The sequence below is a fragment of the Candidatus Dependentiae bacterium genome, from assembly GCA_018266175.1.
In the GTDB taxonomy this organism is placed as follows: domain Bacteria; phylum Babelota; class Babeliae; order Babelales; family RVW-14; genus JAFEAY01.
The window spans coordinates 173015-230685 of sequence record JAFEAY010000025.1 but is presented as its reverse complement, the minus strand read 5'-3'; the positions used below and the strand labels follow the sequence as shown (position 1 = coordinate 230685).

Annotated in this window: 56 protein-coding genes and 2 tRNA genes (2 of these 58 running past the window's edge); 38 read left to right on the top strand and 20 right to left on the bottom strand. The window is 38.4% G+C overall.

Annotated features, from left to right (window positions below):
- From prfA to JST56_06740, 6 genes are all read right to left on the bottom strand, one after another.
- A protein-coding gene (gene prfA, locus JST56_06765; GenBank protein ID MBS1988659.1) for a peptide chain release factor 1 crosses the window boundary here: on the bottom strand, positions 1-518 show its start. It extends 565 nt beyond the left edge of the window; only the first 518 of its 1083 coding nucleotides appear in the window; the start codon lies at positions 516-518; its stop codon lies off the left edge, out of view.
- A gap of 102 nt (positions 519-620) precedes the next feature.
- Positions 621-821 carry a 50S ribosomal protein L31 gene (gene rpmE / locus JST56_06760; protein MBS1988658.1) on the bottom strand — a complete coding sequence of 67 codons (201 nt, stop codon included), beginning with the start codon at positions 819-821 and terminating at the stop codon, positions 621-623.
- Between the two features lie 12 nt (positions 822-833).
- On the bottom strand, positions 834-1841 hold the full coding sequence (locus JST56_06755) for an SIS domain-containing protein (GenBank protein MBS1988657.1): 1008 nt from the start codon (positions 1839-1841) through the stop codon (positions 834-836).
- A gap of 13 nt (positions 1842-1854) precedes the next feature.
- Positions 1855-2616, bottom strand: coding sequence for a CYTH domain-containing protein (locus tag JST56_06750; protein MBS1988656.1), 762 nt, complete (start codon positions 2614-2616; stop codon positions 1855-1857).
- Positions 2617-2749: 133 nt separating this feature from the next.
- Complete coding sequence (locus tag JST56_06745) at positions 2750-4987, bottom strand: tetratricopeptide repeat protein (GenBank protein MBS1988655.1); 2238 nt, start codon at positions 4985-4987, stop codon at positions 2750-2752.
- A gap of 63 nt (positions 4988-5050) precedes the next feature.
- Positions 5051-7447 (bottom strand): tetratricopeptide repeat protein, encoded by a 2397-nt coding sequence (locus JST56_06740; protein ID MBS1988654.1) that lies wholly within the window; start codon positions 7445-7447, stop codon positions 5051-5053.
- 229 nt (positions 7448-7676) lie between these two features.
- Here JST56_06740 and JST56_06735 point away from each other — a divergent pair, with 229 nt between their 5' ends.
- The 4 genes from JST56_06735 (at position 7677) to JST56_06720 (ending at position 11190) form a co-directional block, all read left to right on the top strand.
- Complete coding sequence (locus JST56_06735) at positions 7677-8399, top strand: site-2 protease family protein (protein MBS1988653.1); 723 nt, start codon at positions 7677-7679, stop codon at positions 8397-8399.
- 43 nt (positions 8400-8442) lie between these two features.
- Positions 8443-9075, top strand: a complete 633-nt coding sequence (locus JST56_06730; GenBank protein ID MBS1988652.1) for a site-2 protease family protein — start codon at positions 8443-8445, stop codon at positions 9073-9075.
- A gap of 36 nt (positions 9076-9111) precedes the next feature.
- Positions 9112-10311 carry a tyrosine--tRNA ligase gene (locus JST56_06725; protein MBS1988651.1) on the top strand — a complete coding sequence of 400 codons (1200 nt, stop codon included), beginning with the start codon at positions 9112-9114 and terminating at the stop codon, positions 10309-10311.
- A 120-nt stretch (positions 10312-10431) separates the two neighbouring features.
- On the top strand, positions 10432-11190 hold the full coding sequence (locus JST56_06720; GenBank protein MBS1988650.1) for an ankyrin repeat domain-containing protein: 759 nt from the start codon (positions 10432-10434) through the stop codon (positions 11188-11190).
- A gap of 65 nt (positions 11191-11255) precedes the next feature.
- Here the strand turns inward: JST56_06720 and JST56_06715 are convergent, their stop codons facing one another.
- On the bottom strand, positions 11256-11552 hold the full coding sequence (locus JST56_06715) for a nucleotidyltransferase domain-containing protein (GenBank protein MBS1988649.1): 297 nt from the start codon (positions 11550-11552) through the stop codon (positions 11256-11258).
- Positions 11536-11925, bottom strand: coding sequence for a nucleotidyltransferase substrate binding protein (locus JST56_06710; protein ID MBS1988648.1), 390 nt, complete (start codon positions 11923-11925; stop codon positions 11536-11538). The genes JST56_06715 and JST56_06710 overlap by 17 nt, the downstream gene beginning before the upstream one ends.
- Positions 11926-12194: 269 nt before the next feature.
- On the opposite strand from JST56_06710, the gene JST56_06705 reads away from it, so the two are divergent.
- Positions 12195-12917, top strand: coding sequence for an ankyrin repeat domain-containing protein (locus tag JST56_06705; GenBank protein ID MBS1988647.1), 723 nt, complete (start codon positions 12195-12197; stop codon positions 12915-12917).
- A 51-nt stretch (positions 12918-12968) separates the two neighbouring features.
- On the opposite strand, the gene JST56_06700 is transcribed toward JST56_06705, so the two are convergent.
- The gene (locus JST56_06700) at positions 12969-13478 is read right to left on the bottom strand and encodes a hypothetical protein (GenBank protein ID MBS1988646.1); all 510 of its coding nucleotides are present in this window, start codon (positions 13476-13478) and stop codon (positions 12969-12971) included.
- Positions 13479-13563: 85 nt separating this feature from the next.
- On the bottom strand, positions 13564-14286 hold the full coding sequence (locus tag JST56_06695; GenBank protein MBS1988645.1) for a hypothetical protein: 723 nt from the start codon (positions 14284-14286) through the stop codon (positions 13564-13566).
- 289 nt (positions 14287-14575) lie between these two features.
- On the opposite strand from JST56_06695, the gene JST56_06690 reads away from it, so the two are divergent.
- Complete coding sequence (locus JST56_06690) at positions 14576-16273, top strand: ABC transporter ATP-binding protein (GenBank protein MBS1988644.1); 1698 nt, start codon at positions 14576-14578, stop codon at positions 16271-16273.
- 86 nt (positions 16274-16359) lie between these two features.
- Here the strand turns inward: JST56_06690 and topA are convergent, their stop codons facing one another.
- Complete coding sequence (topA, locus tag JST56_06685) at positions 16360-18642, bottom strand: type I DNA topoisomerase (GenBank protein ID MBS1988643.1); 2283 nt, start codon at positions 18640-18642, stop codon at positions 16360-16362.
- A 294-nt stretch (positions 18643-18936) separates the two neighbouring features.
- Between topA and JST56_06680 the strand changes: the two genes are divergently transcribed.
- From JST56_06680 to JST56_06600, 17 genes are all read left to right on the top strand, one after another.
- On the top strand, positions 18937-19680 hold the full coding sequence (locus tag JST56_06680; GenBank protein ID MBS1988642.1) for a hypothetical protein: 744 nt from the start codon (positions 18937-18939) through the stop codon (positions 19678-19680).
- Between the two features lie 8 nt (positions 19681-19688).
- Positions 19689-20555: a hypothetical protein gene (locus JST56_06675; GenBank protein MBS1988641.1), complete on the top strand. Its 867-nt coding sequence runs from the start codon at positions 19689-19691 to the stop codon at positions 20553-20555.
- 58 nt (positions 20556-20613) lie between these two features.
- Positions 20614-21321 carry a 1-acyl-sn-glycerol-3-phosphate acyltransferase gene (locus JST56_06670; protein MBS1988640.1) on the top strand — a complete coding sequence of 236 codons (708 nt, stop codon included), beginning with the start codon at positions 20614-20616 and terminating at the stop codon, positions 21319-21321.
- Between the two features lie 233 nt (positions 21322-21554).
- Positions 21555-22553 (top strand): VWA domain-containing protein, encoded by a 999-nt coding sequence (locus JST56_06665; GenBank protein ID MBS1988639.1) that lies wholly within the window; start codon positions 21555-21557, stop codon positions 22551-22553.
- Positions 22554-23558 (top strand): VWA domain-containing protein, encoded by a 1005-nt coding sequence (locus tag JST56_06660; GenBank protein ID MBS1988638.1) that lies wholly within the window; start codon positions 22554-22556, stop codon positions 23556-23558. It abuts the gene before it with no gap.
- A gap of 12 nt (positions 23559-23570) precedes the next feature.
- The gene (locus JST56_06655) at positions 23571-24845 is read left to right on the top strand and encodes a hypothetical protein (protein MBS1988637.1); all 1275 of its coding nucleotides are present in this window, start codon (positions 23571-23573) and stop codon (positions 24843-24845) included.
- Between the two features lie 35 nt (positions 24846-24880).
- The gene (locus JST56_06650; GenBank protein MBS1988636.1) at positions 24881-26713 is read left to right on the top strand and encodes a protein BatD; all 1833 of its coding nucleotides are present in this window, start codon (positions 24881-24883) and stop codon (positions 26711-26713) included.
- 13 nt (positions 26714-26726) lie between these two features.
- A complete protein-coding gene (locus JST56_06645; GenBank protein MBS1988635.1) occupies positions 26727-27491 on the top strand; it encodes an SH3 domain-containing protein in 765 nt (254 codons plus the stop codon).
- Between the two features lie 101 nt (positions 27492-27592).
- Positions 27593-28099, top strand: coding sequence for a glycine zipper 2TM domain-containing protein (locus JST56_06640; GenBank protein ID MBS1988634.1), 507 nt, complete (start codon positions 27593-27595; stop codon positions 28097-28099).
- A gap of 207 nt (positions 28100-28306) precedes the next feature.
- The gene (locus JST56_06635; GenBank protein ID MBS1988633.1) at positions 28307-28552 is read left to right on the top strand and encodes a hypothetical protein; all 246 of its coding nucleotides are present in this window, start codon (positions 28307-28309) and stop codon (positions 28550-28552) included.
- A 225-nt stretch (positions 28553-28777) separates the two neighbouring features.
- Positions 28778-29533, top strand: a complete 756-nt coding sequence (sufC, locus tag JST56_06630) for a Fe-S cluster assembly ATPase SufC (protein ID MBS1988632.1) — start codon at positions 28778-28780, stop codon at positions 29531-29533.
- Between the two features lie 676 nt (positions 29534-30209).
- A tRNA-Lys gene (locus JST56_06625) sits at positions 30210-30285 on the top strand.
- A 23-nt stretch (positions 30286-30308) separates the two neighbouring features.
- A tRNA-Glu gene (locus JST56_06620) sits at positions 30309-30385 on the top strand.
- 448 nt (positions 30386-30833) lie between these two features.
- Positions 30834-31202 carry an ankyrin repeat domain-containing protein gene (locus tag JST56_06615; GenBank protein ID MBS1988631.1) on the top strand — a complete coding sequence of 123 codons (369 nt, stop codon included), beginning with the start codon at positions 30834-30836 and terminating at the stop codon, positions 31200-31202.
- 128 nt (positions 31203-31330) lie between these two features.
- Positions 31331-32221 (top strand): FkbM family methyltransferase, encoded by an 891-nt coding sequence (locus JST56_06610; GenBank protein MBS1988630.1) that lies wholly within the window; start codon positions 31331-31333, stop codon positions 32219-32221.
- 15 nt (positions 32222-32236) lie between these two features.
- Entirely contained in the window at positions 32237-32392 is a 156-nt protein-coding gene (locus tag JST56_06605) for a hypothetical protein (GenBank protein ID MBS1988629.1), read from the top strand.
- A 147-nt stretch (positions 32393-32539) separates the two neighbouring features.
- Positions 32540-32824: a hypothetical protein gene (locus JST56_06600; protein MBS1988628.1), complete on the top strand. Its 285-nt coding sequence runs from the start codon at positions 32540-32542 to the stop codon at positions 32822-32824.
- 137 nt (positions 32825-32961) lie between these two features.
- Here the strand turns inward: JST56_06600 and JST56_06595 are convergent, their stop codons facing one another.
- The 4 genes from JST56_06595 to JST56_06580 are packed head-to-tail and all read right to left on the bottom strand — an operon-like array spanning position 32962 to position 37943.
- On the bottom strand, positions 32962-34164 hold the full coding sequence (locus tag JST56_06595; protein MBS1988627.1) for a J domain-containing protein: 1203 nt from the start codon (positions 34162-34164) through the stop codon (positions 32962-32964).
- A 24-nt stretch (positions 34165-34188) separates the two neighbouring features.
- Positions 34189-35277: a hypothetical protein gene (locus JST56_06590; GenBank protein ID MBS1988626.1), complete on the bottom strand. Its 1089-nt coding sequence runs from the start codon at positions 35275-35277 to the stop codon at positions 34189-34191.
- A 3-nt stretch (positions 35278-35280) separates the two neighbouring features.
- The gene (locus JST56_06585; GenBank protein ID MBS1988625.1) at positions 35281-36846 is read right to left on the bottom strand and encodes a hypothetical protein; all 1566 of its coding nucleotides are present in this window, start codon (positions 36844-36846) and stop codon (positions 35281-35283) included.
- A gap of 5 nt (positions 36847-36851) precedes the next feature.
- Positions 36852-37943 carry a hypothetical protein gene (locus JST56_06580; protein MBS1988624.1) on the bottom strand — a complete coding sequence of 364 codons (1092 nt, stop codon included), beginning with the start codon at positions 37941-37943 and terminating at the stop codon, positions 36852-36854.
- 309 nt (positions 37944-38252) lie between these two features.
- On the opposite strand from JST56_06580, the gene JST56_06575 reads away from it, so the two are divergent.
- The 4 genes from JST56_06575 (at position 38253) to ybeY (ending at position 42337) form a co-directional block, all read left to right on the top strand.
- Positions 38253-40712, top strand: coding sequence for a valine--tRNA ligase (locus JST56_06575; protein MBS1988623.1), 2460 nt, complete (start codon positions 38253-38255; stop codon positions 40710-40712).
- A gap of 109 nt (positions 40713-40821) precedes the next feature.
- Positions 40822-41280, top strand: coding sequence for a helix-turn-helix domain-containing protein (locus tag JST56_06570; protein MBS1988622.1), 459 nt, complete (start codon positions 40822-40824; stop codon positions 41278-41280).
- A gap of 5 nt (positions 41281-41285) precedes the next feature.
- A complete protein-coding gene (locus JST56_06565) occupies positions 41286-41855 on the top strand; it encodes a PIN domain-containing protein (GenBank protein MBS1988621.1) in 570 nt (189 codons plus the stop codon).
- Positions 41856-41878: 23 nt separating this feature from the next.
- The gene (ybeY, locus tag JST56_06560; protein MBS1988620.1) at positions 41879-42337 is read left to right on the top strand and encodes an rRNA maturation RNase YbeY; all 459 of its coding nucleotides are present in this window, start codon (positions 41879-41881) and stop codon (positions 42335-42337) included.
- Here the strand turns inward: ybeY and JST56_06555 are convergent.
- The 3 genes from JST56_06555 to JST56_06545 form a co-directional block, all read right to left on the bottom strand.
- Complete coding sequence (locus JST56_06555; GenBank protein MBS1988619.1) at positions 42321-43961, bottom strand: hypothetical protein; 1641 nt, start codon at positions 43959-43961, stop codon at positions 42321-42323. The genes ybeY and JST56_06555 overlap by 17 nt on opposite strands.
- A gap of 34 nt (positions 43962-43995) precedes the next feature.
- Positions 43996-45093: a hypothetical protein gene (locus JST56_06550; protein ID MBS1988618.1), complete on the bottom strand. Its 1098-nt coding sequence runs from the start codon at positions 45091-45093 to the stop codon at positions 43996-43998.
- Between the two features lie 119 nt (positions 45094-45212).
- Positions 45213-45923 (bottom strand): deoxynucleoside kinase, encoded by a 711-nt coding sequence (locus JST56_06545; protein ID MBS1988617.1) that lies wholly within the window; start codon positions 45921-45923, stop codon positions 45213-45215.
- A gap of 182 nt (positions 45924-46105) precedes the next feature.
- Here JST56_06545 and JST56_06540 point away from each other — a divergent pair, with 182 nt between their 5' ends.
- The 3 genes from JST56_06540 to JST56_06530 are packed head-to-tail and all read left to right on the top strand — an operon-like array spanning position 46106 to position 47449.
- Positions 46106-46540, top strand: coding sequence for an EVE domain-containing protein (locus JST56_06540; GenBank protein ID MBS1988616.1), 435 nt, complete (start codon positions 46106-46108; stop codon positions 46538-46540).
- 12 nt (positions 46541-46552) lie between these two features.
- On the top strand, positions 46553-47005 hold the full coding sequence (locus JST56_06535) for a MarR family transcriptional regulator (protein ID MBS1988615.1): 453 nt from the start codon (positions 46553-46555) through the stop codon (positions 47003-47005).
- 12 nt (positions 47006-47017) lie between these two features.
- The gene (locus tag JST56_06530; protein MBS1988614.1) at positions 47018-47449 is read left to right on the top strand and encodes a hypothetical protein; all 432 of its coding nucleotides are present in this window, start codon (positions 47018-47020) and stop codon (positions 47447-47449) included.
- Positions 47450-47481: 32 nt separating this feature from the next.
- Here JST56_06530 and JST56_06525 read toward each other — a convergent pair whose 3' ends face one another.
- On the bottom strand, positions 47482-49152 hold the full coding sequence (locus JST56_06525; GenBank protein MBS1988613.1) for an ankyrin repeat domain-containing protein: 1671 nt from the start codon (positions 49150-49152) through the stop codon (positions 47482-47484).
- Between the two features lie 662 nt (positions 49153-49814).
- Between JST56_06525 and JST56_06520 the strand changes: the two genes are divergently transcribed.
- From JST56_06520 to ftsZ, 7 genes are all read left to right on the top strand, one after another.
- On the top strand, positions 49815-50522 hold the full coding sequence (locus tag JST56_06520; GenBank protein MBS1988612.1) for a hypothetical protein: 708 nt from the start codon (positions 49815-49817) through the stop codon (positions 50520-50522).
- 153 nt (positions 50523-50675) lie between these two features.
- Positions 50676-51419 carry an RNA methyltransferase gene (locus JST56_06515; protein ID MBS1988611.1) on the top strand — a complete coding sequence of 248 codons (744 nt, stop codon included), beginning with the start codon at positions 50676-50678 and terminating at the stop codon, positions 51417-51419.
- Positions 51420-51445: 26 nt separating this feature from the next.
- Complete coding sequence (locus tag JST56_06510; GenBank protein ID MBS1988610.1) at positions 51446-52081, top strand: hypothetical protein; 636 nt, start codon at positions 51446-51448, stop codon at positions 52079-52081.
- Positions 52082-52283: 202 nt separating this feature from the next.
- Entirely contained in the window at positions 52284-52493 is a 210-nt protein-coding gene (locus JST56_06505; GenBank protein MBS1988609.1) for a hypothetical protein, read from the top strand.
- A gap of 226 nt (positions 52494-52719) precedes the next feature.
- On the top strand, positions 52720-53541 hold the full coding sequence (locus tag JST56_06500) for a hypothetical protein (GenBank protein ID MBS1988608.1): 822 nt from the start codon (positions 52720-52722) through the stop codon (positions 53539-53541).
- Positions 53538-54794 (top strand): cell division protein FtsA, encoded by a 1257-nt coding sequence (gene ftsA, locus JST56_06495; GenBank protein ID MBS1988607.1) that lies wholly within the window; start codon positions 53538-53540, stop codon positions 54792-54794. The genes JST56_06500 and ftsA overlap by 4 nt, the downstream gene beginning before the upstream one ends.
- 45 nt (positions 54795-54839) lie before the next feature.
- Positions 54840-56141, top strand: coding sequence for a cell division protein FtsZ (gene ftsZ, locus JST56_06490; protein ID MBS1988606.1), 1302 nt, complete (start codon positions 54840-54842; stop codon positions 56139-56141).
- Positions 56142-56146: 5 nt separating this feature from the next.
- Here the strand turns inward: ftsZ and JST56_06485 are convergent, their stop codons facing one another.
- On the bottom strand, positions 56147-57046 hold the full coding sequence (locus JST56_06485) for a DMT family transporter (protein MBS1988605.1): 900 nt from the start codon (positions 57044-57046) through the stop codon (positions 56147-56149).
- A 149-nt stretch (positions 57047-57195) separates the two neighbouring features.
- Here JST56_06485 and JST56_06480 point away from each other — a divergent pair, with 149 nt between their 5' ends.
- Positions 57196-57671 carry the 5' portion of an A/G-specific adenine glycosylase gene (locus tag JST56_06480; GenBank protein ID MBS1988604.1) on the top strand. Its footprint extends 439 nt past the window's final position, so 476 of the gene's 915 nt are visible here — the first part of the coding sequence; its start codon is at positions 57196-57198; its stop codon lies off the right edge, out of view.

Sequence of the window (57671 nt, the reverse complement as noted above, 5' to 3'; positions counted from 1 at the left end):
TCAAATTTGAAATGCTTAAAGCCGCGCTTACCCTTGATATGCATGATGAGTTCTTTAAAACCACCAAGATCGGTTGTACTACAGTCAACAACTGAAACTTCCCAATTTTTGGAGAGTGCATAGTTTTGGTACATGCGATACAAATCGGCTGCAAACAAAGCCGCTTCTTGTCCACCAGCTCCAGCGCGAATTTCGATAAAAACTGAACGTTCATCTCGATCATCAGCTGGGTACAAAAGATCTTCGAGTTCTCGATTGAGCTTTTTGATTTTTAACTCAAGTTGTTGATTTTCTTCTTCATACAATTGTCGCATCTCACCAGATTCTTGTTCAATCTGCTTCTTGTTACTATCAAACTCATTTTGAGCAGCAACAATTTGCTTGTGAGCTTCAAGGACATGCCCATATTGTGACGCCTGTTTCTGAAAAGTAGCGCGTTGTCGTTGCTCCAATGCAGGGTCTACAAGCTTTGCAATGAGCTCATCATATTCTTTTTGAAGAAGTATCCAATCCAACATAAGTCTTATACTCGGTGATTTTAATGAGAAAAATAGCTAAGGCAACAGCGTTATTACGCTATTGCCCCATAACTTACAACACAAGATAAACAGTATTGCTGCTTATTTCTTGGTAAAGCGCTTTTGAAATTTCTCAATACGACCAGCAGTGTCGATAAACTTCTGCTGCCCTGTATAATAGGGATGGCATTGGGAACAGATATCAACTGAAATTTTTTCATCTGTTGATATTGAATCAAAGGCGCTGCCGCATACGCAACGAACACTGATTGCATGTATTTGTGGATGAATTTCGCTCTTCATGCCGCTAAACCTCTACTTGATACCTTTTTGCTTCTGCTTCTCTTTTAACTCATCAATAAAGAGATTCGGTCGAGCTTGAACCCCCCGTTCTTGGGCAAGATAGCACGAAGCAAAGTCAGACCATAAAATAATATTAAAAAGTTGCTCCTCAAAAGTATCACCCAAAATAGGCGATTTGTAAAGGACAACCCCCTTTTCATAGAGTAATTCACTTGCGGCATCTAGAGCAATATCAAGGTGAGCAGGCAGAAAACTGGTCTCACACAGCATCACCAGAGGCTTTTGAGCAAATTGAGTAAACCCCACAATCAGGTTATGACAAACTTCAGGAAAGGAGCCAAAAACGGCCGCCACTTTACTATTTTCATTAAACTGGGTTTGGGATCTGTAGGCAACCGCATCGGTATACCCCTCAATACCCCATATATGAAAGCTATCATACCCTTTGGCCTTATTAATAAAGTCTTCAAAAAATGATTCATTTGAGAATTTTGATAAATAGGTACTAGCGTGTTTATAGAAAGCATCAAAAATTTGCTTACCGGGAAGAAGATTCATTTCTTCAAAAAGGCAGCATAAAAAGCCTAAAATTATTCCAAGCGCCGAACGTGGAGTTGATGACTCAGGAATGAGGGTAAAGGGAATATTGCGCAACTGAGCAATTTCAGCCGCTCTTCCGCCATGCGCAAGAACAAATAAAGGAACATGCCGATCAGAAAGTAGCTTGAGAACATCGAGTGTTTCCCAGGTGTTCCCAGAGTAGGAAATAACAATGGCAAGCGTTTGCGAATCAACATAGCTTGGCATTGTTGGACCAGCAACAACATGCACAGGAATTTCTGAGCGCTGATCAAAAAAAGTTTTAAAAATTCTGCCTGCAATACCGGAGCCACCCATACCAACGAACACAATTTTCTTTGGGGCTCTGGGTAGAACGTTTACATACAATTTATGGAAATCAGCTGCAAGCTCATATCCATCATTTAATTTTTTTGTCCAAAGCATTAATTCATTAAACATACAAAAATACCTTTTATTTTTGAAGATTCATTTCTCGACCAAAATTATATCCGGGATTAATTTTCATGTGGAGGTAGCTACGATCATATTGAACAAATTGAGTAATACCAGTTTTTTTCAAAAATTGGTGTATTTGCTCTGTTCCAATCACAACATCTTGCTCATCAGATTTTAACTCAACTTCGATAAACGAGCCAATACCAGGCAACGTATCTAACGCTATTTCAAAATCTTCAAAACGGTATATTTTACGCTCTTTGGTAAATTCAAATTGCTCAATAAAACCAATTGACTCAAAGAAAAAGGTTAGATTTTTTTTCGTTAACTGCAATGCTTGGCCAAGATTATTTTCAAAATTACGATAACCTTTTTCTTGCAACCAAGTGGCTAAGATTTTACTGGAATCAGGTGAACTTAAATCAATTTCAAACTCGTCTCGAGATACTGTTCTGTTTTGATCGTCAACATGACAAACTTTGCTACAAAATAAATCCTTATGAGCTTGACCTATTATTTTTGAACGCAAACGCATCGTGATATGAGCATCATTGAAACCGTCTTTATGATTAAAGAAAAATGAATTTTTGGGATTATTTAAATATACTTCTTCGTGATGTTCAATACCATCAAAAGTCGCATGAGTCTCTAGCCACATTTCAAATGCAGTACGGCTTGCTTGCTCAAGCGTAAATTTTATTTCAATCTCTTTTTTCATTGCACTCACGCTTGTTATAAACATAAAACAGCTTAAAAATAACGTATACCAATTTTTCATAATCAAAATCCTTTCAAATTTTTTAAAATAAAAAAGTGGGAGTAACCAGCACACAGCCAACCACTCCCACTTTTTTAAACTCGTTTGTTAATTTATGCAAGTCTAATTTTTTGCATCAAATAATCCACATCGATTACGCACCTTTAATCTTACTAATCCCTATTTCTTGCATCAATGCCTTGGCATCGTTACGCACCTCTTCAGGAGCCGACTTGGCTAATTTATTAAGTACTTGGGCCGCTTCGTCTTTTTGGCCAACGTAGAACTGGCACTTTGCAATGTGCAACGGCAAGTATGGCAACTCTCCAGGCTGTGTTGCTTTTAAGCACTGCTCAAACAATGGCAACGCCTGTGCATACTCTTTGCAATTGAGAAGCGTTTGTGCATAGTTGTGCATATAAACAAGATTGTTTGGTTCTTTTGCATAAGATTTTTGAAAATAGCCGCGTGCTTGATCATAGTGAGCAAGTCCATAATGTGCACATCCAAGTTGAAACTCAGCATCCAGATAATCTTTATTTAACTTTTCAAATGATTGAAGTGCTTCTGTAAAATTTCCAGCTTCGATGTGCAAAGTACCTTTGAGATACTGCGCTTCATCATCGGGCTGATCACCTGCAAGAGCACTTTCGTAGCTCTTAAGTGCTTCTTCGCGCTTACCTTGAAGTTGGTAAATTTTGCCAAGATGTTTATGAGCCGAGCTGTAGTAAGGGCGAAAATCAAGTGCTTGTCTAAAACATTCAGCAGCAGTTTCATGATTTTGTTGCGAAATGTGCAAAATACCAAGATTATGGAACATCTCTGGATGAGCTTCACCAATATCCATTGCTCGAGCATAGTGCTTGAGTGCTGTTTCAAAGTCGTTTCTCATTTGATAAATTGAAGCCAAATTGACATGTGGTTCACCATAATTTCCATCGCATTCAATGGCTTTATCAAATTCTTTAAGAGCTCCCTCAAGATCACCCTTTTCGTACATCGCTGTTGCCAAATTATTATGGCCACGTGCTTTGGTTGGAGCATTATCTACTGCCGCTTGCCAAAAGTTCAAATCTGAACTCCAAACTTTATTTTGTTGATTTGATGCAAATCCAATGCATGACAACATCAAAAGGCCAACCGAAACCTGCGTTATGTGTTTGTTTATAACCACGTCTGATCCTTTCACCATATGAACAATAAATTCAATACCACGCGTAAAGACAACCGCAAGTGCAAACATTGCACCAAACGACGCAAGATATGTTTTATAATCACATATCAATTCAGTTGATGGAAAAATGCTGGTACGTGGCAACATTGCTACCAGAAACCATGCAAATGCAAATGCCCAAAGATCAGCCTTGTTTTCCATCCAACGCTTAAAAGTCCACCATGCTAAAGAAATCAAAATTGTTGCAGGAACAATAACATCCATGCTGAACAATGATTTTGCAAGCCGCATATCGTAATCAAAGCTAATGCGGAATGGCCAGACAAAAATAAGCATGTAGTGAAGCATTACTTTGAACTGAGAAATCAGATACGAAAATGTACTGATGTAGACTTCTGGATTTCCTGTAAGAACATTGCCGCGGTTATTGCGCAAAGGAGTACCAACCAAATGAGCAACATACCCTGGACGAATACCCATGTAAGCAAGCGTGCCAAAAAGAACCGCAAAATAACCTGCATGTATCCACAATCGCGTTTTAAACTTTTCCCAGTCACCTTGAGCCAGAAAAAACCAATCAACCAAAACAAGCAGCACTGGAAGTACAATAATAATTTCTTTGGTTCCTGCTGCAAATGATGTTCCAAGGTAAGAAATTACAAGCCACCCAGTGCGGCGATTGGCTTGTTCACTGTGCACACTGGCAACAAATGTTGCGACCACAAAGAACGCAAATAAAGCAACTAAGCCCTCTAAGCGCATTTGAGTGATATATGTTGCGGTTTGCGTTTGTACCGGATGCAGTAAAAAGAGTCCCGCTGTGAGCAATGAGATTACATAAGCATTATTCTGTATGAACTCATTACGTGTAAAACGACTGAGTAAACTGAGAAGCGTATAAAAAATCATCAAACCAATAGCAATATGTATTCCTAAATCGATAACACGATACATAAATGGATCGGTCTGCCAGTAGTGATAGGTGAACTGATTGAGTATACGAGAAATCCAACGAGTGTTGGCAAAAAACATTCCAATCGGGTCAAAAACGCGAATATGAAAATACTGGATAATGGTTGGAAAATCATCGAAAATAAATCCGTAAAACAATGATGAATAGTAGACCAGAATTGTCATGAAACTCATAAGTAGCGGAATCCCAAACTTTTGAGTATTTGAATACGCTTTCTCTTGAGCGTATGCTTCATGCTTACTCATTACATACTCCTTCTTGTAAAGTAATTTTTACAATATTCCAAAACGTTAACTACGTGAGCACTCTCACGCTATTTTTTTGTTTTGTTTTTGGGTAGTATTTGCAGTTTGTTTTGTTGCAGGCTGCTTATCTTCTGACTTTGGTGTATGTGCCGCAAAAGCTTGCTTTAAATCAGACAACCGAATACTTCCATTTCCCTCAGTTACTTTTTGCTGCAACGTCATACGCGTAATTTCGTTTTGCACCATTTTTTTGAAATCTTCTGGAGGATTACGCTTAAGGGTGTCTTCCAAAAATGACAGCGCATCATCATGGCGTTGGAGCTGCTCAAGACAATTTGCAACTCTAAAAAATGATTGTGGTAAAGGACGAGGAAGCGTTGCAACTTTTTCAAACAAAGCAAGTGCTCGCTCGAAATCTTTTTTAATGAAATAGGTTTCACCTAAATTATAAGCATAACGCCCATCAAGTGGATAATCGCGTACCAATTTTTCATAAAGCGTTTCAGCTTTATCATGCTGATTAACCATAAAGTAGGCATTAGCTAGGTTAAACCAGAGTGACTGATCATTAAAACCTTGTTGCGCAACAAACTCAAATGCCTGAATAGCTTCAGCATATTTTTGAACTTTAAGACTCATTTGACCAAATTTGTAGAAAACTTCAGGATTATCTAAATCACCTTCAACAGCACGCTTTAGAAACTGCCAAGCTTCTTCCGGCCTGCCTTGCTCTTCGTGCATACGAGCCAAGTTGTAATAGGCTTTTCCATAATATGGTCGAAGCTGAATTGCAGCATTCAAATAACGCTCAGCATCATCGTATTGTTTTTTTTGTAGAAGCAATGTTCCTAAATTGTTATACGCTTCGGGATAGTTAGGACAAATATGAATAGCAACTTCAAGAGACTCAATAGCTTTATCAAGGTCACCCTTCATCGAATAAGCAACCGCAATGTTACTCAATGGATCGGAATAGAGTGCGTCAAGATCAATAGCTTTTTTGTATGCAGCAAGCGCTTCATCAATTTTTCCAGCCTCTGAATAAGCAACACCCAAGTTATTATGAACACGGGCTTTACCTGGTGCCTTTACCGCATTGTCTTCCCAAAAAGCAACACAAGTTTCCCATACTTTATTACGTGAATATGCTGAAAGGGCAATAGGAACCATCAATAACGAAAAGACTGCCAGCTGGAGCTGTTTGTCTGCAAAACGAGGCTCAACATTTTGAAAGTAACTGATTGCTTTGCGTACAGCAAAAACAAAAATAACTGCCAAAATAAATAACACTCCCACTGAAGAAAGATACGTCTTGTAATCACAGGCAAGTTCTGGTGAAGGAATAATTGTTGCACGAGGAGCAATGCTTATTAAAAACCAAAAAAGACCAAAGGCAAAAAAGGTGTACTCTTTTTTAAAGATACAACGAAGAGCGGTACCCACTAAGCTTAACAATACCAAAAATGGAAAAATAACATCGGGACTAAAAAATCTGGTTGCCAACTTCCAGTCATATTCAACACTGATATTGAATGGCCAAACAAACATAAAAATGTAGTGAACAACTACCTTAAATTCTGAAATTAAATAATGGAAAGGAGTAATGACATCAAATGCACGTTGGGTCAAAATATTACCGCGATTATTCCCGGTTGAAAGCTTCATGCTCAGAGCATCAACGGCAAATTTTGCACCCATGTAGTGCGCCATGAGGCCTGCAAAGAAAAGATCAAAAGTAATATGAAGCCATAGGCGTTGTTTAAAATTGCTCCAGTTTTCTTCCGCCAAGAAGAACCAGTCGATTAAGAAAAGCAAAAACGGCAAAACAACAACAATTTCTTTTGTTCCACAAGATAAAAATCCAAAAAAGAAAAAGCTTGCGATCAGTATTCCGCGAGCCACAATGCTTGGTGTGGTCATTGCTCGAACAAATAGATAGAGCGTTGCCAAAATAAAAAGACTCGCGAGCCCTTCAAGTCGTGCTTGGATCACATAAGAAACTGTTTGCGTTTGTACTGGATGGAGCAAGAAAAAAGCCGCTGTACAGAAAGCTATATATAAACGATTTTCATAAAAAAACGGTTTTGATTTTAAATACTTGCACAGGTCTTGAATAAGAAAATAAAGCAGAACGCCTGCTGCAATATGAATAATCAAATTAAAAAGACGATATGAAAATGGGTCGAATCCTCCAATTTGATAGTTAACGGTATTAAGCCACTCCCCTACCCAGCGAGAACTTCCCCACCATCTGCTGAATGGATTATCAAAACGTATAGCAAACTTTTTAGAGATATTTGCTATATCGTCAAACTGAAAGGGATAGGTTAGTGATGGCAGATAAAGAAGTGTTGTAAAGAGGGCCAAAATTCCCGGCGGTAACAACGAATACCAAAATTGTTGGATTTTAGAAGATTCGCCAGTCCCATGACGGCGCACTTTAGCATTCTGAAGACTCATACGCTCTCCTTTTTTAAAGCTTATCGGTCATACATGCTTACTAGATCTAGGCGCAGTTTTCCAAACAACGCCTCACCTCGAACGGGTGTTGCATACAGCATTCTAGTCCAAAAATAGGAGTTGGTGAACAAAAAAATATTACAACTCCTAAAACTATTGTATTTGACCGTCTTTTCAATATTTTTTATTTTAGAGGGGATGACTCGATTTATAAATCAAAGGATACACGATGACAACTTCAAACAACCTAATGCAAGTACTCAATTTAATCGCCACGCTCTTTCCAGTTTTTCTTCTTGTTTTTACCTTTAAAGGATTCTTTCAAGCCCTTGCAGCCAAACTGATGGGAGACAGTACAGCTGAAGATGAAGGGTTTTTAACACTTAATCCACTTGCACATGTTGATATTGCAGGGCTATCAATTGTTTTGATTGTCTTTTTTTTACTTGGTGCACTTTTGGGCGAAAAGATTCCACGCGGAATTCTTTTTATTATGCTCATAACGCTTGGCGTTCGCTGGACCATTCCGGTTCCAATCAATGATAACAATTTTAAGAACTATCGATTAGGCGGAATTTTAACGGCACTTTCAGGATCTCTTGGAAATTTTGTTTTAGCTTTTTGCGCAACCCTTGCAATCAAAGCAGTTTTTGCATGTGGATTTCCACGTTACGCACTCGTTTCTCTTCTTGAAATTTTGAAATCACTCATGAGCGTTGCAATCTTTTTTGGATTACTCGACCTTATCCCTCTACCTCCTTTTGATGGCGGACGCATTTTGCACTACGTGCTCCCTTATTCTCAACAACACATTGTTGCATGGCTTGAGCAGTACGCGCTTTATATTCTACTTATTTTATTTTTTGCCCCTGGAGTGAGTACACTATTTTTAAACGGAATTGCTACTTTGGGCTCACTCATCGAACACCTGTTTTTTCTGATTGTTTTTTAATAATTTTAAACACAAGCACCAGCTTGTATAAACGGGGTACGCTATGATGTCAGGATTTATCGACCTTTTTGCAAGCATGGCAATCATGCTTCCAGCATTTTTAATTGCACTCACCTTTCATGAATTTTGCCACGCACTTGCTGCAACCGCTTTAGGGGACTCAACCGCAAAACGCGCAGGGCGTCTGACACTTAACCCAATGGCGCATATCGACCCGCTTGGCATGCTTTTCCTCCTTCTCTTTCGCATTGGATGGGCAAAGCCTGTTCCTTTTAACCAGCACAATTTTAAATATCCCAAATTTTACTCAATTTTAACGGCGCTTGCGGGCCCATGCTCAAATCTATTACTCGCTTTTGTATCCTTTACTTGCATAAAACATTTCCCAACTCATCTGGTATCAGATGCAGTTGCTTTGAGTTTTTTGCAAATACTTGAGGCACTTGCGTACATCAATGTCATGCTTGGAATTTTTAATGTGCTCCCTATTCCACCCCTTGACGGAAGCCATCTGATTATTGCCTTTTTAAGCGAAAAATACCCCGCGGTTGTTTTGTGGATTCACCGCTACGCCTTGTTTATTTTGTTATTTGTGTTTATCTTCCCTCCAACCAGAATGCTGCTGACCAGTACCATTTTGACCTGTGCACAATGGCTTAAAGGGCTGGTCTTTTAACCCTGATTTTTCAATAAAGAAAAGAAAGTTTTTACTATGGACGACAGAATAAAAAAAGAGCTGGCAATTATAAAAAATGGTGCTGTAACCGTACTACCCGAAGATGCTTTGCTCAAAAAGCTTGCACGTAATAAACCGCTCAAAATTAAACTCGGTATGGACCCAACTGCTCCAGACCTTCATCTAGGTCACGCAGTGGTGCTGTGCAAAATGAGAGATTTTCAAGATCTTGGCCACGAAGTTATTTTCTTGATTGGTGACTACACCACAAAAATTGGAGACCCAACCGGACGATCAAAAACTCGCCCACCACTCACCGATGAAGAAATTGCAAAAAATGCGCAAACCTACTATCAGCAAGTAGCCAAAATTCTTGACCCAGCAAAAACTACCTTGCGCTACAACAGCGAGTGGCTGGCCAAACTTTCGTTTGCTGACGTCATTAAATTGTGTGGTAAGGTAACCGTTGCGCAAATTATTGAACGAGACGACTTTAAAAAGCGACTCAACGAAAATGTATCAATCAGCATGCATGAGCTTTTGTACCCACTTTGCCAAGGCTACGACTCCGTAGCGCTGGAAGCAGATGTTGAACTGGGCGGAACTGACCAAACATTTAACTTGCTCATGGGACGACACCTGCAAGAAGAATTTGGGCAAGAGGCTCAAGTTATTTTAACCATGCCTATTCTAGAAGGGCTTGATGGCGTTCAAAAAATGTCCAAAAGCTTTGGTAACTATGTTGGGCTCTGGGAACCGGCAAACGAAGCATTTGGCAAACTCATGTCAATTTCTGATGACCTTATGTGGCGTTATTTCCATCTGCTCCTGAGCAAGACACTGGATGATCTCACCCAGATGCAACAAGCAGTTACCGCCGGCGCCTTGCACCCTATGGTTTTGAAAAAAGATATGGCGCAACAGATTGTTGCTCGCTTCTGGTCTGCTGACCAAGCACAGGCTGCCCGAACAACCTTTGAAGAAATGTTTCAAAAACAAGATTTCTCAAACGCTCAAGAAGTTATACTTCCAACCACTCTTGCAAACCCTGTGTGGATTGTTGAACTGCTCAAAGCACTGGGAGCTGTTTCTGGATCTTCTGATGCTAAGCGCTTAATTGAATCAGGTGCTGTTTCGCTTAATGGAGAGGTTATTAAAGAATTCAAGGCCGAAGTAAGTTGTCACTCCAGCATGATTGTTCGAGTTGGAAAGCATAGAATTTATAAGATTAAGTAAGCTATTATCAGCATATTTTTGGTTGTTACATTAATTTTACTTGCGACTAATCCAAGCTTTGCGCCATGCTTAAAACAATTGAAGGTATTGTTTAACGCTTAAAAAACATGGTAAAAAAGCATGAAGCAATGTTTAATTTTTTGTGCAATAGTTGCATTTTTAACTGCTCCATGTTTTTTACAAAGCATGGAGCAACCTCACTATAGCCCTTTGGTTCAAGCACTCTTAGCAAGATGGGATGACGAAGCCTGTCGATTAATCCAAATGAAAAAAACAAACGTCAATGAAATTGACTATGAAAATGGAGCTTCACTGCTCATGCTTGCTTGTTACGCTGGGTTGAATGATGTCACTCAAGCAATGCTTAATCGCTCTGATATTTTAGTAAATTGCCAAGATTATATCGGAACTACGGCTCTGATGTATGCAATACGAGGCGGCCATGTTGGAATTGTTACACAACTTCTTAGACACCCAGAAATAGATAGAAATCAAGCTCCAGACATCGCTCAATTAATTCAAACAGATGATACAATAAATATAAATATGGTCGATAGTACTCAATATTCTCTTTTGATGGCTTTTAGCTTTGCTGGATGGGATGAAGTTGTTCAAAAACTCATCGAACAGCCTTCGATTTTAGTAAACGCGCAAGACAAGTTAGGCTCAACCGCGTTGATGTATGCCGTACGAGGTATGCAGTTGGAAGCTATAAAGTTACTCCTTGCATGCGCAAAAATTGATATTTCTCTCACCGATATCTCTGGCCATACCGCCTTGTATTGGGCAAACCAAAGTTGTAATTCAGAAATAATTGCATTACTCAAAGAGGCTGAAGCGAAAGCTTCTTCGTGGTTAGGATATTGCGCGATCTCATAAGTTTAAGTACAAAAAATGAGTGCGCTTGTATAAAAAATCATTGCTACAATAAAGAAATCAACCGATCAAATCTTATGTTCTTGTAATAAAACTAAATCTTTTTCTATTATTTTTTTGAAATCATCATTCATCGTATTCCAATTAACCAGATCAACTTTGTATGGTAAATCTGATTCCTCAAAATCACTTTCTATCGCAATTTGAGTTTTTAAAGGAATTTCCTGAACGAAGCATAAATCTAAATCTGAAAATTGCTTTGGGTTACCTCGAGCTCGAGAGCCAAAAGCATAAAATGTGTATGGGTATTTACTGAGAATTTTTTGTATAATTTTTAGATGACGATCTTCAAGAACTAACATCATGAACACCTATACTTGCAAGAAACGAAAAAATCTCTTGTGAAAAAAGAGGCAAAATTTCAATAACTTTATCAGCTTCATCTTCTTCGTAGGTATGCACCGTCAAATTACGCATTTTTAAAAAATTAAACCAAACTTCAGGATCCCCAATAAAACCTTCTAACGCTGCCATACGAAATGCTTCTTTGGGAGAATTTGCAATTTTTCCTCGCTCTTGAAGCAGCTTCTTCATGATCTTCCAAGTTAATTCAAAGCAGTACTCAAATGCTTGAATAGCACCCGCTTTTTCTTGCTCAGTAATAGTATTTTTTCTAAAAGTTTCGAACTTTTTGAATGCTTTAAGCAAGGGGGTTATGTAAACATTTTCAATAATCAAAGCTCTTCTCCCCTGATTGATTCAAAATTTCTTAATATCTCTTTGTCACTTTATTGCTATTTTGTATTTGGATTCAAGTCTATCTATTCAAGAGTGCTTGATCAAGTATTGTATAATTTTGCCTATGATGTAATACACTGCGCCCCCCGCATTCATTTTACTTGCAGCAACTAGAGGCTTTTCGTCATGCTTAAGAAATGAAAAAATTCTAACCCCCAAAAAGCGTAGTGTACATATAAAGTTTATTTAATTTTTTATTAGGGAGACATATGAACCTCAACTATTGCCTCTTTATAAGTGGACTCATACTCTCTAGTTTTTCACATATTTCTCAACTTCACGCCATGTTTTACGAAGAGATTCCTGGCAGACATTCTGACCAAAGCCCTGATGAATTTATTCATGAACTTCTTAATTGCTCTGCAAGTGACAATGAAGAAACAAAAGAGTCTATTCATAACGTAAGCCCATGCTCACGCGATGAAGAAGAATTGATAAATCTTCAACAGATTAGACCTGCCGTTGAAATCCCACTTAATACGCAAAATTTTTATAACACGCTTAGATACGCACAAAAAGAGGATGCTCAAACAATATTGGACTATTATAAAAGCACACTAGAACGTGATGGCAAACAAGCTGCTCAAGAGATTATCAATCGAGAAGCACTGCTTAATATTGATGCAAGTTTTTGGCAGTGGCCCCTCTTTTGGAATCAGCAAATCAATATTTTTAAAAGTCTGTGTGAGCTTGAAATTATCACACCTAATATTATAGGGGCTTTCAATCGTAACGCTCTTCACTGGGCTGCTTTTTGGAATAATATTGAAGCGGTTCATTATATTCTGGAAATACTCAAAAACAGCCCTGAAGAACTTAGAGCTATGCTTGATCTTAGGCAAAGCAATGGGCAAACGACGCCACTTGAAGTGGCAAGAGCTACGCATAATGAAGAGATTGCGGAGTTATTAATCCAAGCTGTTCGTGAGTAGAAAAGGCGCGATTTCTCGCGCCTTAATCTTTTTTAACGACTGTAATGTTTGTTAATTCAAAATTGATTCATCAAGAGTTGGATAATATTTCTTGAGTTCTTGAAAAACAAACGCTGAAATTTTTTTGTAGTACTCCTTCATTGCTTCCCCTGCCACCTTGATGTCTGTAATCTGCTCGAAAGCCACAGCGAAATCATCATTCACTCTATCTACTGCATTCATAACGACATCTTCTATTTCCATGGGAACTTGATCAATTCGTTCATTAAACACCTGACATATTTCAGGATCGGCCGGGCGCCATGCGAAAGCAACAACGGCTTGACTCACATTCCAACGGACTTGCCAAGAAGCTTCTTCATAACTCATCTTTGGATCGACTGCTGCAACTTCCTGATCAATAATTGGACAAATATGCACAGCCATATCCTGGAAGGTCCTTACAATTTCTTGCACACCTTCAAGTTCACGAACTATTGAGCTCAAAATTTCTTGTTGATCTGCAACTACTGAACCTGCAATAACACCACACAAAAACAAAATAAATAAACGCTTGGACATTCTATCCCCCCACAAAAAAATACCACTTTGGTCAGTGCTCCCTAAAGCACTGCACCATTTCATTCCTACGCTTCACTTACTTTTTTTATTTATTATCAATCATCGATACGTCAAGTGTTCGATAATGTTGTTTTAATACTTTAAGCATAAGCTTTGGAACTGTTTTATAGAATCGAGCAAAGTCATCTTTTGCTTGAACTTCATTACGCGCATTTTGCATGACAAAAGATCTAAAATATTCAGTAAATCTCTTATTCAATGCAAGGATAAGGTCTTGCTGAGCCTTAGGATTAAGAAGCCTAAAACTTGGATGGTAAAAAACTTGCTTTGCTAAATCCTCACTCCAAATCTTTGTCGTTGCATTTCCAAGGTCACGCCATAAATAGCCATAACTTCTCTTTTTAACTAACGGTAATGCTTCTTCAAAAAGGCGTTGTGCTAATAGTTCTAGTTCAGCAACATGCTTGATAATTGCCTCAGCATGTCGAGTATCAAGTTTTGGATCTTGAACTGCACATTCTTCAGATTTTTTTTCAACAACTTGGGGCTGTAAAGCAACCTCAAGCTCATCAAGAGCACCAATAAGGCCATCAAGCTCTTGAATTTCAAATTGATTTTTAAGGGGCTCTGAGTGAATCGATGGTGCGGCTTTTTTAATACATGTTCCATTCAGAGGAATCATGCGATCAAGTGCTTCTTTATTGAACAAGTCATCGTCTGAATAGCGGTTATTGACCACATCTTGCGCATACAATCCAGCACAAATAAAAAGACTGCCTGTTACAAGCAATACACCGTTTCTTTTCATTACAAATCTCCTTGAAACCAACTCTATCGCTTTAACCTTTTACTCTCACCATTCATTATTGATTGTATAGAAATTAAGGAGTGAATCAAGCGCCTCATACAGGTACGGTAAAATGAAATTAATACATCAATGTAAAAAATTGAATAATCTATTTGAAAATAAACTATTTAAGTTTTTATAGGTTTGAGGACTTATGTGCCAGGAAAATCTATTGTTCATACTCTTAAAATGCTTTAAGCTAAACGTGTTGTACTAAAATGATATTTTTTCATGAGCAAGAATTCCCTCTATGAACACACTTAATCGCATACTTTCTTATACCAAACGCTATTGGCAGCAGCTGGGCATCTCATTGCTTACCGCTTCGCTTTTTGGCATAGCTTCAGCAGTTCCGGTTTGGCTGCTCAAGCAAACGATTGATGAAATTTTTATTAAACAATTTAGCCACCTCATTATTCCTTTTATCGGGGGATTTATTATAATCTTTGCGCTTAAAGCACTTTTTATGTACCTCACCGGGTACTATATGAACTGGGTTGGAACCAGAGTTATTAATGATGTCCGTTATGATTTATTTTCCAAAATTGTTCACTTTCCCTTAGTCTTTTTTCAACATAACAGCACCGGCCAACTCATGGCCCACTTTCTTAATGATATTCAGATGATTCAAAATGGTGCCTCGCTTGCTATTAAAGACGGCATTCGAAGCTTTTTTGAAGCATCATTTTTACTCTGTCTTGCATTTACACAAAACTGGCAACTTGCCTTGCTCATGCTCATTGTTGGTCCGATTATTGGATTTGTTATTAAAAAAATGGGCTCAGCACGCAAACGAGCCGCTACAACTATTCAGCGACAAATGGGAAGCATCAGCTCAATGCTCCAAGAAGCAATTATTGGAATTCGGGAAATTAAGGCTTTTAATGCTGAGCAAATAGAAACAAACCGATTCAAAACACATCTAGAACGATGCTTTCAGTCAATTATGAACGATGTACACATTGATGCAATGGCCCCAGCTCTTATCGAAATTATTGCCGTAACGGGTGGAAGCTTTGTTTTTTTTGTTGCTGTACAACAGGTGCTTTCCGGAGTTCTAACCGCAGGACAACTCACTGCTATTGTTGCTGCTGTTCTTCTGTCCTACCAACCACTCAAAAAAATTGTATCGGTCTACTCTGAAGTCCAGTATAGCATTGCGGCTGCTGAACGCATTTTTTCGATTATGGACACAGCATATCCATCAACCTACAATCGAGAAGAAGAGCTTCCTGCATTTTCTCATACAATCAAACTCGATGCTCTCTCTTTTGGTTATGATAAAACACAAATTTTAGATAATGTTTCGCTCCGTATTAACCGAGGCGAAAGTATTGGAATTATCGGTCCTTCAGGCTCCGGGAAGAGTACCTTTTGTGATCTACTCCTTGGCTTTGTCACACCTACCTCAGGAAAAATTACCATTGATGGTCATGACATTACTAAAGTTTCGCTTGCAAGCTTACGTAGCCGGATTGGCTATGTAGGCCAAAGAACTTTCCTCTTCAACGATACGGTTTTGAATAATATTTTGTACGCAAAACCGAATGCAACCTTTGAACAAGTTGTTACCGCGTGCAAAGCTGCACACGCTGATGAATTTATTCAAAAGCTTCCTGATGGATATAAAACGGAAGTTGGCGAAAATGGCACCCTGCTTTCTGGTGGACAGAAGCAACGTTTGACTATTGCTCGAGCCTTACTCAAAGACCCTGAAATTTTAATTTTTGACGAAGCAACTTCTGCACTTGATCAAGAATCTGAACTTATGATTAGACAGGCCATTGAAGATCTTCGCAATAAAAAAACATTAATTATTGTTTCTCATAGACCTCAAATGCTTGAAAATGCTGATCGCATTTTTGTTCTTCATAACCAAGCAGTTACAGAACCAGCAAGAAATTCTGTGCATGAGTTCCTCAAAGAACCATTTAATACACTTGGTTAAATACTTTGTACATTTAATATACATATTAAATGTTATGGCCAGCAGTTGCTGGCCATTTTTTATTATCGTATTTTTTTTATAAGCGATTATTCACTTTGTTTACTAAACCCACAGGCCTTGTCAGGACATGAGAAGGTTGTATTTCCATCCTTATCTTTAACAATCAACAAATAGGGTGATTTGCATTTTGGACACGCTTCGTCTTGAACAGCTCCAAAGATTGAAAAATTACAGGTTGGGTAGCCAGCACATCCCCAAAAAGTTCCACCTTTCCAGCGACGCTTAAGTAACTTATTTCCACATTTTGGACACGGCATTTTAAGCGACTCTTGGTGAATATACTTACAATCTGGGTAACCAGGGCATGATAAGAAGGGACCAAATCGGCCAATTTTTTTAACCAATTGTCGACTACAGTTTGGACACTTGATATCAACACTTTGGGATTGTTCTGATTCGTCTGAAAGCACAATTTTTCCGTCTTCATTTCGAGTAAAACTTGAAGTAAATTTACATTCGGGAAACTTTGAACAACCTAAAAACTCGCCATTTCGACTAAAGCGAACAACAAGAGGACTCTTGCAATCAGGACATTCCATATCAACTTGGACTGCTTTTCGCGAAACCTCTTTACCACCAAAGACTTCAAGGTCTTTAGAAAATTTCTCATAAAAAGTGTTCAAAACATCATCACGATCCGCTTCTCCCTGAGCTATTTTATCAAGGTCTTCTTCCATTTTTGCAGTGAAAGTAACGTTAATAATATCAGGTAAGTTTTTTATAAGCATCTCATTAACGGCTTTTCCAAGCTCGGTTGGAATAAAGCGCTTAGTTTCTTTATCAACATATCCGCGCTTGAGAATGGTTGAGATAGTTGCTACAAAGGTACTTGGTCGACCAATCCCCTGCTTTTCAAGCTCTTTAACTAAGGTTGCTTCAGTATAGCGTGGAGGTGGTTGCGTGAAATGTTGCTTGGGATCAAGCTTGGCACATTTAACAGCAAGCCCTTCTTTAATATCTTTAGGAATTTTTACAGCGCCTTCACTCTCATCATCTTCAACTAAATAGACTTTTAAAAAGCCGTCAAAGATCAAAGTTGATCCGGTTGCACGAAACGTATAGGGTGCCGATTCAACAAGCACTTGGCGTTGAAAATATTCAGCTGGAGTCATTTGAGATGCAACAAAGCGCTTCCAAATAAGCTCATAAAGCTTTGCTTCATCCTTGCCCAAATACTTCTTCAAGAAGTCAGGCGTCATACGCACGTCAATAGGACGAATCGCTTCGTGAGCGTCTTGCGCACCCTTTTTACCATAGTTGTTAGCAGACTTGGGAAGATATTCATCCCCAAATTCTTTTTTAATATACCCGCGCACAGCTGTCATTGCCGTATCTGAAATACGTAACGAATCGGTACGCATGTAGGTAATCAATGCTTCTGGGCTATTTTTATCCGCTAGCGGCACACCTTCGTACAAATGCTGTGCAACCTTCATGGTTTTATCAACTGAAAAACCAAGCTTGTTGTATGCATCCTGTTGTAAGGTACTCGTCATAAAAGGAGGAGTTGGATTTTTTGCCCGTTTTTTATCGGTTATTTTGCTGACCACATAAGCGAGGCTTTTTGTCAGCTTTTCAAGCAACTTATCTGCCGCTTCTTTATTTTTTAAGTCGACAGCCTTACCGCTTATTTTAGATAACTCGGCAAGAAACTCACCCTCAGGTGTCTTGAAAAGAGCATGTACAGACCATGACTCTTCAGGCTTAAATGCATTAATTTCAGCATCGCGCTTACAAACCAGAAGCAAAGCAACTGATTGTACCCGACCTGCTGAAAGACCTTTGGCAATTTTTTTCCACAAGATAGGTGATACTTCATAGCCCACCCAGCGGTCTAAAATACGACGCGCTTGCTGAGCATTAACCATATCAACGTTAACATCACCCTTATTCGAAATCGCCTGCATAATTGCATCTTTGGTAATTTCGTTAAAGGTTATACGATGAATACGCTCAGGGTCGGCAAAGACTTTTTCAATTTCTTGACCGATATGCCAAGAAATGATTTCTCCCTCACGGTCAGGGTCAGAAGCCAAAAAGATTTCACTGCTTTCCTGCGCCTGTTTACAAATATCCTTAATAATATCTTTTTTATCTTTGATTACGACATAATCAATGGTAATTTTCTTAGTTTTTTCGTCTCGAGTAATCCCAAGCTTACGTTCAGGCAAATCAATAATATGCCCAACGGTGGACATAATCTTAAAATCTTTGCCCAGAAACTTGGAAATTGTTTTTATTTTTGCAGGAGACTCTACAATAATAAGCTTGCGTCCGTCTTCTTTCATGCTCTTCTTTTTTCGTGCCATAACCCCGCCCATCCCCAGTTAATAATTAAAAACACGTAACAGCACTCTTTTTTTAAAGCGCTGCAAGCCTTTCTTTTACCAGGTGTCACTCTTTTCGTCAAAAAAAATTTTTTTCTGCAATACTATCATTAGCTTAATGAGAGCCTTTATTCATTGTCAATATGTAAATAATATTCAAGTCTTTCAAGGAGACAGAGATAAGCTTTCCATTTTTTCTAATTTTTTTTACACTCCAGGCTAGAACAGTCAAAAATATAGTTATTAAATGATGTAAAATTTTAAGGAGTTCGATCAATGGAATCATCAACCCTCATATCCCTGTGGCAAGAATCACTGGGGCTCTTGCACTGGAGCACATCAAAGCTTCTATTTTTGGCTTCACTCAATACTTTTATTCGAGCAATAGGACTTATCATAAAGTATTTCTGGTGGCTTATTGTTGCAATTATTGCATTTAATATAGGGGCGCTTTATAAAAACACCGGTATATTTCACGAAATTTGCCTATACTCATCAATCGTATTATTGAATATGTACCTTTTTTATTTTTTACTTGCAGTTCGACCTTCTGTAGAACGTAAAGATTTTTGCTATTTTTTTAGATATTTCCCTGCACTCATTATTTTTATACTTTCAGCATTTCCCTATATTTTCAGCTTTGGAAATAATTTCGTTCTTTCTTTATTAAGCTCTTTACTTGGTCACTTTTTATTCATTTTTATGAACTACAGCACCTTTTTCTTTCTTGATTCAGACCTTTCACTCAGCTCTTTAATACCGAGCATTAAACGAGGCTTTGCCCTTGTCTGGTCTTTTTTTCCTGGCATTATGCTTTTTAATCTGATTATTTTCACAATTTCGATTATCTTTTCATTTATTATTGGCTTACTGGGAACGCTCCTGGTTTACTCTTTAAATCTACAGGTAGGCATACTTGGGCTTATCGCGGCACTCATTACCTCAGGCCTCCATGCGGCACTCACCTCTGTGCTTTATACTAAAATTAAACACAGCCATTTCTCACTCTTTTTTGAATAAGGAATTTAATGCGTATCTTGCTTCATCATTGGATTAAATCATTATATTTTTTTACGCCAGGTTCGCTTAAAACCATGCTCCTTCGTTCAGCTTGGGTTTATGGGGCTGCAATGTCACTCATGATAATCAACTTTTACTGGCTACTCCTGGCAGAAGGCATTCTGTTTGCAACAGTTGTTGGTACTTTTACAAGACTTGCCCCTTCAGCAGACAAAACAGTTACCCTTCCTGCAGGGCTTATTATCATTTCGTTTATTTTGAGTGTTATTGGCCTTGTTGCCAATAGCGCACTTCTACTTTTCATTCGCAAAGAAGAGCCTTTTTCACCCGCCATTTCATATTTTAAATATTACTTTTTTCGCTATCTTCAATTTTCAATGTTTATTTTTGGATTAACGTTACTAGGACTCTGCATTTTACTCAGTATGGGCATAACAAAACTCCCTTCATTTCCAGCACCCATCACACTCACCGTGAGAGTCCTTGAATTATTAACCGCCTTCTACTGGCTCGATTCACACTTTACACTCAAAGATGTTTTTATTTCTGTTGAAAAATCAATCAACCTCCTTGTTTATAACCTTCCTGTTTTTGTTGCATTATTATCAGCCTTGTGGGCTCTTGAGTTTGGAATTGGATTAATTGTTTTTGGATCAAATCCTGATAGCGGCCTTTCATCAATAACACTTTCACAACGCATTGAAATTACAAACCTTGCCAAAACAGGAATGTCTACAGTCGCTATGGTCACCTTTAAATATTTACGTTTTATTTTTGAATATCTATGGATTAGTGTTATTTTTTGCGTATATCGCCAGCGACGTGATGTAAAATACAGTACCAGTTTTTTTGAACAAGAAGCTAACCAGGAATAATAAGATGCTGAATAAAAAAAGCTTTATCTTTCTGCTTAATGTTTTAAGAAGCTTGTTCATGTATGCCACTTGGATAATTTTTCAACCTTTATTCACGCTCCTTGCTTACCCATTCACTTTTTTACCTAAAAAAATGCGTTATGATAACCGACTCTATTTTTTCATAACCAAGTACATGGCAACAATGGTTATTCGCCCAAGCTTTTTAACCATTACTATTCACGGACAAGAAAATTTACCAGCCTATCCAGAACAGCCATCAGTTTTTATTGCTAACCACACATCAGCTTTTGATATCCCCTTATTTGATATGCTTCTTGGCTGTTACCCACACGTATGGATGAGTAAAGAACTTTATGGAAAAATTCCATTTTTCGGTCGTTTAGTTCGCATTATGCATGTTGTGGTACAGCGAAATAATCCTCGCAAAGCACTTCAAGCGCTCATTCAGGCGATTGAACGGGTACAAGGACACGCTCGTCATCTGCTTATTTTTCCTGAAGGAACGCGTCATGCCGATGGCAAGCTTCATGAATTTCATCAAGGGTTTGCAATTGCGGCAGAACGATTACAGCGCCCTGTTGTCCCGATTGCAGTCAGTGGATTTCACAAAGCATTCCCGAAGGGAAGTCTGATTTGTCAAAGTGTTGGTAACCCTATCACTATTCGGATTGGTAAACCATTTACAATAAATCCTGGTGAGTCTCGTCAAGAATTTACCCAGCGCGTTCATGCATGGTATCAACAAGTACTTAGACTTCAGTAAAAATCAACTCTTGACTCAGGTGATTTTTAAGACGCTCTTGATAATTCGAACATGTCGGAGTAAATTTTAGAACAGAGGCCCACTCATATCCCTCGATACACTCATCGTGCTCAAGCTTCGACGAGCACTCCCGCCGTCGCATAAAGCTATGGCGAGGCAGGCAGGACGAGCGGGTTTTCTGATTTTACAAGTTTTATTAACTGTGATCTCTTTGTTGAGTTGATGGGAAAACCATGTTATTGCGTTGTGCTTATTTTGAACTTTTGTACGGGCTTATTCCAGCGTTTATGCTGATTGTACTTTATCGCTGGTTCTTATACCGTTCACCAATCTATCGCTACCCTTTAACAGGTAAAATTATACACGAAAAGCTTTCTACAATTGCTTATCACAAGCATATTTTATTTGCATTGAGAGCAGCAGCCTTACTTGGACTCATTTTTTTAACAACAAGGCCCCAGTGGGTTGATGAACGCTCAAAAGTAAATGTTGAAGGCATCGATATAGTGCTTGCTGTTGACGTTTCTGAAAGTATGGGATTCTTTGATGACCTTCGCGACCGACGCCCTCGGATTGAAGTTGCAAAACAAGAGGCAATTCGGTTTATTGAAAAAAGAAGCAATGACCCGATCGGCGTTGTTATTTTTGGTAGAGAAGCGGTCTCTTGCTGCCCATTAACACTTGATAAAAGTATTTTAAAAGAAATTGTTGGTGGGCTAAAATTACGCATGATTGACTCTTCCGGAACCTGGCTTGGTACTGGACTTGCAACAGCAGTGAATCGACTTAAAAACTCTAAATCTCAAAGTAAAATAATAATTTTACTCACCGACGGAGCTCCAACACCTCCTGAAAAAATTGATGTTCAAACCGCTATGGAACTTGCAAAACAGTTTGGCATAAAAGTCTACACTATTGGAATTGGCAATGAGCAAGGCGGATTTTTTGTACACCCAATGCTTGGTGGTGCATTACAACAAATGTATTCTCCTATCAATGCAGAGCTGCTTAAAAGTATTGCAGCAGCAACTGGTGGTAAATTTTTCCGAGCACAAAACGCACAAGAAATGCACGATGTGTACAGCACTATTGACCGGCTTGAAAAAACTGAATATGAAACAAATCTTTTCCATCACTATTATGAGGCCTTTATTACCTTTATTTGGTTTGTTTTAGCGCTCATTGGAATTGAGTTAATACTTAAACTTTGGTTGTGGCGAGGAGTTTGGTAAATGAGTGATTTATTTGGAATACATTTTAGTGGTAGCGGACGACTTATTTTTTTACCACTATTCTTGCTGCTCATAGGTCTTACAATCAGAAACTATCGTCGCATCAGTAAGACGTTTACGCAACTTACTCATCGCACATTGCATTCGATTATTTTTCCTCATTTTTCGCGCACAAAACAATTACTTAAGGCATGCTGTTTAAGTCTTTCTCTTATTTTCCTCTTTATTGCACTCATGCAACCTCAATGGGGCAAGAAGGAACAAATAATTGTGCAAGAAGGCCGTGACTTAATGGTACTTCTTGACGTATCACGCAGTATGCTTGCTCAAGATATGAGGCCAAATCGACTTGAATTTTCAAAACTTAAAATAAGAAGTTTACTTGATAAACTCACCGTTGAGCGCCTGGGACTTATTCTCTTTTCAGGGTCTGCATTTGTTCAATGCCCTTTAACCGCAGATCGAGCCGCTTTTTTAATGTTTCTAGAAAATGTTGATGCAGAAGCTATATCATCAGGAACAACCTCTATCGGCTCAGCATTAAATAGGGCTGTTGATGTTTTTGCAAACGCTCCCGAACGTAAAAATAAATTAATATTATTGATAACAGACGGTGAAGACTTTTCACTCAATATCAATGAAGCAAAACAACGAGCAATTCAAGATCAGGTAACACTTTTCGCACTTGGTGTTGGAACAAAACAAGGAGCTCCAATTCCAATTGTAGACTCAATGGGCAAGCAAGTTGGACATGAAATGGATGGACAGGGAAATGTTCAACTTTCTGCACTCAACGAGACAATGCTCAAAGATATTTGTAAAACACTCCAGGGAAACTACTTTAAAGCAGAATATCAAGATGACGATCTTGACTCACTGGTTGGATTAATTAAAAAATTTGAAAAAGAGCAATTCACTGATAAAAAATTATCATTATATGAGGACCATTACCCTTGGTTTCTTGGTATTGCGACAGCACTTTTAGCGCTCGAATGGATCTTGTAAGGAAAAGAGCTTATGAAAATAAACAATAAATTTCTTCAAATTCTTGGATTCATTGGAATAAGTCTTGTTATCAGCAACAAATCTGTTCAAGCGTTCAGCTGGAGTAGCTTTTTTACAAGCGATAAACCAAAGCAACCGGTAAACCCCATTAAAAAACTTGAAGATCAACTTGTACACGATCCTAAAAATCCTTATATCAACTACAGCCTTGGCGTTGCTTTGTATAAAAACAAGCAATTTGATGAAGCAAAAAATAATTTTGAACGTGCAGTTTTGTATGCAACAAACCTTGGCTTTAAAGAACAAGCGCATTTTAATTTAGCAACATGTTTGTACAAAAATGCGCTCAGTATTATGCCTGAAAATTGGGAATCACCTGAGCAAGAGGTTGATGTCAAAATTCTTGACCAAGCAGCAAGCCTTGTAAGCAACGCAATCAAAGAATACAATTCTACGCTTGAGATTAATGAAAAAAATGAAAAAGCGATAACGAATAAAAAAGAAGCTGAAAAATTATTGCGTAAAATTTTGAAAAAAAAGAAACAACAAGAACAAGAAAACTCTGAGAATAATCCAGACGATAATAACCAAGATAAAGATCAGAATAACAAAGACAATAAAGATCAAGACAAGCAAAACAAAGATAGCGACAAAAAAGATAAAAACGGTGATAAAAAAGATCAAAAATCAGGCAAAGACCAGAGTGAGAAAGAAGATTCACAAGACCAAAACAGTGAGTCTAACGATAAAAAAGACGGCACAAAAGATGATCAAAAAAAGTCATCTGAAAATAAAAAAGATAAAGAAGAGAAAAATAAAAATAACAACAATGACACCCAAGACCAAAATAAGTCATCCGAAAAAGACGACAAACAACAAGGTGAACAAGACAGCAAGGAACGTAAACCAGAGCAAGGTCGAGAAAAAGATTCTTCTCAAAACCACAATCAACCCGAGCAAAACGGGGAAGATGATCCAGGAAAAAACGATCAAGAAGAAAACGATAAAAATAATGTTAACCATGATGAACAACCTAAAAATAATCAAAAGGATAAACAACAAACACCATCTCAAGGTACTCAGCCCGAAGATGAAAAACAAGAAACCGATACCGAGTACGAAGAAGTTGCTGGATCAGCGGCTCAAGAAGACGGAACCGAAAAAAGAGTATTCCGAGCTATCCTTGATAACCTGGACACCGACGAATCAAAATTACAAAAGCATATGATCATGCAAAAAACCAAAGGACAAAAACCTCCTGTTGGGAATATGCAAAAGCCATGGTAAGCTGAACGAAAAATGGTTTTGCAAGGGGAAACTCCATGAGTCACACAATCATTAAAAAAATTATGCTTATTTTCCTTCTCTTAATTGGAGGAGTAAGTAACACTATTATCGCTCAAAGTATTTCGCTTGATGTAAAGAATATTGAACAGATTAAAAAATCCGCAACCGGCAATATTGAACCAACGGCGTTTGTTGGTGAATCGTTTATCCTACAGGCAATCGTACGTGATATTGGTCAACAAGCTCAAGATCTTTCAATTGCTGGCATCAACAGCTTTAGCGTTGCAAGTACTATGCGCTCATCAAATATTACGCTCATCAATGGGCAACAATCAATTGAGCACACTTATAAGTATACGCTTATTCCGCACAACGAAGGAATTTTTACTCTTGGCCCTGCAACTATAAAAAATAAACGCGGACAAGATTTTTCTTCTGACACACTATCAATTCAAGTAATTAAACGCCCAGCCGGATATCAATCACCAAATCGCAAAGGAAATCAAGATCAATCTATTGAACTTTTTTGCGAATTAAAACCGAGTAAAAAGCGTGTTGTTGTTGGTGAACCAGTTGAAGTAATCGCCTCAATTTACACTCGTGGACCTATCTTAAAAACCGAACTTGCATCTCCAACATTTACTAATTTTTTACACAAAGAAGTTATGCAAGCAAAAACGCGTCAAGAAACTCGCGATAATAAAGTTTACGACGTCATCGAAAAAAAAATTGTCCTTACCCCCTTACAAGCGGGTGAAATGAAAATTGATCCATTAATGGTACAGTGCGTAGTGCGAGCACAACGGCACAAAGCGCGTGACTTTTTTGATCATACTTTTTTTGATGATTTCTTTCCTGCTCGCGCTGAGCAGCGCACAGCAATGTCAAATGACATAACTATATCAGTTGATCCGCTTCCTGCTCACAAAGGAAAAGTAAATGGCGTTGGAGAGTTTACGACCCTTAATGCAACGCTCAATAAAACCGAAGCTCAAGCAAATGAGGCGTTGCTCTTTCAGCTCATTGTTGAAGGTAAAGGGAACTTTGACCAAGTGACCGCACCAACTTTAAACTTACCACGAGGGTTTAAGCATTACGAATCAAAAAATTCAGTACAAGAAGATTGGTCGCAAGATTTTATTCTAGGCAAGAAAACATTTGAATACGTTATTCAAATTCCAACTGCAGGGAACTGGGAAATTCCAGCCCAAACATTCACTTTTTTTGACACCGCATCTGGTAGCTATAGAAATCTTCAGAGCAAGCCATTGGCAATATCAGTCATGCCTTTGACACAAACAAAACCACACAAGGCAAAAATAAAAGAATTGATTGATCAAGATGATCAAGAAAAAGAAATTACCGCAGAAAAGAAGAATAGACCTCTTGAAAAAGAGATTCACTTTATTCAAGAAGATGGAGGAATTAATAAAAAGGCAGCTCCATCTTTACCGTGGTGGCTCTTTATCATCCTTCTCTTTCTTCCAACTATCCTGCTCAGTAAATCAATGCTTCCATTTTTACGAAAATGGTATTATCGTATTTTTCGTGTTTCTGCAAAAAAACAGCTTGATGAGTTTGATCAACGAATTGATATCATGATCAAAAAAGATTCAGTACAAGGGTTATATCAACTCCTGCTTTCATTTTTGGCAACAAAATTTGATGTGCCGGCAAGTTTTATAACACACGACTGGGTAATGCAAAAATTAGAAGACGATGAAATTCCTGGAGAAAAAATTCAAGAATTTATGGATTACTTAAATGAATGCGCAGGCTTACATTTTGTTACACAGACAAAAAATCTTGCAGAGTTACGCAGTCTACTCAAACGAGGAAAATATTGGATTATTTTCTTAGGAAAATAAAGGACACATGAGCATGATAAAGTTCAATCGAGTACTTGCCTTTCTCTTATGCCTTACAGCAAGCGGCTTATCCGTTAAAGCTGAACATCAAAACCCTCAGGAAGTTTTTTTGTATGGAAACGAGCTGTATAAAAAAGGTGATTATACTGAAGCTTTAAAGCAATATGAGCAAATCTTACACAAAACACCTCAACTTTTTTATAATATGGGAAACTGTGCATACAAGCTTAAAAAGTTTGGTTATGCTCTTTTGTACTGGCGCAAAGCTGAGTATAACTGGGGAATCTCTGGCAGAGATGAACTTATTAAAAATATTGCTCTTGTTAAAAAAGAACTTGTACCAGATGCTTCAGGTAAAAAAATATCTGGCATAAAAAAGGCCTCTGAATGTCTTTCAAATGAAGCTCTTTCATTGATCAAAGCTATTCCGTTGCTCTGGTTACAGCTTGCAGTTCTTTTGATGTGGCTCTTCTTATTTTTGTATCTGCACTACCTTCACCGGAAAGGACGAGCTTTTGTTATTGCTTGCCTATTCTCTTTTCTGGCACTAGCTGCGAGCATGTTGACCCTAAAGTATGGTATTAACTTCCGTCAATACGGCGTTGTGGTAGCAAAACAGGGGACGCTTCGAGCCGGACCTGGTGATACCTATAAAACCTTGGGAGAAGTTTCACAAGCTGACGAGGTACGAATTTTCAAGAAAACTGATGATTTTTACAAAATCACAACTCGTGGAACCATTGGCTGGATCTCCCAAAAAGAGCTTGAAGTTATCTAATTCCTAACCCAATTGCTTTTTTTGCAACATCTTCCATACTTTTTATAAGCTGGAGTCGTAACCTATTTCTGTCTCACTTATTCTTGTTATTGAAGGTTCATATGCACGCAAAATATAATGCTGTACTACCCCTCATTATGGTCACTTTTCTTGGTTCGCTAGTAAGTGGCTGCGGTAAGCACGAAGGTTCTGCTGGCGCGGTTGGCGCTGGAGCAGGAGCGCTTATTGGTAACGCTGTTGCTGGTAGAAACGATAAAGGCACCGGCACGCTTGTTGGCGCACTCATCGGGAACGTGTTTGGTCGAGAGGTTGGACGAGCTGCTGATAAAGAAGAAGAACAAGAGCAACGTGCACGCAATGCACAACGTGCAAAAAGAATGTTCGCTGAGCTTCAAGCAGAAAATCAAAACCTGCGTGAAAACCTTAAGAAATGGTGTTTTTCATGCCAGAAAAAAATCAATATTCTCGGTGCACAATCCTGTCCAAGCTGTGGCGATGACCTGGGCCGAGAAAAATTTTGCCGCTCCTGTGCAACCTCGTTTACACCTGATTCGTCATATCGCTACTGCCCATACTGTCGAGGCAAAGTGCTGTTAAGCTCTCGATAACTCAAAATTTTCATTCGATTTTTTACTTGTTAGACCCTCTTTTTAGAGGGTCTTTTTTTGATTAATAAAAATAATACTTTTATATAATACCTTACTATCTAATAAATTTTATTAAAACTATTTATTTCAATGTGAAAATTAAATTAAAATCAAGATAACCAGAGAACGGGGAATATCTCTGATTATCTTGCTAAAAAAGGGGAATTTATGGATACGAGTAATATTCTAAAATTTTTAATCATTAGTTTTGTACTAGGCTGCGCTGCTTTGATGTCATCATGCACTAAACAAGAAAAGACTGCAGCTGGTGCTCTTATTGGCGCTGGAACCGGCATAGCAATTGGCGCTGCAACAGGTGGCACCGGTGGCGCTGTTGCTGGCGGCATTATTGGTGGTGTTGGTGGTGGGCTTATTGGCAACAGCATGCGGGATGATCGTGACTATCGCGACTAAGCAAAAATAACCCTAAAAACAAGTTGTGCGTTCGTTGCTAAAATCCGCTCTTTCACTTCAGGATGGCCTTCACGGCGACCCGAAAAATGAGAAGCGGTCAACGAACGCGCTTTTTCTTTTGCGGTTGCAAACTTTTAGCACCCTTTTATACTAAAGAACAGCTGTTTTTAACAGAACAAACTAAGATAGAAATTAGATTTCATAACCATTTTTAAGAAAAGTCACATGGCAACTAATACAGAAAATATTTTGAAAATTAATGATCTTCACGTTACCGTCGAAGACAAGCACGTTTTAAATGGCATCTCTTTGACTGTTAATCCTGGTCAAGTTCATGCAATCATGGGACCCAATGGTTCAGGCAAGAGCTCTCTTGCATACACCACCATGGGCCACCCTCGCTATGAAATTACAGGCGGACAGATAACTTTTAATAACGAGCTTCTCAATGAGCTGTCGCCCGATAAACGTGCAAAATTGGGCTTATTTTTGGCTATGCAACACCCTCATGAAATTGATGGCATTCCTTACAAAGACTTTTTACGCCAAGCATACAACGCTTTGTACGATGGAACGGATAAGCAATTACGCATCAAAGAGTTCAACCTTATGCTTTTGGAGCAGTTAACATTACTGAAAATGGACCCCGAGTTTGCCAACCGCTCTGTGAATGTAGGCTTTTCTGGTGGTGAAAAAAAGCGTGCTGAAATTTTGCAGCTTGCTGTTTTAAAACCAAAAATCGCAATTCTTGACGAAATTGACTCCGGCCTTGATATCGATGCGCTTAAAATTGTTTGCCATGGTATCAATGAAATTAAAAGGCAAAATCCATCAATGTCTCTTGTTTTAATTACCCACTACCCACGCATCCTTGAATACTTGCACCCAGACGCTGTTCATGTCCTTCAAAAAGGAAAAATTGTTCGCTCTGGCGGATCTGAACTTGCAAAAGAACTAGAACAAGCTGGATACGCTGAGTAAAGTTTATTTTTCAACTGACTTATCAAGTTTGATAAGTCAGTTGAAAATTCCCGACATAGCAAAAAGCTTGTAAGAACAGGCAAATTAACATAAACCCAAGAACGATGATTGGCGCCTTGCCCAGCGAATGCGAATTGATTAAAAATGATTAAGTCAGCCAATCGATCGTTGAACAATCCACCTGTGTCGAGATGAAGCTTTTTCAAAATTGTTTTTCGATCTGCGCTTGTTTGCTGATCCAATTGCGATGCCAAGAGGAGCTCCTCTTGGGTCAACAAGCATACTTTTCTTTCACCCAAGCTTTCTTCTATCCGTTGGATTTTTTCCTGTTTTTTCTCCTCCAAGCGGAGCTTTTACAATTGATTTTAGTTCTTCCCAAAATGAATCTGGTATATCATGGCTCATAAGCCTTTCTCCTCTTTTTTACACGAGGTATTATACCTCATGGAGAAAAGCTTATCTTTAATCAATTAATTTTCGTATAGGTTCTAAGACAATATGCGTAAAAATATCTTTGTCAGGAATAAAAGATGTGTTATTATGGTTATGTAAAAGATTATCATAATCAATTTTTGATGATAAAAAAGCTACAACCTCAGTTTTATGAGGCTTTTTGCTTGACAAAGCCGATGTATTGATATAAATTTTCTTCATATTAAATGCAACTAAGTCAAGAGAGCCGCTAGCTCAGTCGGTAGAGCAACAGCCTTTTAAGCTGTGGGTCGTAGGTTCGAATCCTACGCGGCTCACCATTCTCTTGAAATTGAAATTACGCGTCCCCATCGTCTAGTCGGCCTAGGACACCAGATTTTCATTCTGGTAACAGGGGTTCGAATCCCCTTGGGGACGCCATACTTTGCTGCTGCGCAGCTCATAGAATAAAAAAATAACAAAGCGGTCACGATATAAAAATTCGTGACCGCTTTGTTATTTGTAGCTCTTTTTTAATATCGGGATTTGTTAAATGATTGTGTTATATAATTTATTACTGTATTTAATAAGCGCATTAGTAGGAAACATACTTGGATATTTTGTTATAACAAGAGTTATGAAGAGAGTGTTTAGACGTTCTGATTTTTATAGAGCTAATCTTAATATGCTGTTTTATCTTATTCTGGCGCCGTCTTTTACCGATCCAATTTTATTTTCAAAATATCTCTACTTTATTATTTTTATCGCTTTTGCGAATACAGTAATGGGCTTATTTTTTTGATTGATTCAGTAATTATATGTGCACATTGCATTTCCTATCCGATTTTATTATCATTTTAAGAATTTAATTCTTTAAAAGGTAGTAAAAGTGAATTTTATAAAAGTAATAATTTTTCTTGTGGGTTTTTTATCAGTTTTTCATGTTAACGCTTTGGGTATTCAAGAAAAGAAGTTATTTGAAAATGTAAAATCTGGAATTCTCAGAAATGTGCGACAAGCTCTTGATAGAGGTGCTGATTTTAATGCGATTGATGAGTGTGGTTGGACGGCTCTCCATTATGCCGCATACTTTGGTCATCTCAATGTCGTGATTGAATTACTTGATATGAAGTGCAATAGCCGAATAAAAACGCCTCAAGGTAAGACTGCATATGATCTTGCAAAAGAGCAGCAGCATACAAGTATTATGATTGAATTATTTGCTCGCTCTGCAGTTGATTCTATTTGTCCCTTCTAAGCAAATTATAATGAGTCCTTTTATTTTTAGAAATATGAATAAAAGGCTTGTTTCGTGAGGTTGAATTTTTAGAGAAAACAGATATATAATGTTTTAATATTATTTTATCCGAATCAGAAGGGTAGCTTGTGAATCTTAAAAATCGATTAATAATCAAAATTGCTCAATTTACCAGAAAGAGGAACCTTGAGCGTTTAGACCGGTTTTTGAGATTTATTTATAACCCTGATACCAGAAAAAAAGACTTCATTGAGAGAGTTATTTTTATTAATGATGACCTGCTTTTTAAAATAAATACGGCATCATTTTTAGAATGGAGCCTATTTTTTTATGGTGGGTATGAGTTTTTTATTTCAAAATTATTTGAGCGGTTTGTTTACGCCGGTGCAACCGTAGTTGATGTTGGTGCAAACATCGGCATTCATTCATTAAAGCTCGGGAAGCTGGTTGGCTCTTCAGGATCTGTCTATGCATTTGAGCCTCATCCAATGATTTTTCAAAAATTGGATGAAAATATAACCCTCAATCGGATGTTTTGCATAAAACCTATTCCGCTTGGGTTGGCGAGTAAGTCTGGAGAATTTTTTTTACATGGGTTTGATGAAAACTCATCAAATCAAGGGACATCTTTTCTGACTGAGTCAGATGAAGGTAATCAAGAAAATTTGAGTAATACTTACACGGTTAATGTTGAGACCCTTGATAATTTTATTGAATACAACAAGCTTGATCGCTTGGATCTTATAAAAATTGATGCCGAAGGTTTTGATTTAGATGTTTTAATGGGCTCGCTTAAGTCAATTGCACAATTTAAGCCGGTAATAATATTTGAATATTGCTTGAAATCTGATGCAAAAGATAAAATTGAATTATTTGACCAGGTTCAGCAGTCACTCCTTTCGCTGAGATATAATTTTTATGTTATAAAATATAATTATCTTGTTCAGTTTAATAAAAGTGAACTACAAGGAAATGTACGTATTTTATGTCTGCCCAGTACAATGAATTCCAAAGATTGAAAGATTCTGAATAGTATGGATAAGCAAATAAACGGTTTACTCTTGTGTGTTGTTGGGATTCTTATTGTTGCTTCATTGATTGGCATAACAATTCTCAAGTATCTCTGCGTCGGTTTTGGTTTCTATCTGATTGTGACTGGGCTTAAAATGATTGGTCGTCGCCCTTACTAAAACTTCCTTTTATTCTCAACCCTTCGTGAAAAATATTCAAAGATTGAATTTATTTATGCGCGTGTGCTAAGATTAAAACTGTTCATCCTAGCAAGGAACTGCTGATGGATGCGTGGTTTAAACAATTCATGAGAAGGGAGGATGGGAATGGATAATGGTAATGAACAAAAAAATAAGCCTATAGAGGGTGGTAATAAGGTAAATTGCTGCGACTTGCCCAATATGAACGTCATCAAAGGCTTGGTTGCAATTTTCTTGGGAACACTTTTTGTGCTCATAGCGCATAAAGTGATCATGCAAACGCTTCTTTTTGTTGGTGGCCTTGCACTTATTTACTATGGCCTCGTGACCCTGGATATTACTCAAATTAATGTTGCGCTTAAAATAGCTGTTGAGAAGATCAGAACCTTCTGTCGCGGCTTTATGAAATAAAAGTTTATAGCTTATTGTGATGATAAAACCCCCGAAGTTTTAAATTCTAAAACTTCGGGGGTTTATTTTTATTCTTCAGTTAAAAATACTGGCCCAGCAGGGATAATGGTAGGTTGATTTATATTTTCTAGATTTTCTTAGTCAACTAAATCAGCTTCCTGATTTCTGTTTAATACAAAATCGTATGCTTGATTGATTTCTTGCATGCGAGCAACTGCTTCAGGTGTATTGTTTCTATCAGGATGATAGCGAAGTGATAATACTCGAAACTGTCTTCGAATTTCATCGGGGGTTGCGGTTGGCTCAAGTTCAAGAGTCTGAAATACCCGGAGTGGTCTTACTGTTTGGTCAAAGCCCACTTGAAGTCGAGCACTTTCATTTGGCGTTATATTGAAATCGTAGTAATTGCGACTTATATTGCTATATTGGCAACGATGAAATGCTGCCATTGGATGGGCATTTTGAATAAATTGAACATCATTACAGCACGGGAATACTCGGACCGTGCTATTGCCAGGAATAACTGTATCCGTACCGGGAATCAAGAATCCAAAAACAATTCGGTCTACGGTTTCATCAGCGCGTGTAATAATGATAACAAAGCCATGCTCATTCGAAATTTCGGCATTTACATTTCTTGCTCGAGCTCGTGGTATTTGAATTAATCTGTTTGATGAAAAATCTTCAGCAACCATTGCTGCGTTGAGGAGCACAAAAAGAGCAGCGGATATTCTTTCATTTTTTGTTTTTGCATTGACGAGCATATTGATTGATCGTGCAAGCGATTGAGTTGCTTGAAGGCGTAAGCGGAATAGGCTATTATCAACATCAAGCTGAGCACCATCCACAGAAAGAGCGGTTGCAAGGGCAGTGCTACCTTCAATGGCCGGAAGAATGCCACAGGCAAGTGAAGCGCGTAACTTTTCGATGAGACTATAAATTTTTTGATATTCTTCATCATCATAAATCAAGTCATCATTGTGCTTTTGGCTCCCATCAAGAGGAGTTGGGTTGGCGTGTAGGCTATCGATAAGCAGGTTAACACTATCAATAAGCCCCCACATGGTCGTATATTTTTTTAAATCATTGGGGTGATTTTTTATGCTCAAAATAATATTTGCAAGCCGTAAGCAATCTGTTGCAAGATGTACTACTCGAGCTTTACCCGAGTGTTCATTGTGTGCGTAGTAATAGTTTGAAATTCCTGCCAGGGGTCCACGGAGTGCAGCGCACGCAATTTCAGCATAATTACTCGCAGAGTAGGGACTATCCGCTTGGAGGGTTGGTGAAGACAGCAAGAACGAGCATGTGAGGGTGGTAAGAAGTTTTATTTTTTTCATATTAATTTTTCAATTCTATTAATTCTAATCATATTTTTTTGGATTATCGCCATCAGATGGTAGCTCTTCATCATCAGGATGATCAGGAGCATCGTAGAAAATAAATTCTTCTTCGTCATCATTGTTATCATCATCTTCCAGAGCTGGCATCACGTGCTCTGGATTATTGTCATGAGTTTGTGGCTCTTCATCATCAGGATGATCAGGAGCATCGTAGAAAATAAATTCTTCTTCGTCATTATTGTTATCATCATCTTCCAGAGCTGGCATCACGTGCTCTGGATTATTATCATGAACTTGTAGCTCTTCATCATCAGGATGATCAGGAGCGTCGTAGAAAATAAGCTCTTCTTCTTCTTCTTCTTCTTCTTCTTCTTCTGGATCATCAAGATTATTTTGTTGTTGTTGATTATTTTCTAAATTAATAGCGTTATTGCTTGTTTGATTGAGTTGAAGAGGAATTATTATTGGTTCTGGTGTAACATCTATTCTTGGGTAGTTGCTTATTGCAAGAATGGTTTCTGTTACCGCAGCGAGCAGTAACGTCAGTGCTGGCTCAGAGTGCTGATGATTTAAAAATATTGAGATCGCGCGTGCAAGTGAGCAAAAAGCTTCTTCTTGTCTTCGCAGAATTGAGCCTTGAGGGGTTTGGTCGACATTCATTGCACGGTACAATGTCGTTGTACTTTCAGTAAGTGGCAGCAAGCACGTTTGCGATACCTTACCTAAAATATTAATGAGCTCTGTATGCTCGGTATTTAAATTTATCAAGTTGTCAGATGATTCCTCATCTTTTTTAAATAAATCGATATATAAATTTATAAGATCAAAAACAGCCCAAAAGCTTGAAGAGAAATGGTAGTCACCTGGGTGATTAACAATCGTTAAGAGTTCATTTGCCAAGCGCACTACATCTGCTGCTACGTGAATAGCTTTCGCTTTATCGGTGTACTTCCCATGGTTGTGGTGCGAAAGTGCAGCAAGTGGTCCACGAAGCACTGCCGTTGTCATCTCTGCATAGCTGCTCAGAGGGTATGAAGTATCTGCTTGCAAAACGCGTGAAGATACAAGCAGTAAGCTGGTAAATGTAATAAAAAGCTTTATTTTTTTCATAGGTTATAAGTCGCCTTCGTCTGAATAATCGCTATCACTTGCATCATCAGATGAATAATTAAGGTCAATTTGTCGCTGGTCAAAGGGTACTTGGGTCGTGATAAAGTCATCGTCATGATCGTCGTCGTTATCGTCATGGTCGTCGTCATCATCGTCGTTGTCGTCGTCGTAATCGTCAAGGTTAATGGGATTTAAAGGTTGATGGAAAATTCCAATTGGAATAGTCATAACCCTTTCTGTTGCACGATCGCGAAGAATATCACAGCCGACTTGGGTGCAGGTTTCTTCGCGTGGAGGATAGCCATTCGCAATATCTATTGCGATATCTCGCGCATGAATTTGTGCCATTTGATCATCTTCATCCTCAAGTGCTGCATGCCCACAAACAAAGACGCGTACTCGTTGACCAGCTCTGAAATTTCCAAGAGCAAGAGTGCGTGGAGTTGTTGTTATATAGCCATCTTGTTCAACGTCTAATCCAATATTTCCATTGATAAAGCGAATAAGTTGTACTCGCGTTTGATTATTTATAGGAGGTTCTTCGGGTGCTGGAGCTGGTGCTACATAAGTAGCTACTGGAGCTGGTGCTACATATGGGGCTACCGGTATTTCACCAGGGATTGTAAGAAGCTCGCTTTCCCATGGGTTTAAGCGACGGTTGCACACTGGACATTGCGGGTAAAAATTGTCATGAACATGAAATTGTAGTGCATGATTGCATACTAGAACGCGAACAAATTGACCAGGCTGCCAAGCATTCTGTTCAATAGGATCATATGCTCCAAGCTCATGATGGCGCACACCATTACGATACACCACGTAATTTGGGTGTGTATTGTTTCCTTCGTTGATAATTGCTAATTGACCTACCATTTGTATTGGTATCGGTTGTGCATAATCTTCCCAAGTAGGAGGCTCGGGTTCATCTCCAGGTACTTGCACATTTAAAATGCAGATCATTTCTGTAATGGTACCTAGCAGCAAGGTAATTGCCATTTTCGATTGCTGATGATTTAAGTAGATTGAAAGTGCGCGCGAAATTGAGCAGAGCGCTTGTGCTCTTCGGCGATAGGAATAATTTTTTGCTGATTGGTCGATGTTAAGAGCTCGGTAAAAAGCTGTTGTACTTTCAACAAAAGGTAATAAATACGTTTGAGAGATCTCGACTAACCGATTTATTTTCTCTTTTTGTTCTTGTGATAGTTCAATATTGTCAGTACCAAGTTTTTGTTTTCTGTTTCGGGTAATCAAATCGAGAAAAAAGTTTGAGACATCAAGAAAAATCCAAAAGCATGAAGAACGATTTGACCCTTTTGAATAATCAATTTGTGAATGATTAACAAGCGAGAGAACTTCATTTGCCAAGCGCACTACATCTGCTGCTACGTGAATAGCCTTTGCATTCTTGGTGTACTGACCGTGGTTGCGGTAAGATAGTGCGGCAAGTGGCCCCCGAGCAATTGCTAAACCTGCTTCAGTACAGTTGAGTAATGTAATATCAGCCGCCCAGCTTTGCAGAATTGTTGTCAGAAGAATGGCGAGTAACAAACAAATAGATTTTTTATGCATAATTTTTAAGGTATAACCATAACACGTTCGAGATGTGGAACTCGTATGCGTTGACAAAGGTGGCATGTATGGCGGATATAGCCCAAATCAAGAACAAGAATTTCTTGTTGCTCTACTTCAGCTTGTTCCATGGGAGCAATATTGTCTTCTAATGTGGCGTGATTGCATGCAAAAATACGAACGCGATCTCCTGCTTCCCAATCACCCATTGTGATAGCATCTTGGTGAAGAGCCAATTCTTGCCCATTTCGTTCAATGATAAGATTATCGACAAGCTCATGACTATCTTGATTCATTCTTGGTTCTAGTCTTATTACAGGCGGATTCTGAGCTGTTTGTGCAAAAAGTATTCGATTTGCTGCATCATCTCGTCGAAATTGATTAACTTGTTCAAAATGGCCTAACTGAACAGCATTTGGTTGGTTGTTGTTTTCCTGTTGTGGAGGTGTTGGAGGTATCTCAAGGCTTAATGCGTGAACTATTTGGGCAATTGCGCCTACTAACAGAACTATAGCAGCTCTAGATTTTTGATGATTTAAATAGACCGATGTTGCTCGAGCAAGAGATTCAAATGCCTGTGCGCGTTGTCGATAAATACTATTTTTCAGTGATTGATTGGTGTTAACTGCTTGGTAAAGAGCAGTAGCGCTTTCAGTAAGAGGTAACAAATAAGTTTGCGTTATTTGGCTTAAGTGATTGATCTTTTTTTGTTGTATTTCAGATAATTCAAATATGTCATCAACTTTTTTATCATTATCCATTATATCGATGTACAAATTTGAGGCATCAAAAACAGCCCAAAAACATGAAGAAAAATGAGGGTCACCTGGGTGATTGATAATAGTGAGAACTTCATTGGCTAGGCGTACGGCATCGGTAGCAACGTGAAGCGCCTTTGCTGTTTTGGTATGCTTGCCTTGGTTGCGGTATGAAAGTGCTGCCAATGGCCCTCGAGCAATTGCTAAGATCGCTTCGGCACGGTTTATGGTCTGGAGATTATACGGGATAGGCCTAACCGCTGCTGCAAAGCTTTGAAATGGGGTGATGAGAAATCCAAGTACGAGCAAAAGCATACTTGTTTTAATGGGTGTTTTCATAGGTGAACTCTTTATAAATTTTAAAAACTCAATAGGAATGACCAAAAGAGGTCCGAGTATATCACTGTTTTTTTAAAGATAAATGGTTTTCTTCGAAAAAAAGCTTAATTGAGTAATGTTAATGCTGTAAAATTACCCCTTAAAATCAATTCATCTTATTTATTATTTTCACTTAGAAATATTAATATTAAGCTCGTATGAACTTCTCGGTGAGCTTTTGGCATAGTTTTTGTTTACCCCCTATCTATGCTATAATTTCAACCATTGTGAAATTAAAATGTGTGGTCTGTTACCGGAAAAGTGGCAATCATGATCGAAATGGACAAGCTGTACGACAGTAAGACGACAGAGCCTGAAATTCAGCAACTCTGGGAACAAGAGAAAATTTATCAATTCAAGCCTAATCCAGATAAAGAAGTGTATAGCATTGATACACCTCCTCCAACGGTCTCCGGGTCGCTGCACATTGGTCACGTCTTTTCGTACACGCAAACCGACTTGGTTGCGCGCTACAAGCGCTTGCGTAAATTTAATGTCTTCTACCCAATGGGCTTTGATGATAACGGTTTACCGACCGAGCGTTTTGTTGAAAAAAAGCATGGCTTAAAAGCTCACAACATGAAGCGGTCAGAATTTTTGGCACTCTGTCTCAAGGAGACCGAAGAGGTAGAAAAGATTTTTGAAGTACTCTGGCGCAGCATCGGACTTTCCGTTGACTGGACCAAGCTCTATTCAACCATTTCACTCAAGGCGCGTAAAGCTTCGCAACACTCTTTTGTTGAGCTCTACAAAAAAGGGTATATCTATCGTAAGGCTGAGCCATCACTGTATTGCACCACTTGCCGCACTTCGGTTGCTCAAGCAGAGCTTGATTCAGCTGAAGTTTCATCAACATTTAATGATATCTATTTTACCACTGAATCGGGTGAAAAACTTTCAATTGCAACAACACGCCCAGAATTATTACCATCATGTGTTGCCGTTTTTTATCACCCAGACGATGCCCGCTATCAGCATTTAGCCGGTAAGCAAGCAATCACCCCAATTTTTAATAAACAAGTACCTATTCTTGCAGATGATTTGGTTGACCCAGCAAAGGGGACCGGTCTTGTAATGTGCTGCACCTTTGGTGATCAGACCGATATTACTTGGTTTAAAAAACATAAGCTTTCATTTGTGCAAGCAATTGGCAACGATGGAAAATGGACCGAACTTGCAGGGCCTCTTGCGGGCTTGGCAGTACACGAAGCACGCAAAAAGGTTCTTGAGCTGCTTGAGCAAGCCGGCGCATTGATTGGTAAAAAGAGCATTGTTCATCATGTGAGTGTTCACGAACGTTGCAAGCAAGAGATTGAGTATCTCGTGTTATGGCAATGGTTTATTGATGTGCTCAATCACAAAGAAAAGTTTTTAGAACTTGCAGATAAAATCACTTGGAAGCCGGAGTTCATGAAGATTCGGTACCAAGAGTGGGTACAAAATTTAAGCTGGGACTGGTGCGTTTCTCGTCAGCGATATTTTGGTATTCCGTTTCCTGTCTGGCATTGTAATAGCTGTAAACAAATCTTGCTTGCTGATGAAGCAGTGCTTCCAATTGACCCACAAGAAACAAATTATCCAGGCAGATCTTGTCCCAAATGCTCTTCAACAGATGTTATTCCAGATACCGATGTCATGGATACTTGGAACACTTCATCACTCACGCCACAAATTAATACCAATTGGCCGGATGTATCACCTGATGGCTTGACCATGCCGATGAGCATGCGACCACAGGCGCACGATATCATTCGTACCTGGGCTTTTGATACCATTGTAAAATCGTTTTTTCATAACGGTGATATTCCGTGGCATGATATTGTTATTTCGGGCCACGTACTTGCCGGTAAAGATAAAATTTCTAAGTCTAAAGAAAATAGTAAAACATCACCCGAAGGGCTTTTGGCTAGCTACCCAGCAGATGTTATTCGGTATTGGACCGCGAGTGCTCGCTTGGGTGTTGATACCGCCTTTAGTGAAAATCAGCTCAAAATTGGTCACCGCTTGGTTACTAAATTATGGAATGCATTTCGCTTTTGTGCCGAACACATTACAGGATATGAAAAGCCAGCGCAAGCTCCAAAGCTGGACCAGCTTAACGAATGGATTCTTACCTGCTTGAACAAAACTATACATGGATACATTCAGGCATTTGATGGTTATGAATATCATGCTGCGCTTGAAGTGGCAGAGAAATTCTTTTGGGCCGACTTTTGCGATAACTATCTTGAGCTGGTAAAAGATCAGTTCTTTAACCCTGACAAATATGATGCAGCTACTATCCAGGGCACACGCTTTGTGTTGTATGAAGTTGGCTTTGCCATTCTGCAGCTCTTTGCACCATTTGTTCCTTTTGTAACCGATGCGCTCTATCAGCGTTTATACAAAGTAACTGAAAAAGAGGTTTCGTTGCATGTTACCGTGCTTGATGAAAAGCGCTTTGATTATACCTTTGATCAAAGTGTTCAGGCTGTTCAGTGTGCATTGGCCGTGGTTGCCAGTGTCCGTAAGTTGAAAAGTGAAAAACAAATTTCGCTGAAAACTGAACTACAAAGCTTGGTTATTTATGGTGACCGTGAAGTTCAAGCGTTACTTGCACAACAAGAGACATTGCTCAAGGGTGTAACAAAATCTGCAAGCATTCAGTTCAGTACTGAATTGCTTGAAACTGAGCATATGACACAGGATGGCGAGTTGTTTATTGCCCATGTTTTCTCTGTGCTTAAGTAATAAATAATTTCGAATATTGCGTTTATTTCGAATATTGGCTAGAATTAAAACTGGAAGTAACTCGAAAGTTACTTCCAGTTTTGTACATTGATACCTTTGAAAGGGAGTCATGGCTATTCGAGAATTTCATGATTTTGAACCTGTTTTGCCAAATAATAAAGAAGTAGAGCTTGCTCGAAATTCAAGTAAAGCGCTATCAGGTTTGTCTTTAAAAAAATCAAAATCTATTGATATTACATTTGAAAAGTCAAAAAAACTAACAATTCCACGGTCTGCATTTAAACTTCTTATCTCTATTTTGGCGCAAATGGCCGAAGGTAATGCAGTTGCTTTAATTCCAGTTCATGCTGAGTTAACAACACAAGAAGCTGCAGATTTGTTAAATGTATCACGTCCCTATTTGATACAGTTATTGGAGACAAAATTAATTCCTTTTCGAAAAGTAGGGAATCGTAGGAAAATTTTGCTTCAAGATATGATATCCTATAAAACAAAAATTGATGTTGCTCGCCGTAAGGTATTAGATGAATTGATTGATGATGCTCAAAAACTTGATTTGGGATATTGATTAAGATGAGTAATCTTATTGTCATTTATGATGCTTGCGTTTTATATCAAGCACCGATTCGAGACTTACTATTACGGTTGGTGCTTGCAGATCTTTATAGAGCAAAGTGGACTCATGATATACATGAAGAATGGATTAATAGTCTTCTCAAAAAACGCCCAGATTTAACAAGAGCTCATTTGGAAAAAATAAGAGACAAGATGGACAAGCATGTGAGAGATTGCCTGGTTGTTGGATATAAAGGGCTTATTAAAGATCTTGTATTACCAGACCCAGAAGATCGGCATGTTTTGGCTGCTGCTATTCGCGCAGGTGCTCAGATGATTATAACATTTAACCTTGCAGATTTCCCATCAAAGACTCTTTTGAAATATGGAGTTGAGGCTCAGCACCCAGATTTGTTTTTGCGATATTTGCTCGATAGGTTTCCATCCAGGGTTATTGATGTTATTCGTGAGACAAGAATGAGTCTTAAGAGTCCTGCTAAAAGTGCTCAGGAATATTTAAGTATCCTTGAGCGACAAGCTCTTCCCCAAACTGTTAAATATCTCCAAGATTATATAGATCTTATTTAAAAATAATGATGAAGATTTAAATTATGATTACCATTAACAATCGTCAGCGAAAAATTAAAGTTAATATCAAAGCAATGGAGCATCACATCAACGTGATGCTCCAAGCTCTTGGATATCCCAATTTTGATGTTGGAGTTCTACTCACAACCAATGCAACAATCAGAAAATATAATCGTGACTATCGTCACAAAGATAAAGCTACTGACATTTTGTCATTTCCCTATCACACCGAACTAAAACCTGGTGAAAAGATTAAGGTCAAAGATCCCGAGGATAAAAACTTGGGTGACATGATTATCTCGCTTGAGTATGTTCAAAAAGATGCTCCCAAAAGATGGGAAAGATCATTTGAAGAGCATTTAACTCATCTTCTTGCTCATGGCCTTGCGCATCTTTTAAACTACGATCATCAGACTGATGAAGAGTTTGCGGTGATGCAAAAGGTTGAGAAGAAGTTGCTCAAGGCTATTCAAACTCGTTAAAAGTTTTTAATTCTTGCGAAAAATGCAGCCATGCAGAAAACATTTCATCAAGAACAGTTTGAAGATTACACATATCTTTTTCAAGCTCTTCATATGAAGCATATTGCATTGACTTAAAAGAGTTCATCTTTTCGTTGAATCCAATAAGGCATTCAATTTCAATACCTTCATCATCGAAAGTATGAGTAAGTAAATTTTTCACTAACCATTCAATGGTTTTTCCAGAAGTACTTATCTGTTGTGCCGCTGAACTAACCAGATTGTTTGAAGTATAAGATTGCAAGATCTTCATACATTCAAACTTTAATTGAAGAGCTTGTGAAATTGCATTCACAAGCAGAGGGTAAAGCTTTTCAAGAGGTTGTGGTGCTGCTTTAATTACTTGATTTTCTAGTTTTAAGTTATTAAATGTGAAATCGAATGCTAAGAATGTTTGATCTACATGCTCAAAAGCGATTGTTCTAAAAATTTCTGCTTCTTGGTCTAAACAGATATCTGGAGAGAAAATTTTGGAGAGATTGAGTTTGTTTTGGACGTTCTGAAAAGTAATTCTTGTTCTGTTCATTTGGTGAGCGTAAAAATCGAGTATTGCTTCGATGAGTTGAAGTCCAAAATGTTTTTGATTTGCGTTATCGGTAATACCAGACCTATCTAACAAATAAAATGTCATCTCTTCAGCGAAGGTTAGAAAGGTTGTTGTATGAGTTTTAAGATCAAACTGCATATGCTCAAGACCAGGCTTTATCGCTTTTTCATAAGCATCTTTGCCTCGTTGAATGCAGTCGTTTAAAATATCATCTTCACTTATTACTTCAGAAATATCGCAAAAGTTTTCTGAGCGTCTCATTTTGACAAGTTTTGGCTTTACAGGCTTTTGATTATCAGTTGATTCTTGAAAATTTGAATCGTGATTTTCAGTCATGATAATGTCGCTTTCCAACTCTTTTGGTAGCTCTTCGTCTGAAAAGTTTTCCCATACTTTTCGTAAGAGTTCATTCTGTAATTCCTTTTGTTCTTGAGTACATTCACTCCGTGTGAACTCATTATTTGTACGTTTCAATTTCACAGACTCAAGATTTATATGAGAAGAAATTTGGTCACTCCATTCATCTTTATCGATTTGATCTTCTTTTTCAAAAATATTGAGAATTTCTTGAAGCGGTATACCAGCTTTACGCAATTCAAAAATTGTATCTAAGTTATAGCCGGAAGTTTGCCACCAATTAATTGTTCCAAGAGGATAACCCATTGTATTGAGTCCTATAATTACTTGATTTATTCCTTTGCTTGATTCTTCTTCAACATTATCTTCAATCATCTCATTTTTTCCATCCGGATCAGATGATTGATTTTGAATTGCAACATCATGTTGAGGTAAGGTTGCACTGAATTGATCAATAATTTCTTGAACGCTCATATCAAGTCCTAAGAGTTGTTGAACAGTTTCTAGGGTGCAGTTACTTTTGAAAAGTTTATCGATATTTTCTTGAGAAAACCCCATTGCATGAAGTGTTATTCGTTCTGAAATCTCATCGTGATTAATAATATTCGATTGCATACCAATAAGTGTTGAGGATGTCAGCGCTGTGACGAAGAGGATTGAATAGAGGGATATTTGTATCATAATTACTCCATGAGAAAAACGTTAAGTTTTTGATTTATAAATTGTTATCACTTTGAACAATATCATTTAAAGAAGCTATTAATTCAGCCATTGCTTTGATTGTGTCTGAAAAATTGATGATGAGCTCTTCTAGATTCATGAGACAAGCAATAGAGTCTCTATGGTCAATTGGTTTCATGAGCCGTGTTAAGCTCTCTTTAATTGACATCTTTATTTCTGTATCTATTTCGTTATGTCTATCGAATATGCTCAAGAAAATATGTGTACTTTGCGTGACAATATCAGCAAGATGTGTTGCCGCAGGCCGATGCAGAGGCTTTTCGACATTCTCTTTTGTAAGAATGGTATAGCATAAATAAGCTGTTTTGAGCATGAGCGTGCAGAGCTCTACAGTATTGTGCAAATCTTGAACAAGATTTGGAATAACTCTGATATTAGCCTTGATATCCTGTATTATATTTGCCTGTGTTTCAAAGATTTGAAAGTTGAGTTGTGCAAATTCATAAAAGTTTTGGTCAAAGAATATTTCCTCTGGATAAAGCTTTAAGATTTCAAAAATCTTTTTGTAGAGATCGCAGAGCTCTGCAGTAGGAATAATGGGAAAAGGTTTTTGGAAGTAGCGAGCATCTTCTAATGCATGAGAAACAAGTGACATCAGTATTTCATGCATATTTCTAAAGTTTTTTAAAGAACCAATAGGGTCCTTCCATGTTTTTCCATAGTGTCGAAAAGCTCCAGCGCGTACTGAAGTAAACTTTATTAAAAATTCACTTATATTGCTTATTTCTATATCAGAGATATTTGAGGAAATATGAGTAATTGATCGGTGATTCTTAGAATATTCATACGATTCATGAGAATTGCTTTCTACAGATCTGAAAATTTCTTCAGGTGGTACCCCATCGAGTAATAGCTCAAGTGCTGTTGAAGCACTCATCCCAGCAGGGACAATATAGCCCATTTCTTTGAGCATTTGCTCTGCATTTTGCTCTGCGTAAGGAGATTCATCGAAGTATATATTTTGAGAGTCATCAATAATATTTTTATTACTAAAATCTTCATTCATAGAATAAATCGGGCTTTTTAATGAGATGACAAGAAAAAAGAGTGAGAGATGTAATTTTTTGGACACAGTGTCTCCTGATGTATGAGTTAAAAATAATTACGGGAAGCAGCTTTGTGAATTTATAAAGTGCTTCCCGTAATTATTTTTACGTGAACGTATTAACGTACACAATTATCTTGAGATGATTAAAACAATGAAGCTGCTGTGTATCTTTGTTCTGTTGGAATAGGGGCTGCGCTTTGTGTCTGTTTTAAAAACTCAGCAACACGCCGTGCATTTTCTTGCATACGGCTGGTGTCTTGAACAAAGTCTTGGTTGCAGTCGATAATAAGCACTGGAACGCTTTTAAGTTCTGGAAATATACCATCTTTTTCAAGCAAAAATTTATCATGCCAGAAATCAATTTGCTTCATATATTCCAGGGTGATATTTTCTTCGCCCGCTCGATTACGTTTTTGTATACGGCCAAAACAAACTTCAGGTTGGGCTTTGAGGTAGATAAATCCCAGTGGCGGCTTGCAAGCTTTACGCATTAAAAAATCAACCCACTGTTTGTAAATGTCCCACTCAATGTTGTTAAACATGCCGTCTTTTTGTCCATTAAGCGCAAAACAGAAGTGACCAGAATAGACTGAGCGCTCCATAACACGGTTAGGGTTTGGGTCAGCCTGCTCTTTTGCATGCTCTTTAACGCGGCAGGCCATGGTAAATGTTTCCATGGTATAAGCCCATCGCTGACGATCGTCATAAAAATTTCCGAGTAATGAACGACCATGAAAACCGGCGGCCCAAGAATCTTTAGGTTCGGGAATGACATGAACATCTGGGCAATGTTGTGCGAGCAGTTTGAGAAATGTAGATTTACCGACGCCGGTATTGCCTTCTAAGATGTACATGGTTTGTTTCCTATTTTGGTTTCATTAATTCTAGAGATAAAAGGGTCTCTATTCTAAACTGTTCTTTTTGATCTGTTAAATTTTTTTTTAAATCGGACTATTTTGCAATAAACAGAAAAAATGACCCATTTGACTTTAGTAATCGCGGATATTATAATCATGATTACTAAATTGAAAGGGTTATTATGTCAGTTCGTGCCTGGATGGTTGTTGCATCAAAAAATCATGTTGCTCGTGGAGTTAAAGAAGGCATTACACAGGCCTGCCATGGCAAAGCTGCGCCGCTCAAGCGGATGAAAGAGGGTGATTGGGTTATTTGCTATTCACCCAAGCTCGAATTTGAAGGTACTGAAAAATGTCAGGCCTTTACCGCTATTGGTCAGGTGGTTGATGGTAATGTGTTTCAAGTTGATATGGGGCAGGGCTTTACCCCTTTTCGCAGCAAGGTAAATTTTAAAAAATGTATAGAAGTTCCAATTCATAAAATGCTTTCAAAACTTTCGTTAACTAAAACCCGTGAAAATTGGGGAATCCTCTTTAGGCGTGGATTTTTTGAAATACCGATTCAAGATTTTCAACTCATTGCGCATGAAATGCTTGGCGAAAAAATAGAATAAAAATAGGAAAAGATGACTATAAAATTTTCTCATGACCGCCCAGAGCAGAGCATGGGGTTTGTCTTTTGGCAGATCACCAATTTGTGGCAACGTAAAATAGTTCAAGCGCTTGAGCCAACGGGCCTGACGCATGTGCAATTTGTCTTGCTTGCGGCTATTGGCTGGCACAATCAACAAAAAGAGGTTGTTACGCAGGCTTTGCTTGCTCGCTTTGCAAAGACCGATGTCATGATGACTTCAAAGGTTGCGCGAACGCTTGAGCAAAAAGGTTTGTTGCGTCGCGAAGAGCACAAGACCGATACGCGTGCGTTTTCGTTGGTCTTGACTGCGCAGGGGATTAAAAAATTGAATCAGGCAATGCCATTGGTGGTTGATGTTGATAAAAAGTTTTTTAAAGTTTTAAAGGGGCAGCGGACAGATTTTATGGAACGCATGCTTGAGATTATGACTGGTAATCAGGAATAAGAAGGTATTAAAATGTGTCAAAAAGAATATTCAGTTGTTGCAGATGTTTCGCGTGAACAGGTGTGGAAAGCATGGTCTGATGTAAGCAATTGGAATAAATGGGACCATGACATTGAATGGAGCATTCTGGAAGGTGAATTTGAAAATGGTGGAGTTGTTACCCTTAAGCCACGTAACAGTGGAGTTGTTCGTAGCGTGATTGAAGATTGCAAGCCTTTGACTTCGTTTACCAATGCAACCAAAATAAAACTGTGTGGCATTACTTTGGCAACGCTCAGGTTTTCACATTTTTTAGAAAATCATAAGGCAGCAATCAAAATCACCAATACTATCGAAGTAACTGGCCCGTGTGCATGGATCTTCTGGTTTTTGATTGGAAAAAATATTGCCAATGGTTTCCCAGAATCACTTGCGAGTTTTGTTGCGTATGCCAAAAAATCTTGAACGTGAGTAGGTAAACTATTGGTGATGGGTATTTATTTTGTAAAAGTTAACTTTTTACGATCTTGAGCGTCTTTAATTCTTTGTAAATCCATGCATGTTTGTCCTTTGTCATTTTGCAAATCCATTTGGGCACCAAGTCTGGTCAGTTGGTCAGAGTAATGCTTTTGACCCAACAAGCAGGCGAGATGTAACAATGTGTTTCCATTAGGATCAATTTTTTGAGCAAGAAATTTTGTTCTGCAGTCTTGTGGAGCACACTCAATAAGACGAATAATCATATCCCAGTTATTTCTATATCTGCCCATATTGACTAAGTTATTAAATTCTTTTTGTAGGTTGAATTTGTGAATAATTTTAAGATCAGCGGCTGTTTGATTAAAAATATTTGTTCGTGAAGTATCAGCTCCCAGTTCAATCAGTATTCTTTTTTGGTCTTCAAGGCCAAGAAGAGTAGCGACGTGCAGCAGTGTGTTGCGATTCTTGTCAACGCTCTTTGTTAGAAAGTATTTTTTGAGTGGATCTGGACTGTTTGAAATAAGATCAATAAGGTCATTCCACTGGTATTGGTTATTTTTAGTGAAAGTTCTAAAATCATTGAGCAACTTTATTTCATGGTCACCTTGATTACCATGTTTTAATCGGTTGATTTTGCGCAGATCCATGCAGTCTTGTCCTTGCGAATTTGTCCCTGTGAGTTGAGCTCCATATTTGACAAATGTGCTCACTGAATCGTCTCTGCCCAAAAGACATGCAATATGAGTAATAGTATTACCATTTTTATCTACTTGTTTGCTTAAAAATTCATAATGTAAAGCAGGGCAGTACTGTACGAGTTTTTCTAAAACGTCCCAGTCTTCTTGTTCAAAATTATCGGTATTGACTATCCCGTTAAAGAGAAAATGTAACTGGTCAAGTGATTCTTTATTGGTAAAAAACTGAAGACTATCCCAGTGATTTTTTCTGATAATGATTGCCAATGGGCTTTCTTGTCTATCATTTGGCAACGAACAATCCGCACCCTGAGTAATAAGGTATTGAATGACTGCTCTTTTGTTGTGAATGCATGCAAGATGGAGTGCGGTCATTTTGGTGTTGGTTTGAGCGTTGATGAGTCTTTTTTCTTGATCATGTTTGAGTAAGAGCTTAACAACTTCCAAGTGCCCATGAGAAGCGGCTAAATGGAGAGCTGTATTCCCATCATTTTCAGCCGCATAAATATCAGCTCCTTGTTCTATTAAAAATTTTGATAATTCAAAAAGTCCATCTGAAGCCACTCTAATGAGCGGCATCTGCAGATTAATTTCATTTTGAGCTGTTATAGATGCGCCGTAGCTCAATAAAACTTTCATTGCTTCAATTTTTTCATTCTCAGATTTTTGGCTGAGTGTAACAAAGAGTAGTGGGCTTGTACCATCATCGGAAACAATATTTGGGTCTGCATTATACTCAAGAAGCGTTGTTATTGTTTCGATATGGCAGAACATGCATGCTCCATGAAGAGCCGTCTGGCCACGGGCATTTGGAGTGTCTGCATAAGTTCCCCCAAGGAGTCGCATGGTTACTTCGTCATTTCTTCCATGTTGAGCAGCCGCATGAAGGGCTGTTGAAATTGGATGAGGGACTTGTGGAGCCTGCATACTAGAGCAAGAAAGTGCATATCCTAGAGTTAATGCGGACATAATAAATATTTGAAAAAAGTTCATAAAACCTCCATTTTTATTGTGTAGGCCAATATTGCGTAGGCCAATTAAAAGACATAATACGGTTGAATTTTGTGTTTATATTTAGTTTAGACTACTAAATATATTCAATTTGTCAATAAGCTTCGAGTGGGGTTGACGTGGTATTTAGAGAGTTTTTGAGTTCTTATGAGCAAAAAATTATTCCTGACTCCGTTGGGTGACTATTTTTAGGCTAGTTCCCAGCATATTTTTATGCAAATTGTATAGTACTGTTTATGAAATTCATAACATTGAGTTTATGATTTGCATAAACAGCGTCAAAGATGCCTCTTATACGCTTTATTCATTTATGCATAATTGTAGTCACTGATCTATGGCTTATAATGCTCGATTTTGTGCTGACTATGTAGTTGACTATAAGATTAGTACAAAAGTAATTAAACTATCGATTGAGTCAATATTTCCTTATATTACTCTTTGCTTGGGTAGGAGTTGTACGCAGTTCTTGAGCAATGAATTTTGGCCATAATATTCGTCAAGAATATATTTTTCTCGACATGAACTTGAATCTAACGAGATGAGAACTGGAATTATTTAAACAAGAATATTTCAGGTTGTTTTTATCTGCAAAAAATGCATAATTGCTATCCGAATTTATAAAGTGTTTTGAAATCGAGGTTTTTATGCTTGTTAGCTTTACACGCAAAGCTATTATTTTTGTAAGCGCATTTTTTATGGTATCAACCGCTTACGCTATGGGAAACTTTAATAAGATGAAAGATGAAGCGTGCACAATTGCTCGCGAAATTGTTCGAGTAGATAGGGCAATGCAAGAGGACGAATTGTTTTCTGAACGACTCTGCGCATTGATTAACGAGTTACCAGAAAATAATGAAGCTCAATTATTTGTTGCTAAATTTAAAAGCTTCAAGAATGACTCGCACTGGAAGGTTAAATCATTGCAGAATTTCTTAGCGAGCTTTATTGGTAGCCGAGTTAAGCCAGTATTCCAATGCTTGTGTGATGTAATAAAAATATTGCCAGAAAGTTATGTTCAAAGGTATATATTCGACTGGTTGGAATGGAGTTTGAGATCTGGCAAACAACTTTATTTCAACTTTTTTTTAGATGAATATGGTCAGTATTGTGAAATTAAAAGGCTGCAAGCTTTGTCTGAAAAACCGCCTTATAGTGGTCTGCCTCCAGAATATTATAATAGGCATGAAGTTTGTAAAAAACTACTGAGTGATTATTTGAACAAACAATTAGGCCAAGAGATTATACCCAACACTAATTCTGATATGGATGATGACTCTGATTCTGATATTTCAGACGTTGATACTGATGAAAAAGCTGCTCTAGCTTTGATGAGGTTTTCTAAAGGTCCCTGAGTTCATCGAAGAGCCTTGTTCTTATCTGGTCTGCGCCATAAAAATAGAGCATTTTACCGATTTTAAGGATACAATCCCTTTTGCGCAAAATTGTGCCATCAGGTATAATTAACTCAGTTAATTTAATCTTCTTAATTTAAACGGTTATAAGCAATGGCAACAAAAGCAAAATCTCATGGCCCAGAAGGCGATATGGTCTATGGTGCACATCCAATTATCGAATTGATCAAGGCAAAGAAGCGAAAAATCATTTCAATTTATACCACCAAACCTGCGCCAAAAGCCTGGGAGCGTATTGCTCGCCATTTACCAAAATCGGTTGGTAATGTTCAGTATGTCTCACGCGATATCCTTGATCGTATGGCCGGGACTTCAGATCACATGGGCGTTGTTGCCTGGGTTTCCCCCTACAAATTTGTTACAAAGCCATTTGAACCAGAAAAAAAGCCATTTATTTTATTGCTCGACTCAATTCAAGACGTACGCAACGTTGGTGCTATTTTGCGCTCAGCTTACTGTACGGGAGTTGATGGTGTTGTCATGTGTAAATCTAAGTCTGCACCAGTGAATGCTGCTGTATGCAAGGCATCTGCCGGCCTGGTTGAACATCTTGATATCTTCTTGGTTCCATCGCTTAAATCTGCAGTGGTTGACCTGAAAAAAGCTGGATACAACTTTTACATGGCGGTGCTTGATGGTAAGAAGGCGACCGAAGTCGAGTTCAAAAAGCCTTGTGCTATCGTGATTGGTAACGAAGCAACGGGTATTACCAAGGATGTTCAGGCTCTTGGGCAAGCGATTACGCTTCCTCAAAAGACTCCTGATATTTCGTATAACGCATCAGTGGCATCTGGAATTTTATTGTTTCTTGCCTCAACCCAAACCAAAACACTCTAGGTCAAAAATATTTTAAGGGAGAGTAGATGAGCTATAAGCTATTATTCTGTTTTGTTCTAGGATTGGGCTTACTCTTACATTCTGCGCAAGGTATGTCGCTAGAACAAGCTCAGAAAATTATAAATGAAATGAGTAACGCTGCATTGCTTCCAACGCGAGCTGCCGCAGAAGTTCTTCTCAAAGGATTTAAGCCAGCTTTTTTCGATGTTGAAGGCAAGGAGATGCTTGAAAAAATATACGGCACTCCAAATATTAATAACGATGCAGTTGGTTACATAATAGCAAAAGCTGCGCAGGCTTATGGTAAGCGAACAAACAGGGCAGCCCCAGCACCAGGTGCGTTTCAGGGGGAGGATATCTATGTCTGGATTGAGAGCTTTTTAATTCGACGTGATGAAGATGAAATTTTTACTCCTCGGAATAAAGATGAATTTTTATCTGGGTTAGCCAGAATAGAATCCAATTTTAAAGATTATTTTGGCGAGTTACTTCTTGAACATTTGTATGTTGAAGGAATGACCGTAAAGCGGGCTGAGATGATTGTTGATGCGGTCATTATGTTGCAAATGAGACGTTTTAATCAAGGTGCTTTAGTCGTTGCTTATAAGTCTGTTGGTGAAGCGTTGAAAGCGTTTATCCTCAATGGCGCCAACTCAGATTAGTGATTTTTCGTTGCGTCTATTCTTGAGTATGGTTTGCGTTTGAAACTAAAATGATCTAACTCCGTTTTAATCATAAATTTTCCTTCAATTTTGCATAATTATTTATTTTCAATAAGAAAATATTTTAGAATACTCATGGGGGCTTAAAAGTTCCCATGAGTTGTCTTACGTCTATCAATACATGTTTCTAGGGGGAGGATGTATGAAAAATTCTTGGTGGAACAATAAATTTAGAAAAGTGATTTCGCATCAATGCAAGTGCTTTTTGGTTCCAACACTATTTATTGTAAGCGTTGTCGTGCTTGTTTCATACTTTGCTGCAACGTATGTTCAGGCTGCAGAAGGAAAGCAAGCTAAGCGAATGTTCATCGATAAAATTAAAGATACTGATGACGCTCAGGTAAATAGTTGATTCTGTATAAAAAAAGTAAATATTGAAATTAAATCTGATGACTAACCTCTAATTTTATTTTTGATCTTCAATTTAAGAGACTTATCTTTCAGGCACAGAAATCGTATAGATCTGTGCCTTTCTTTTATTTGTTTTCATGTTTGAAAGATAATATTTTGCTTTTTTGATCGTCGTTTTGCTATTACTCAATAAGAAGTTCAGTCTTTCTAAGGAGTGAGAAGTAAAAATGATGTCGGCAAAAAAGTTGAAAAAAATTATAAGGCGATCGCTTTTGCTTGCAGTTTTCTGTGCCCTGAGCATTCCGGTGATTATTAAAGGTGTGCAATCAATCGCCTCTGCATGGCAAGAACGCATTGAACCTTTGTTTAAGCCAGCTCAAGTGATCTGCCAAATTCATAATATCTATTCCACTGAGCTTGTTCATTCGCTTCAAGCTGCTGTGCAAGAATATGCTGCTGATCGCCTGATTGTTCATTTTAAGCCTGAAGAATTGTATGCAAAACTAAAAGAGCAATTTAAAGCGGTCAGAACAATAAATTATGAATTACTTGCTCCAAAAACGGTTAAAATTATCGTTGAAGGGGCAATGCCGCGGTTTGTTGTAAATGATCATTTTGTTATTGGGAGTGGTCGCTCCCTGCTTACAGCTTCAGACTTTCAAGATTTTAATCTTGACCAGCTTCCCCATGTTACAGTTGCATCGATGTGGTGCAGTCAAAAACTTGCCGTTCAGGCTTATGATTTTATCCAAAAAGTCCCTTATGATATGTGGAATCAATTTGCCATTTCTTTTAATAATCCAAGTTCCATAACGCTTGTTCCAGAAAAGAGCGCTTGCCCGTGTAAAATAGTTGTCGATGCGGCTTCATGTTTTGATGCACATAAGTTTGAGAAAATTAATGTTGTTTTTAATGATCTTGTAAAAAAAGAGCTCATTACGTCGCGTTTGGTTGCAAGCAAAGAATGCAATATTTTATTTGATATCAGGTTTGATAACAGAATTTATGTAAAATTTCTTAACAGGCCAAGACGGGGGGGGCGATTATGAGCAAGAAATTTTTTGGGCGGCATGTTACTGCCATTGATATTGGAACAACAAAAATTTGCGTGATTATTGCGGTGGTCAATACACAAGGAGGATTTGAGATTCTTGGTATTGGACATCATCCATCATACGGCTTAAAAAAAGGGGTTGTTGTTCACATTGGAACAACCGTTGAATCGATAAAAACCGCCATTAAAGAAGCTGAAAAAATGGCAGGAATTCAGGTTGAATCCGCGTTTGTTGGTATCTCTGGAGGTCACATTCGCTCTTTTAACTCAACTGGCGTGGTTGCGGTTAAGGGTCGCGATGTTTCACAGCAGGACGTTGATCGTGTTATTGAAGCTGCAAAAGCGATTCCTCTGCCGGCAGGACAGGAAATTTTGCATGTCATTCCACAATACTTTCGTGTTGATGGTCAGGAATATGTTTTAGACTCACTGGGGATGTATGGAGTTAGGCTTGAGGCGCAAGTTCATATTGTAACAGGTGCCGTTGCGTCTGCTCAAAACATTATCAAAGCGTGTGAACTTGCAGGCGTTGGGGTGCAAGATATTGTTCTTGAGCAACTGGCATCTGCTGATGCGGTGCTTACTGATGCAGAGCGTGAAATGGGTGTAGGAATTTTGGATATTGGCGGTGGAACATCTGACTTTGCTATTTATAAAGATGGTCGTATTAGGCACTCAAAAGTAATTCCCGTTGCCGGAAATCATTTTACCAATGACATTGCTGTTGGTCTTGGTATTCCTTTTACTAAAGCTGAAGAGATTAAGCGTTGCTATGGTACCGTTTTGCGTGATGGTATTGCCGAACAAATTGAAGAGTATGTTGATGTTGATCTTGGATATGAAGGCGGTATAAAGACGGTGCAATTAAGTATGCCTTCAGAAATTTTACGATTTAGAGCAGAAGAACTTTTTGATCTTTTTGATGAAGAGTTTGTTGAATTCAGACTTAAGCAATTCATGCCAGCAGGGCTTGTATTGACTGGAGGAGGTGCGCTTTTGTCCGGTATGAAAGAACTCGCATCGGAAAATCTTGAAATGCGTGTTCGAATAGGTGTACCTGGTGGTTATACCGATGGAGCATTGCATTCGATACCAGATATGCTTAAAAGTCCTGTTTATGCAACAGGATATGGACTGCTTGTTTATGCAACAGGAATTCGTGGAAACCAAAGTAAAGAGCAAACACAAGATGCAGCTGTCAGTGCGCTTTTCAAGCGGATGAAGTCTTGGATTTATGACTTCTTTTAGGAAGTGCAACGCGGCAGCAAGAAAGGAGATTTCATGTTAGATATCATGCTTGAAGAAGAGACGAATATTGTTCAGGGTGCAAATTTGAAGGTGATTGGCATTGGCGGTGCTGGTTGCAATGCTGTTAATTGGATGATGAAATCATCAGATCTTGATCGAGTTGATTTTATTGTTACCAATACCGATGCACAATCTTTGGATCTTTCTGCTGCAAAAAAGAAGATTCATCTTGGCGTGAAAATTACTAAAGGGCTAGGTGCTGGATCAAATCCAGACTTAGGGCGCAGGGCGGCAGAAGAGGACATCGACGCCATTTTAGAGTCTTTGGAGGGAACCGATATTCTCTTTTTGACGGCAGGGTTGGGAGGCGGCACGGGAACAGGTGCGCTGCCAGTGATTGCAAGTGCAGCTAAAGAATTAGGGATTTTAACTATAGCGATTGTTACCAAGCCATTTTTATTTGAAGGTAAGCGACGCCTTTATTTTGCTGAAGAGGCAATCAAGCATCTTAAAAATGATGTTGATACTTTGCTTGTTGTACCTAATCAACGTCTTCTTGAAATTTCAGATAAAGATATTTCAATGCTCGATGCTTTTGCGCAATCAAATGATATCTTGAAGCAGGCTGTTAAAGGTATATCCGATATTATTACCAAAGCTGGACATATTAATGTTGATTTTGCAGACGTCCGCTCCATTATGAAAGATATGGGCATGGCAATTATGGGAACAGGTCGTGCATCAGGACAAGATCGAGCTCGTAATGCTGCGCTTAAAGCGATTAGCTCTCCATTGCTTGAAGAGGTCAATATTCAGGGCGCTCGAGGTGTTCTGATTAATATCACCGGGAACGAAAACCTTGGGCTTTATGAGATCAATGATGCAGCAATGCTTCTGTACGAGATGGTTCGTGAAGATGCAAATATTATCCTTGGTTCTGTTGTTGATAATAGTGTTGGTGATGAAATTGTTATCACGGTTATTGCAACCGGGTTTGGTGATATAGCTCAGCCAGAAAAAGTATTGAGTACTGCGCGAATGCGCCAAGAAGACAGTCGGTATTCTTCTGCAATGGACAGAAGTGTTGCTCGTAAACCAATTATTCAAGAATACTCACGAGCTCATCAAAGACATTGTGAGCCCGTACTTGAAAGTGCTCCAAGTAAATTTAGTTATGAGCAAGAGGTTGCGCATGAGTCTGAGCAGGTTAGCCAAATGGCACCGACTAGAGAGCGAGCGATGGACAAGGCTGCAGCATCATTTTCACAAAATGATGAACACGATTTAGATGCACCAACTTTTTTACGAAAAAATGCTCGACTTGGAGACTCTCAATTGCCTGAATAGTTTTATCATGCAGCAGCTTTAATTTCATCGTTAAAAAAGATGAAAACACCTACAAGAATAAGTACTGCTGAAATAACTAAATTCAGAGTAATTGCTTCACCTAAGAATATGCGACCGTACAGCGTAACAAAAATTGGAACAGAAAAGCCTGCTAGAGAAACAAAGTTTGCGCTGTACGCTTTCAAAAATTGTGCATACATGGTGTAGGCTACAACGTTTCCGATAACCACGGTATAGGCTAATAAGCTTAGAAATGATGGTGTTAGCGGAATGTAGGAAACACCAACGTCATCAATAAAGTATGATGCACTCAGAGCGATTATTCCTGAAATCAGCATCATAATTCCATTGAGCTCTGGTGGCGTGTAACGATCACGTTTCATGGTGATTTGTGCGCGCATCCAGCCATAGCGTCCAAGGGCAACAGCTCCAAATGCTGCAAGCTCGGGCAATGAAAAAATGAGCAAATTATAAAATGTATCCTCAATAGGACTATGCGAAAAGCAGAGAATAACAGCTCCAGCAAACCCAAGTATAATTCCAATCAATTTTTTTGGTGTAAGCACCTCTCGCCATAAAATGTATGAATAGATTGTAGTTACAAATGGGTCAAGAGCGCCGATAAATGCCGCTTTTGATGAGACAAGGTTTTGTAATCCGAAAGCTTTCAAGATAGATGGAATGAGCGTTGTGCATGAAGCAATCCAGAGGAGTAAAAGCCAATCTTGCTTGAGATAAGAAAATTTTAACCGATGTGATGAGCGATAATTCAATCCATATAAAATCGCCCCTCCCAAAAGCATTCGTAGCCCTACAAAAAAAGTTGGAGGTAGTGTTGCAAGAATAATTTTATTAACCGAAATAGCGCTTGCAAGAAGAGCAAAGCCAAAAAAAATCCAAAACATATAACCCCTTTAAATAAGTTCTTATACACCATAACAGTAAACAGAAATTATTCAATCGGGGTATTAGTGTTGTATTCTTTCTAATTTGTGAATTTACATTGTTACAGCTTTATTTTATGCTACGGCAAAAATAAAGGTACAAGCTTATTATGAACACACTTTTCGATTTAGATATTGCTCAAAAAGATCGACAGCTCCAACAAGAGTTACAGCAAGTATATGCAGAAGAAGGATTTTCTGAAAAAGTAATTATGCTTTTTCGAGAAATAATTTATCACTACTACCATGCTCGTGGGCGTTCATTTTCGTGGCGAGAGGAGATTAGCCCTTATCGAGTCGTAGTTTCAGAAATTATGCTCCAACAAACACAGACTGACCGTGTTGCAAAAAAGTTTGATTTATTTGTGCAACAATTTCCCGATTTTCAAACGCTTGCCGGCGCATCGTTTGAAGAGGTTTTACGCCTATGGAAGGGACTTGGTTACAATCGTCGAGCGCTTGCATTACAAAAAATTGCTCAAAAAATTGTGACAGAATTTGATGGAAATCTACCCCAGTGCCCTGAAGTTTTGGCTACTTTTCCTGCCATTGGCAAAGCAACAGCAAGCTCTATCTTGGCATTTTC

Bases quoted from the DNA above. Each gene is read 5' to 3' on its own strand.
- rpmE (MBS1988658.1), bottom strand. From the start codon at position 821: ATGAAGAGCGAAATTCATCCACAAATACATGCAATCAGTGTTCGTTGC.
- JST56_06755 (MBS1988657.1), bottom strand. From the start codon at position 1,841: ATGTTTAATGAATTAATGCTTTGGACAAAAAAATTAAATGATGGATAT.
- JST56_06750 (MBS1988656.1), bottom strand. From the start codon at position 2,616: ATGAAAAATTGGTATACGTTATTTTTAAGCTGTTTTATGTTTATAACA.
- JST56_06745 (MBS1988655.1), bottom strand. From the start codon at position 4,987: ATGAGTAAGCATGAAGCATACGCTCAAGAGAAAGCGTATTCAAATACT.
- JST56_06740 (MBS1988654.1), bottom strand. From the start codon at position 7,447: ATGAGTCTTCAGAATGCTAAAGTGCGCCGTCATGGGACTGGCGAATCT.
- JST56_06735 (MBS1988653.1), top strand. From the start codon at position 7,677: ATGACAACTTCAAACAACCTAATGCAAGTACTCAATTTAATCGCCACG.
- JST56_06730 (MBS1988652.1), top strand. From the start codon at position 8,443: ATGATGTCAGGATTTATCGACCTTTTTGCAAGCATGGCAATCATGCTT.
- JST56_06725 (MBS1988651.1), top strand. From the start codon at position 9,112: ATGGACGACAGAATAAAAAAAGAGCTGGCAATTATAAAAAATGGTGCT.
- JST56_06720 (MBS1988650.1), top strand. From the start codon at position 10,432: ATGAAGCAATGTTTAATTTTTTGTGCAATAGTTGCATTTTTAACTGCT.
- JST56_06715 (MBS1988649.1), bottom strand. From the start codon at position 11,552: ATGATGTTAGTTCTTGAAGATCGTCATCTAAAAATTATACAAAAAATT.
- JST56_06705 (MBS1988647.1), top strand. From the start codon at position 12,195: ATGAACCTCAACTATTGCCTCTTTATAAGTGGACTCATACTCTCTAGT.
- JST56_06700 (MBS1988646.1), bottom strand. From the start codon at position 13,478: ATGTCCAAGCGTTTATTTATTTTGTTTTTGTGTGGTGTTATTGCAGGT.
- JST56_06695 (MBS1988645.1), bottom strand. From the start codon at position 14,286: ATGAAAAGAAACGGTGTATTGCTTGTAACAGGCAGTCTTTTTATTTGT.
- JST56_06690 (MBS1988644.1), top strand. From the start codon at position 14,576: ATGAACACACTTAATCGCATACTTTCTTATACCAAACGCTATTGGCAG.
- topA (MBS1988643.1), bottom strand. From the start codon at position 18,642: ATGGCACGAAAAAAGAAGAGCATGAAAGAAGACGGACGCAAGCTTATT.
- JST56_06680 (MBS1988642.1), top strand. From the start codon at position 18,937: ATGGAATCATCAACCCTCATATCCCTGTGGCAAGAATCACTGGGGCTC.
- JST56_06675 (MBS1988641.1), top strand. From the start codon at position 19,689: ATGCGTATCTTGCTTCATCATTGGATTAAATCATTATATTTTTTTACG.
- JST56_06670 (MBS1988640.1), top strand. From the start codon at position 20,614: ATGTATGCCACTTGGATAATTTTTCAACCTTTATTCACGCTCCTTGCT.
- JST56_06665 (MBS1988639.1), top strand. From the start codon at position 21,555: ATGTTATTGCGTTGTGCTTATTTTGAACTTTTGTACGGGCTTATTCCA.
- JST56_06660 (MBS1988638.1), top strand. From the start codon at position 22,554: ATGAGTGATTTATTTGGAATACATTTTAGTGGTAGCGGACGACTTATT.
- JST56_06655 (MBS1988637.1), top strand. From the start codon at position 23,571: ATGAAAATAAACAATAAATTTCTTCAAATTCTTGGATTCATTGGAATA.
- JST56_06650 (MBS1988636.1), top strand. From the start codon at position 24,881: ATGAGTCACACAATCATTAAAAAAATTATGCTTATTTTCCTTCTCTTA.
- JST56_06645 (MBS1988635.1), top strand. From the start codon at position 26,727: ATGATAAAGTTCAATCGAGTACTTGCCTTTCTCTTATGCCTTACAGCA.
- JST56_06640 (MBS1988634.1), top strand. From the start codon at position 27,593: ATGCACGCAAAATATAATGCTGTACTACCCCTCATTATGGTCACTTTT.
- JST56_06635 (MBS1988633.1), top strand. From the start codon at position 28,307: ATGGATACGAGTAATATTCTAAAATTTTTAATCATTAGTTTTGTACTA.
- sufC (MBS1988632.1), top strand. From the start codon at position 28,778: ATGGCAACTAATACAGAAAATATTTTGAAAATTAATGATCTTCACGTT.
- JST56_06605 (MBS1988629.1), top strand. From the start codon at position 32,237: ATGGATAAGCAAATAAACGGTTTACTCTTGTGTGTTGTTGGGATTCTT.
- JST56_06600 (MBS1988628.1), top strand. From the start codon at position 32,540: ATGGATAATGGTAATGAACAAAAAAATAAGCCTATAGAGGGTGGTAAT.
- JST56_06595 (MBS1988627.1), bottom strand. From the start codon at position 34,164: ATGAAAAAAATAAAACTTCTTACCACCCTCACATGCTCGTTCTTGCTG.
- JST56_06590 (MBS1988626.1), bottom strand. From the start codon at position 35,277: ATGAAAAAAATAAAGCTTTTTATTACATTTACCAGCTTACTGCTTGTA.
- JST56_06585 (MBS1988625.1), bottom strand. From the start codon at position 36,846: ATGCATAAAAAATCTATTTGTTTGTTACTCGCCATTCTTCTGACAACA.
- JST56_06580 (MBS1988624.1), bottom strand. From the start codon at position 37,943: ATGAAAACACCCATTAAAACAAGTATGCTTTTGCTCGTACTTGGATTT.
- JST56_06575 (MBS1988623.1), top strand. From the start codon at position 38,253: ATGATCGAAATGGACAAGCTGTACGACAGTAAGACGACAGAGCCTGAA.
- JST56_06570 (MBS1988622.1), top strand. From the start codon at position 40,822: ATGGCTATTCGAGAATTTCATGATTTTGAACCTGTTTTGCCAAATAAT.
- JST56_06565 (MBS1988621.1), top strand. From the start codon at position 41,286: ATGAGTAATCTTATTGTCATTTATGATGCTTGCGTTTTATATCAAGCA.
- ybeY (MBS1988620.1), top strand. From the start codon at position 41,879: ATGATTACCATTAACAATCGTCAGCGAAAAATTAAAGTTAATATCAAA.
- JST56_06555 (MBS1988619.1), bottom strand. From the start codon at position 43,961: ATGATACAAATATCCCTCTATTCAATCCTCTTCGTCACAGCGCTGACA.
- JST56_06545 (MBS1988617.1), bottom strand. From the start codon at position 45,923: ATGTACATCTTAGAAGGCAATACCGGCGTCGGTAAATCTACATTTCTC.
- JST56_06535 (MBS1988615.1), top strand. From the start codon at position 46,553: ATGACTATAAAATTTTCTCATGACCGCCCAGAGCAGAGCATGGGGTTT.
- JST56_06530 (MBS1988614.1), top strand. From the start codon at position 47,018: ATGTGTCAAAAAGAATATTCAGTTGTTGCAGATGTTTCGCGTGAACAG.
- JST56_06525 (MBS1988613.1), bottom strand. From the start codon at position 49,152: ATGAACTTTTTTCAAATATTTATTATGTCCGCATTAACTCTAGGATAT.
- JST56_06520 (MBS1988612.1), top strand. From the start codon at position 49,815: ATGCTTGTTAGCTTTACACGCAAAGCTATTATTTTTGTAAGCGCATTT.
- JST56_06515 (MBS1988611.1), top strand. From the start codon at position 50,676: ATGGCAACAAAAGCAAAATCTCATGGCCCAGAAGGCGATATGGTCTAT.
- JST56_06510 (MBS1988610.1), top strand. From the start codon at position 51,446: ATGAGCTATAAGCTATTATTCTGTTTTGTTCTAGGATTGGGCTTACTC.
- JST56_06505 (MBS1988609.1), top strand. From the start codon at position 52,284: ATGAAAAATTCTTGGTGGAACAATAAATTTAGAAAAGTGATTTCGCAT.
- JST56_06500 (MBS1988608.1), top strand. From the start codon at position 52,720: ATGATGTCGGCAAAAAAGTTGAAAAAAATTATAAGGCGATCGCTTTTG.
- ftsA (MBS1988607.1), top strand. From the start codon at position 53,538: ATGAGCAAGAAATTTTTTGGGCGGCATGTTACTGCCATTGATATTGGA.
- ftsZ (MBS1988606.1), top strand. From the start codon at position 54,840: ATGCTTGAAGAAGAGACGAATATTGTTCAGGGTGCAAATTTGAAGGTG.
- JST56_06485 (MBS1988605.1), bottom strand. From the start codon at position 57,046: ATGTTTTGGATTTTTTTTGGCTTTGCTCTTCTTGCAAGCGCTATTTCG.